Raw genomic sequence first — 57671 nt, forward strand, 5'->3', positions numbered from 1 at the left:
GTTTTATCCATCTCCTTTTGATGTGTAAGCGTTTACCTTCTCATTTTACCTGTCATTTGACCAGTTCTGCAACCGTCAACTTGACCAATTTAAACGATGACTTCGCTTGACATTCAGTCTACCAAATTCAACGCTTTTTGACGATGTCAGGAATTAACATCGTCCTTATAGATATAGACGGCAACGAGGTCGATCAAGACATGGATGATGATCAGTGGCCAAAGTGTTTCGAGTGCTAGGTACAAGTAACCGAATCCCGCCCCTATCAGTCCTGTCACGAGAATCGCGAACCATCCTTGATAACGATGAGCAACCCCGAACAGAATCGCTCCGATCCAGACGAAACTGACGTCAGAAAACGGTAAAAATAATCCAAGCGTATGAAAGAGAAACCCGCGATAGATTAGTTCCTCCGTCACACCTGCCATCAACGCGACCATCTGGAATCCGGTCCGCTCCTCTTTCGTTCGTGGCAGAATTAGCCGTTCCGCCTCACTTTGATAAAGCGGTAACAGTCGTTTACGAAACGCCGGAACAGTTGCCGTCAGGATTAGGACGATGCAAAGAAAGACGATCATTCCAATCGTCGCGTACCAGACGGGTCCACTTGGAACAAACAATGTCAAGCCGATTTCTTGCAACGTCGTACCGCTGATCAGCGTTCCACCGACGAGCAACAGACATAAGATTCCGCTTGACTGGACCATCGAGGGATAAAATTCTTTGCGTGGGACGATCGTCAAATCGACCGGACGGACTGCCGCGATGATCGAAAGGACGACGAGCAATCCGAGTAAAAACCCATTTACGAAGAGATACATGACTTCGACTCCTTTTTTGATTCCACACTCCCGTCACAGAAAGTGCTATTAGACCCTACTAAAATATGATACCATTCAGTGGAATCCTATACAGAGGAGAGAACAACATGCGAAAAGTTTTTCGAATCAGCATCTTGTTCGTACTGTTCGCCCTCATCGTCAGTAGTTTCATCTATTGGCAAAATCGGGAACGTGTTCAAAATGAAATGTATCGTACGTATTATGGACAGCATGGCGTACCTGCCGAGAACATCGACATCTACGAACAAGCCGCGGCACGTTACGGCATCGACTGGAAGCTGCTCGCCTCCATCCATCGCGTCGAGACGATTTTCTCGAACTCGTCAGCGATGCAATCGTCCGTTGGCGCCATTGGTCCGTTCCAATTCATGCCGAAAACATGGGTCGGTTGGGGATACAAAGGTGGCACGTCGCTCGGTGACATCGAGCATGATGGCGTCGACGTCACGGACCCGGAAGCCATTGAGAAGTATGGTGGTCTCGGAGTTGACGCGGACGGCGACGGGAAAGCCGATCCGACAAGTCTCGTCGATAGCGCCCACACGGCTGCGAAATACCTGAAGCAACACGATGTCACACAGACATCCGATCGAGACACGCTCGCGACAGCACTGTTTGAATATAATCGCAGTGAACAATATGTCTCTGACGTGCTCGCCCAATACGATCGTTACCAGCAACAAGTCGAGGCAATCGATGCGAGCGATCTCGACCTCAAGAAGAAGACACTCGCGTTCTTCCTTCGCATCAGCTCACGTTTGACCAATTAAAAGGAGGCACCACCCATGACACCAGCCGATTCTTCCGAACTCTTGATTGAGGAATCGTCGATCCGCGTCCAGACGACGTTTGATCGAGACAAGACGAAACGCTATTTACGCAGCTATATCTTTGACGACATCGCAGAAGGAACGCACGTCGCCGCTTTAATCTACACACCACGGACGACGGACGCCTTTCTCTCTGGCACGACGACACAACGTGCGTACAATTTGATGAAGAAATATGTCAGTGACCCCGTCAAACAATATGACATCATCAGTTTGATGCCGGACCTACTCGTCAGCGAGGATCTGCCGTTCGCTCAAGCAAGCTTCGATGAGACAAACTACGAGTTCGTCGCGAAGACACTTGCCGAAGTCAAAGCAAAAAATGGCGTCGTCCTCTGTGGCTGGGGTTCTCCTGGTCGTCTGATGCACCATTTACCGGCTTACGAAGATCTGTTCAATGAATATGCCGATATTTTGTATTGCTCTGGCATCACGAACAAAGGGGAACCGAACCATCTGCGTTTGACGATGGACGATAGCCCTATGATCACGTACAACGACATGAAGCAAAAAGCGAAAAAGTTGCGTCGCAAATGAAGAAATTGACCCTTCCCGAGTGGATAGGGTCTTTTTTTGAAACATTTTCCAGACATTTTGCGTATAATCAAGGTCTACATACTACATAGCAAGGAAGGTCATACAATGTCATTTTGGGATGAAGATTTACAAGAAGAAACGATGATTTCAGTCAAAGAAACAGACATCAAACGAATCGAACAAGCTGTCAACGGTCGACTTCCTGCCCGTTATCTCGAGCAGATTCGCAAGCAAAACGGTGGTTCCCCGGAAGCAATGGCCGTGATGGTCGAGTTCGAGAATACATGGTCGGACGAAGAAACGGGTCTACATCTTCCACTCCGCTCGATGACGTCATTGACATTCGAGCGGTATCTGGACGAATTGTCGGTTCTCCGGGAATGGGATGTCGAAGGGAACGTCATGATGTTTGCAGAAGGAGAAGGCAGCTATTTTTGGTATTTTCACTTCACGGAAAGTGTCGAGCCGACTGTCTGGTGCCTCGACATTTCGGACGAGACGACACATTTCGTCGCGTCATCTTACGACGAGTGGTTAACGAAGCTGAGTACCGATGTTCCAGAAGTCGTTGAGTCGGATGTCGTATTTCTGACGCTACCTGAAATTAAGGACATTCTCCGTGGAGATGACGAAAACGAAAAACTTCTCGCCTACTCCCACTGGATGATTCTCAACGAGGAGCAGGAAGAACTCATCGAAGCGTTCATGACACTAATCGAACGAAACGACCAGCCTGATTTCCTCGATTCTTATGCGTATTACCTCATGGAAGTCTTGACGAACAACCCGGAGTTGTTAGAACAGAAACGAGCCGACGTCACGACTTTGATCCTGAGTAAAGGTGACGCTCTCGATGCAGAGGATCTGTTGTCTTGGATGGACGAAGAGGAAGAGTTATGACCTAAACAAAAAATCCTATAATTCTCATCCGGAATGGTGAGAAATACAGGATTTTTGCATTTAACTTATTGTAAATATCAAGACAACATCAACTCAAGCAGACAATCGACGAGATCCTTCTCGAGTTCAAGTGCTTGCAACTGGTGCATCATGTTGATCGGATCGAGCTTTTGTGACAATAGACGGTAGAGACGGTCCTTCAGGTCATAGCTGATTTCCGCCTGATCGAGGAACGCATACAACCGGTCCATCTTGTTCTCGTTCGTCGACATCTCGACTTGAAGTGACAACGTGATCGTATCCGTCACTTCACCAAGTTCAACACGCAGTGATTGTGTCGCATGATCATAATGGCCTGTCACACTCTCTCCGTCGCGCTGGACGTATCCTTCACGGACACCACGTAAAATCAACGTGATCGAACGATTTTCCGGCAACAAGTCACGATGCCCGGTCGGTGCGGCAATCGTCAGCTCACGTGCGCCCCAGTCGAGTGCAAACGTCGTCTCGACGTTGACACCGTCGCGGTGCGCAACACCTGCACTGTCATCTTCAAACAACGTAAAGCGGTTCGATGCACCTGGGAAGACGACGACTTCAAGCTCGGTCGGATTATGCAGGGCATTCGACTGTTCGAGATGACGACCGAGCGGCACGATCGCCCCAGCTTTTGCGAGTACGCCTTGGTCTTCAAGATAGCGGAACAAACGCATCTGTTTGCCACCGCGATAGCGGTGCCCATTGAAGAAATCGAACCATTCTCCTTCCGGCAACCAAGCTGTCGTCGATGTCATATGCAGTTTCCGGTGCATCGGTGTGACCATCGGCGCAACGATCAGTTCCGTTCCGAAGTAGAACTGATTCGGGACGTTATAGGCTTGATCGTCTTCCGGATGCTCATAATACATCGGTGAGACGAGTGGTAAGCCGTCAAAGTGATTGCGGGCATTCATCGTGTAGATGTATGGCACGAGCTGATGGCGGAGCTGCAAGTATTTCTTCATGACGTTCGCTGCATCGGTCGAATAACGCCACGGTTCTTTCCCGTTGAAGATACTCATCGTACTATGGAGGCGCATGATTGGGCTAAAGACACCATACTGGAGCCAACGTGTCGATAACTCGTCATCCTTTTCCCCGCGCTGATGACCCCCGATGTCATGGCTCCACCAGCCGTAGCCGATGTTTGACGCTGTCGCCGTGAAATACGGCTGGAATTGGAGCGATGCCCACGAGATGATTGTATCCCCCGAGAAACCGACCGGATAGCGGTGACTTCCGGGTCCCGCATAACGTGAAAAGATCAACGGTCGATTGCCGTCGCGCGCAATATCAAGCGCATGATAATGGTTAAGCATCCAAAGTGGATCAAGTCCCTTCATCTTCGAGTTCGCGCCCTGTTGCCAGTCGATCCACCAGAAGTCGACGCCATCCGCCTCGTGCGGATGATGGAGCTTCGTGAAGTAGTTCTCGATGAACGTCCGGTCTGAGAAATCAAACGGGATCCGGACATCTGATTCAGGATCGACGCCCATCGCGACCGCCATCGCCTCATATGCTTCCTCAAAGCCACGGACACCGTCGGCTGGGTGCAAGTTGAGCGTGACCATCCGGTCGTCGTCTTTCAACCACTGCAAGAAGCCGCGTGGATCCGGGAATAGATCACGGTTCCACGTGTAACCCGTCCAGCCGCTCCCGTACCGTTCCGGGATATCGGTAACATGCCAGTCCATATCGATGACACTAACCGAAAACGGAATATCTTCCGTCTTGAAACGCGTCATCAAATCCTTGTATTCCTTCTCACTATAGCGCCAGTAGCGACTCCACCAGTTACCGAGCACTTGACGCGGTAACATCGGCGTCGGACCTGTCAGATGGTAGAAGTCACGGAGTGCCTGTTTGTAGTCGTGACCGTATCCGAAATAATAAATGTCATGCGTACCGGAGCGACGCGGTTCGACGAAGTGGTCTTCCGTCAGAACAAAGGCGTTCGAGTCGTCAATCGCCGCGTAGCCTTGGCGTGAAAGAATCCCTTCTTCGAGCGGGATGACACCATCTGCATGATCGAGCGTCCGCGCCGTTCCTTTTAACGTCCGGAGTGGTCCACCGAACGTATAGCGACTGTAATAGGTACTGAAGTTCCCTAACACATCGATATAGAGTGTATTCGCAGCGAACGGTCCCTTCGTATAATGCAGATGGACATGCTCGGTGATGATTTGCAATTCTTCCTCGTTTTCGACGATGCGATAAGCAGGTACCGGGAAATCACGATTAAAGACCGTTTGGGTTGGTCGATCCTCGAACTGCCCATCCGCCGCGTATTCGAGTCGGATCATCCGACTTGTCAATACTGTGAAACGGTAGACATCTCCTTGGATGATAGCATCTGGTCGTGCTTGTGGTTTCATGTCGCGCGTGTAGAAATGGGATTCATCAATTGTTCGCATACGGGTTCGGGACTTACGCCCCTTTCACTTCCTTCCAGGCTAAGTAGTGTGCAACCGATTACACATCTAGTGTATAAGAGTTCATGTTCCCACTTCAAGGAAGAATCAACCCAAAAAAGTCCCGCACCAAAAAATAGATACGGGACAACTGGTCATAATAAAGGTGAAATCAAGCGCGAGAGTGACTCGAAAATCCGGAAGCGGAGCGGTCGTTTGACGTAATCATTCGATGATAACTGAATCGAGACGTCGAAATCAGCAATGAAGTCACGCTCGAGCTGATCAGTGCTTTCCGTGTCATACAGGAACGCCATCAGTTCATAATTGAGGACAAAACTGCGAATGTCCATGTTCGCCGTCCCAACGGCTCCGATCTTCCCGTCGACGAGAAACAACTTCGCATGGATGAAGTGACGATTGTACGTGTAAATTTTGACACCATCCTTCAAGAGTGGTCCGAAGTAGGACCGGGTTCCGTAATAAGACGTAAAGCTATCGCCTTTACCTGGTGTCAAGATGCGGACGTCGAGTCCGGCACGTGCCGCGAGTCGGAGTAGCGTCATCGTCTCATTATCCGGAATCAAATACGGTGTTGCGATCCAGATCGAACGTTGCGCTGCGATGATCGCGGCAATCAAAGCGTTTCGAATCGCCGGGTCCTTCGAGGTCGGTCCGCTCGTAACGATTTGGATCGCTCCGTCCGTCGCGACGTCATGTTTCGGGAAGTACTGATGGATTGATTCGTCACCCGCAAACGTTTCCCATGTGTCGTCCGATTCGATTTGAGCATAGATCCAGTCGTCAAGGAACGTCGCTTGCAACTCTTTGACGGCCCGCCCTTCGAGACGTAAATGCGTATCGCGCCAAAAACCGAATTTCTTGCTCTTGCCGTCGTACTCATCGCCGACGTTCAATCCACCGGTGAAGCCGACTTTTCCATCAACGACGACAATCTTCCGATGATTTCGGAAGTTTGCCGTGAAGATGAACAACGGACTCGAAATCGGATCGTAAGCTGCGATATGTGCTCCAGCGTCGCGAAGTGGGCGCAGGAAGTTCTCACCGAGCATATAACTTCCGAGTCCGTCGTACATGAAGCGGACCGTCACACCCGCTTCGAGTCGCTCAATCAATGCTTCCCGGATTGCCCTCCCCGTCTCATCGTTGCGATAGATGTAGTACTGAATGTGGACGTGATGCTGTGCTTGACGAATCGCGTCAAGAATCGCCGGGAACGTCTCTTCCCCGTTCGTCAGGATGTCACTTGCTGTATGAACGTCCACCCCGCCACCACCGAAGTTTCGAATCGTGTTCGCGAGCTTCAAGTGATTCGGTGGCAACTCACTGACAGCAAGCGACCGGACTGGACGGATTGCTTGTTTGAGCAATTTCCGTTCGTCATGCGATCGACGATTCCGGCGACGCCGTCGCGGATTCCGACCAAACATCAACCAAATGACAACACCGAGAATCGGTAAGAAAATCAAGACGAGGAACCAAGCGATCGTTGATTCTGCTGTTCGGTTTTCGATGAAAATGATCATGATGACGGCGAGCGGCACGACCGTCGCTGAAATCGTTAAGACGTAAAATAAATAGCCGAGTTGATATAGTCCCCAAATGATGCCGCCGGCGACTAAAAATACGAGTGCGAATTGTAAAATCCGGTTGCGCACAGATTTTCCTCCTTCAATTAACATACCTTCACTAGTATTCTTTCCCCATTCACTATGAAAATATAACAAAAAAGAGAAACCGCAGATACGGTTTCTCTAAAGATTGACCTGTTATAAAAAGTTTTCTTCGTACATCTCACGACCGGGAATCGGATCGTTCAAAGATGCCCAGTCCGTTTCGTGTTCCTGAACGAGACACGCATCAAACAACGCTTCGAGCTTCTCTTGTTCTAGTCCGATGCCAATCAAGACGAGCTCCGTCCGTCGATCCTCGTCTGATGCAAAACGACCGGCATATTCCATGTTTGACGCATATCCTGCCTGATGGAACAATAGTGCCATCTCGGGACGGGTCGCAAGGAACAAGAAACCCTTCGCCCGGACGACTTCTTGCGGCCAGTCTTCGATCAAGGCAAGCAAACGCTCAGGATGGAACGGGACGTCGCGCTTGTAGACGAATGAACTGATTCCGTATTCTTCTGTTTCCGGAATATGTTCTTCCGCATTCAGCTCACGGATCCAACCGGCACTTGCTGCTGCCTGTTCGAAATCAAATAGATCGACGTCGAGGATGTCTGCTGGATCAACTTGACCATATGTCGTCTCGATCAATCGAGCCACCGGGTTCAATGCCTTCAAATAGCCGATGACGGTATGGCGTTCTTCTGGTGTCAGGCGATCAACTTTATTTAAGACGATGATGTCTGCAAACTCGACTTGGTCGACGAGTAGATCGACGACTTCACGCACGTCCGTCTCATCGACTGCTTGTTTCCGTTCAATCAATGATTCACCAGATTCGAAGTCCTTCAAGAAACGGTATCCATCGATGACTGTGACCATCGCGTTGATTTTCGTGACCTGTGATAAGTCAATCGCACTGTCCGGATCTTCATACGTAAAGGTCTGAGCGACCGGAATCGGTTCCGAGATACCACTAGACTCGATGACGATACCATCGATATCGCCTTGGTCGACGAGGCGTTTGACTTCAAGTAATAGATCATCCCGTAACGTGCAACAGATGCAGCCGTTCGAGAGCGTGACGAACGATTCTTCCGTCCGCGAGAAACCACCTTGTTCAATTAAGGCCGCGTCGATGTTGACTTCACTCATGTCATTGACGATGATCGCGAGGCGTCGCCCTTCGCGATTATGTAGCAAATGGTTCAATAGTGTCGTTTTACCGGATCCAAGATATCCAGATAAAACGGTGATCGATATCGGTTGCATCATCATTCATCTCCTAAAACGTAATCGTTACGTTTTATAGAGTAACCGACTTTTCACTTGGCGTCAATCGGAATCATTTCGATTTATTTTTCATATAAGAAAAAAGCCGACGCTTGTCGACTTTCTCCATCACTCATTTTGAATTGGTAAGTTCCACGTCGATCCGATCAAATCCGTAATCCGCTTTGCTGCATCATGGGAAAAACCAGCAATCGTGTAATGATTCGTCTCTGCGATCACATGATACATTCCGTTCGGTAAATGGTCTGCAAACGCAGCATGAGCCGTATTGATTTGTTCGGTCAATGCCGGATTCAACCAACTTTCTGGCATACCACCTGCCCAGTTCGAAGCAGACAAAACGAGAACCGGCTGTGTCACTTCTTCTATCAAGGAAAGAATCATCTGATTATTCTCCTCGACCGTTTGCCATTCGTCAAGCGTTCCCCGCCAATGCCCAGGCGCTGCAAAATGTCGCCACATCGGTAGTTGATCGGCTTCTGGTAAGACACTGAACATCTTTTTACCAATTCGATCAGGAATCATCCAAGCAATCGGTCGGATATGACTAAAGAAATAGAGAAAACGATTCCACTCCTCTTGCGTTCGTTCATACCAGTTCGGCAATGCCGCATCGACATCTGGATGCGATGGATCGAGTAAGACGATACCGCGTGTCTCATCATCAAACAACCGTCCATTTGCGAGCGAGATATAGGCACCGAGTGAGTGACCGATGAAGATATACGGACCTTCGACATGAAGCATCCGTAAGACGTCAGCGAGTTCATCCGCTTGATGCGAAAAGAGTCGTTTATTTTTGCCACGACTCGAGCGACCATAACCAAGACGTGAATACTCAAAGACACGTCCCCGTTTTAACAATTCAGTTCGTAACCAACCCCATTGATGCCGATTCGACATCATCCCGTGATCGAGGACGAATGTAACGTCCCCGCTTCCTGTTAGCCGGGTATCAAATCGACCGGCTGGTGTTTCAACGATATATTCCACGCTATCTCCCTACTTCCATTCATTCAAATAACGATATTTTTAGCTCATAGCCAAGGATGTTCAAATAATCAAACAGCTGGGATCGATGATGGTAGAGATGGACTGCAGCTTCAATCGCCCAGCCGTTCATCGAATCATCAACACCCCAGTACGTCGGACGCGTCACAAATCCGGTCGTTACTTTTCCTTGATAGACACGAAACGCGCGATCAATTCGTTCAGAGAGCTGATCGCGTGTGACATGCTCTGCGTAAAATGTCTCCATTGTTTCCGAATTCGCTCCGGCTGCAATCAATAAATCGGCTTCAAGCAACACAGCAAGATGAACCGCCACTTCGCCAACGGTCCGTTTGCCAGGGATTGGCCGTGCGTCCCAATCCTTTGCCTCGATCTTCTCAAATAACTCTTTTGACGTTTTGACACCAACACCGACATGGCGAATGAGAGCACGCTCCCAGTCAGTCATGTTCTTTCCCCCAAGCGATAGCACGGTGTTCGAGTTCCTTGACAAGTGCATCCTTGCCGGCGATATAGGCTTCGATATCAAACGGATATGTTACTGCCAACTGCTCTTTTAATGTCCCATAATCATTCGCTTCTTCTGGATGCGCGCGCAAGTAGTCCCGAAAGACGAGATGCCGCTCGATTTCCGGATTCCCTTTCGCATACAGATGAATATGATGCGTCCGTTCGTCTCCACCTTTTCGGTAATAGCGTCGTCCTGGCATCCCGAACTCACCCTTTGCTTCGTAACCGAGTACTTCCATCGGTTCATCAAACTGCTCGATTCCATCAAGCGAATCAACGACAGGTAAGATATCGATGATCGGTTTTGCTGCGAGTCCCGGAACAGAGGTACTTCCCATATGATGAATGCTATGTAGACGTGCCCCAAACACGTCTCGCAATCGTTTTGCTTCTCGTGCGTATTCACTTGCCCATTCTGATTGATACGGTAACACAATGACTTGTCGCATGTTCGTCCCCCCTCTCGTCTCAGTATGCCAGTTTTTAGGGTAAAACAAAACGACCTTCCGCTTTGGAGGTCGTTTTGTTAAATGTGATGTTAGCAATTCGTTAATCCTTTAGATAATCGTGCAGTTTCGCAGGTCCACCAAGTCGAAGATCAGCGATGATATGCTGGGCATCGACAATCTTTCGAACAGGGAAGTCAGCAAGTGGTGCCATGACATGTTCAAATAACTGAAGGCGTGCCGGTCCACGGTATGCTTCTTTAATCTCAAGATCCGTGATTTGACTGCGTGTCAATTCAGAAATGATCAACTCGCCTTGATAGCCACGATGTTGCTTGAGCATGAACTGCGGTGCACCAACGATTGACTTTGCTTCTTCGAGTGCCATCGGAACATATTTGTATCCCATCGTCGCTTGTGCGACACGGAGCGAATGATAGTCAAGTGTCCCAACGAGGACATCATTATCGAGATACAGCCGTGGTGATCCATACTTCTTCGGAAAAGCTGCTACTTCACGACCAGATGCGATCGCTGGCTGATTGTTGACGTACATTGATAGGTAAAACTCGCCGATTTCTCCTTGATAACGTACCGGAATGACTTGGCCGCACTCGAGGTAACTCCCAAGGCCCGTACTATCCGGCATATTGATGATCTCAAACTTAATCTGATTGCTCAGCACCTCAAGCGGTTCCGGAACGACCGCTTGTAACGCTTCGATGTCCGTCTCATAGATGATGTTCAAGTATTCCCGATCACGAAAGTAGATATCGACTGCCGGAAAGACCGGAGCATTGATTGGCGTCGCAACAACATGTTTTACATCTTCCTGTCTCATCTGAGTTCCTCCTTTATGCGTTCAATAAAGCAGCAAAGCGTGCGACACTTGCTTCAAAATCAGGAACCGTCTTCGCAGCTTGCGCTTCTTCGACGATTTCTTGAATGAGTGAGTTGAACGGTGTTGCAATATCATACGTGTTTCCGTACATCGTGACGATCCCATTGATGTAACGAATCTCGGTCGGTTGCCCTTTTTGTAAGTCTTGCAACATGCTTGCTTCTAAGTCGCGCGATCCGTGCATCAACTGTGGCACGGTGATCAATTTTTCATCGATATCATCCAGTGTCGCGTAGGCTGCCGGCTCAAACGTACTCATCGGTGCGAACGTGATGCCATGGGCATGACCGACTTGAACGACTTCTTGCATTGTATGAAGCGCTGCCCGCAACAAGACAGGATGATCGAGCACGTCACCGTACGTTCCGTTACAAGCAGCAGATAACCCACTGAACGTACTATTGATGACGAGTTTTGACCATTTCGTACCTGGTAGATTATCCGAGATCTCTGTACCACCGATGTGATCGAGGATTTCCTTCAATTGAACGATTCGATCTGTCGTCTTTCCGTCTAGTTCACCGATTTGCATCGCATACGTCTTGAAGTGTTCGTAGTTTGACGTCAAGCGTGACTCCCCTGGTCCAACGTACGTTGCTCCGAACTCGACCGATCCCGCGATGATGCGTTCGCTTGGAATCTGTTGTTGAATGAACTCTTCCGGTACACCGTTTTGTAAGGAGACAAGGATCCCGTCTTCCTTCAAGATCGTTCCGACTTTTGCCAGAACCGATTCATTGTAAACCTGCTTCGTCAGCAATAGCACGATATCGTACATCTCTGTGATGTCATCCGGATGAATCGCATGAACAGATTGCGTTAGATCCGGTCCAATGACGTGTGCGCCTTTCGTATTCAATGCTTCGATATGTGCACGATTCGTATCGATCAGATCGACATCCGAACTTTGTTGACTCAAATAAGCTCCCATGATGGTCCCGAGTGACCCTGCTCCGTAAATTCCGATTTTCATTTCTATCACCTCTGGTATTTACGATATACTGGTTTCATCATAAATAGAAATATATATAATTGTATATTTTAATAACCTGTAGGTTATGTCAGGAGGATATTATGGAACTCTTACATTTGAATTACTTTCGTCACGTCGCGGAAGAATTGAACGTGACGCGTGCTGCCGAACGATTATTCATCAGCCAACCTGCCCTCAGTGCAACAATCAAGAAACTCGAGCGGGAATTGAACACGACATTATTTCATCGAAAAGGCAGAACGATCAGTTTGACTGACAATGGTCGACTGTTACTGCAGTCGGTCGAAAAAATCGAACACGAACTGACACGTGTTCAGGAACGAATGGCACGGAATGATGCGTCAACGGAAACACCACTCAGTCTTGCCAGTTCGCACGGCCGCTTCATCCAATTGATTCTACGGGAGTTTCTTCTTCCACAAGCGGCTCCCTTATTCAACTCGGACATCCTCTCGAACCGTGAAATCCTGAGCGGTCTGCTTCGTCAAGAATTCCATTTCTCGATCAGCTTCATGGAACTCAAGCATCCGCTCATTACGAGTGAACCAATCGTTGAAGAGGATATTGTCATCACTTATCCAGCTTCTTATTCAGAGAAAGAAGCAATTAATGCGCTTTATGCGGATGCCACCGAGACTGCCTTTTTATTCCCGTCCCACAATAAGGACTACAACCGCTTCATCCAATTGAAGATGGCAGAACTGAACATCTATGCCGATACCACGCATTACATCGATGACGTCTCACTTCAGCTCGCCTTACGCCAGCAACGGTATTTCAGCTTCGTTCCTGTTTCCGTCTGTCGCGATATGGGACTTCCCTTCATTACAGACGATGTATTTACCGTTACGTCACAACTCTACATGTCGCATGCGACGGATCAATTGACGGTCGAACAAGCAACTATGTATGAACGTGTCAAACGATTCCTGCTCTCACAAGGTACGTTTTTATCCAAATAAAAACGGATGCCTGCATATGCAGACACCCGTTTTTCATATTACTTCGTGATGAAGTAGCGTGATTGATCAAGATGATCCTTCGCTGTATAGATGTTGAGTTTGTACGAACCGTTCGTCAATACTTGACGCATTTTCAAGACATAGTTACCATGCTGATCCGCAACATCTTGTGCGATCAATTGGTAACCAGACTCTGTTTTTTGGTAAAGACGGACGATTTGACGTTTTTCGACTTTACCAGTCAATGTCTTTTTGCCTGACCATTTTTTAACCGGATACGTGTTCTTGATCGTGAACGACGCTTTTTTCGTGATCTTATTCGAGATGTCTATCGACTTGACTGTGTACGTGCCTGTCGTTAGACCGTTCTTGACTGCGATCTTGAAACCATTTGCTGTCGTTTTCGCTTTCGCGATCTTCGTTGATCCTTTGTAGAGCGTGACGTCAAGACCTTCCGTTGCTTTACCGCGGAGGACCGTTGAACCGTAGACTGCTGACTTTTTATCGATCGCAGGTGTTGCAACAACTCCTGTTCCGACAGTGACGCTTGTTTCTGTTTTCATGAAGCTGAGTTCTGAGACTACCGTCAACTTGTCACGCAATTTGAGCGGACGTGTTGCAACTTCGTATTGACCCGCTTCGTTTGCTGTTGCTGTTCCAAGGACCTTATCACCGAGTTTGACGGTGACTTTCGCACCTGGAACGGCTTGTCCTGTGACGACTTTTGCACCTGGTTTAACTGCTTTTGCCGATACCGTGAAGTCTTTCATCGGCACGTTCATGTTGAATGTCAGGAACGTACCTGTCTCACCTGGACGAGTTACACCTGTGTTCGTGACGCCTTCATACCGCTTGACGTACGGCGCTGCTGCAACTGCTGAATCAAAGCTGACCGTCATCGGCTTGCTTGCGACGAGTGACCAGTTGTCGTCGGCTTTATAATCAACCGGTTGCTTTGCTTTAATGAAGTCCGAGATAACGTTACGTGTTTCGTATGCTGATTTGTAGACGATATTCTTTCCGCCGCCAAGACCTGGGAACGTCGCACTGCCTGCTCGATAGTTGTTCGTCGCAACGAGGAATTCTTGATCATCTGCGATCGCTTTCCCTTGATACTTGATGTTTTGGACGCGGTTTGCATCTTTATTGACGACAACACCGTTATAGTCGAATTTCGCTGGTTTCGTGATGTCAATTTCATATGTCAAGCCATCGAGAATATCGAAGTTGTAGCTACGGAATTCTTTATTCAATAAGTTCGTTTGCTCACCGCCGACTTGGTTGAACTGACCCGCTGACATTTCGAGCCAGTCTTTGACCTCTGCACCCGTCACTTTGACGACTTCCAGTGTATTCGGGTATACATAGAGATCAGCAACGTTCTTGAGTGCGATAGGTCCTTTTTTGATCAATGTGTAATCTGATGCGTTGACTTGGTTACGACCACCTGTCTTGAATGGTGCACCTGCTGACAACAATGGAAGATCTTTATATTTCGCAAGATCTGCATTTTCTTTGAGTTGCTTCTCGACATACCATTTTTGAGCGTTCGTGACGAACTGAACCGAATCATCATCTTGCGCGAGGGCAAAGAAACTCTGGATATCGTCATTGATCGTACCGACTTCTTGACGAATATATGCAAGTGTTCCTTCATGCGCTTTTTCAATCAACTTAACGGCGCCTGCATCTGCCGTCGTATCTTTCGTCACGTCCGCTAGTTTTGCACCTGACGTATCCACGACCCATTTTCCATCGACTTGCTTTAACTGAAGATCGATGACACCGACGTTTTTCCCTTGCGTGTTTGCCATGACGACTGGTTTCCCATTGATTAACCCTTTTTCTTTATCAACATTCGGCAGTTTATTGAAAGCCGAATCGGCTGCTGGGAATTTCCCGTGTTGGTGACCTGTCATCAAGACATCGATGTCCGCAACTTTCGTCAACGCATAACCGACGTTTTCATCGCCGTCTTTTTGATCTACTGTATCCCCAATACCTGTGTGCGCGAGTGCAACGACAACGTCTGCGCCTGCGTCTTTTAATTTCTTCGCAGTTTCTTTCGCAGTCGGAATGATATCTTCTGCTGTTACTTTACCCGTCAGATTCCCTGCATCCCATGCCATGATTTGTGGCGTGACGACTCCGAACACACCAACCTTGACTGTTTTCATATCACCATTCTGGTCTTTCACTTGACGTTCAATGATTTGATAATCTTTTCCATCTTTATTGTAGTCTGAGACGATTGGTTTTTTCGTAACGGCATCCAACACGTTCGAGTTAACGAATTTGATCGAACCGCTTGAAGCACTCATCGCTGACTTTAAGAAATCGAGTCCGAAGTTGAATTCATGGTTCCCGAGCGTGACCGCGTCATAACCAAGGTATTCCATCAATTCGTACATTGGATGTTTGCCCTTGTTTCCTTTGTCATACTGATTTTTGACGTAATCGCCAAACGGTGTCCCTTGAAGTGTGTCCCCGTTATCGAACAAGAAACTGTTCGATGCGCCCACTTCCGTTTGTTGTTGTTTGATGACCGTAGCGGCTTTGACGAGACCGATTGTTTCGTCTTGCGCATCCTTGAAGTAATCGTAGTTCATAGAGTTCGTATGTAAATCCGTTGTTTCTAAGAAGCGTAACTTGACGACACTGTTGTCGGCAGCGAGTGTCTTAACTTGAACGACTGGTACGAGCATCGGTGCGATCAAAGTCGACGCGATGACAAGTTTCGTAGCTTTTTTCATATGGATTTTCCCCCCAGGATGTTTTGACTGCTTCATTAATTTAGCATGGTTCGATTATAGCTAATAGTCCTTTCAAATAGGTCGGACATCCGTCTTATTTAACCTACTTAACTAATTCCAAATAATGGCTTTACATTGTTGATTTTTCCTTTACAATTCATGTGTTAATGGTAAAAAAAAAGGAGGTGAATCACGTAAAAAAACGATACATTCCAGGACATGAACCTGAAAACGTATCGTTTATGCTTGATGTAGAACGTAACTGTTCATCCTCGACTCCTACAGGAAAAGAAAGCATGCACTTCGCTTTCGTCAGGGTCAGGTGAGACCCGGTAGACGAAACGGAGTTTTGGATACCGCGACTTACCTCCCGCCTGTGGAAAGCGAGGATGACAGCAACGTTCGTCGTCTGGATTCATGGCACAGGATTTTCACTACTCCCTGTCCCCTTACACCGCTTTCTCTGGTTTCCGTCGGACGACATAACCAAGAATACCAGCAAGTAAGGCAAGCCCTGCGGCGTAAAGTACCGTCCATCCTGCTGTCTGTTGAGCAAATTCGAATAAGACGTCACTGCGCCACTTCATCGCAAATTCAACATATGAAGCTTGACTGACGATGAAGCTGATGACACCAATCGCAATCGCAAAGACGAACGGATCGATGATCGACTTGAAACTTCGGATACTACAAACGAAGTAGATCGCAAACGACACGAGCAACAATACCCAGTACGCACTCTCACTTGAGACGTCTGGTGCCGTCGTTCCAGCTGATTCCGCATCGATCGATTGGATTGTCTGCCTTGCGACACCGTAATCAACAGGATCGAGCTTCAACTGCGTCGCTGACAAGTCAGGGCGTTCTCCACCGAGAAGCGTCAACAGTTGTTCCGTCACCCGGTCCGTATCAATCCCGTCGACGACTTTTTGAATCGAGTCATTGAGCTGATCCGTTGAGGTCTCTCCGTTCAACATTGAGACAGGAACTTCTGCGTTTGCTCCAAGGACGTCTGCTTGATAGACGACTTGACCACCGTGAATCCAGTCATACATCCCACCACTCCCAGCGTTCAAACTCGCGACAGTCAATGCTGTCCGTAGTGAAGAATCTCCGTCATACTCCGCTTCATCCTGTACCGTAAAGACGAGTTGCAGCGTGCTCGCAAACATCAAGATCAGCAAGCTGGCGCGTCCGGCTGCCGTTAAACCGGATAACTTCTGCGGGAAGAACGCCATCCAACCAAGCAAACTGACGACGAGAAGCGGTAGGATCCCACTCATCGCATAGCCGTCTTGTAACGTAAGGAATGGCACGTCGTTTCCGCGTCCAGCAAGGACGAACCAGATGATTCCGACCGTTAAAAAGAAACTGACCGAGCGAATCGTCCAACCGAGACGACTTGCTTTAATCCGTAACACTAAAAATAGCAAGACGGTCAAACCAATTCCAAAAACGGAATAAAGTAACGTGCCGTAGGAGACATCAAACGTAAGTGGTGCAAGAACCTGCTTCAAGTCGATTCCGAACAATGACAAGACGTCACCGGCAGAACTCGCATCGAGTACCTGATTGATGATCCCTTCCCGGACTGCGCTCGGCATCGTAATCGACAGTCCACCGACGAACAGGAGCATGAGTGAAACCGTGATATCTGTATCATTCCATGAGACATCTGCCTGTTGCATCTGCGTCACAAGATCTTGATAGTCTGAGGACGAGGTGATCTGTGAAGTCAAAAATGCCATCGTGCTATAAATGACACCGAAAAAGATGAGACCGATGAGGACGCCAAACAGGACATCCCAGACGGAAAACCGTCGTTGTTTCTTTTCTTGCCTTGACTCCATCCTAGTTCCTCCTTTTCATGCCTGATGTTTGAATATTCCTGATTCATTGAAACCAAAAACATCAAATTCATTCAACATCCATTATATCCCACCTTTTCTCCGACTGTCTCCATCCTTTCCCAAAATAAAAACCGACTTCTCAGATGGAGAGGCCGGTTGAACGATCAGGTACCATGGTATTTTATTCTCTATTTAGATGCCTTCGTACGCTTGTTCCATGATCGTCCGTAATTCAGTGACAAGCGGCATCTTCGGATTCGCTGTCGTACATTGATCCTCGAAAGCATCGACTGCCATCTTATCAAGTTTTGCCTCGAAGTCTGCTTTTTGAATACCTTGTGCCTTAAATGACATCTTAATGTTGAGGCGTTGTCCAAGATCGGCAACTGCTTGAATGAGTGACTCGACCCCTTGTTCCGTCGTTGTTGCCGGAAGACCGAGGTAGCGAGCGATGTCCGCATACCGTTCATCGGCAACGAATGATTCGTATTTCGGGAATGCTGCTAGTTTCGTTGGGCGTGACGCGTTATAGCGAATGACGTGTGGCATCAGGATCGCGTTCGTCCGTCCGTGTGGTGTATGGAACTCCCCACCGATTTTGTGTGCGATTGAGTGGTTGATTCCAAGGAACGCGTTCGCGAATGCCATCCCTGCCATCGTTGACGCATTGTGCACTTTTTCGCGTGCTTCGGCGTCGGATCCGTTAGCATATGCTCGTGGCAAGTACTCGAAGATCATCTTGATTGCTTTCAGTGCTAATCCATCCGTGTAGTCGTTCGCAAGAACCGAGACGTATGCTTCTGTTGCATGCGTCAAGACATCCATTCCGGTATCAGCTGTAATTGAAGCAGGTACCGTCATGACGAATTCTGGATCAACGATTGCGACGTCTGGTGTCAACGCATAGTCAGCAATCGGGTATTTGACGTTTTTCTCTTTATCCGTGATGACGGTGAACGGTGTCACTTCTGAACCCGTACCAGACGTCGTAGGAATCGCGACGAACTTCGCTTGACGACCGAGTGTCGGGAATTTATAGGCACGCTTACGAATATCAAGGAATTTTTGACGTAAGTTTGAAAACGTTTCGTTCGGTTGTTCGTAGAAGAGCCACATTCCTTTTGCAGCATCCATCGCTGATCCACCACCGAGGGCGATGATCAAGTCTGGTTTGAAGTCACGCATCGCTTGAGCACCCGTCTGAACGGTCGTTACGGATGGATCCGGTTCGACTTGGTCGAAGATCCGGTAATTGACGGACTGCGGCAAGTTTTGAATCACTTTATCGGCATATCCGAATTGCACCATCGTCGGATCAGTGACGATCATGACGCGTGAGACGTCAGTCATCGACCGGAGGTACTGGACGGAGTTCTTTTCGAAGTAGATTTTTTCAGGAACTTTGAACCATTGCATGTTCACGCGTCGTTTCGCCACCTTCTTGACGTTGAGTAAGTGTTTCGCCGTTACGTTCTCAGAAACAGAGTTTTTACCGTATGATCCGCAACCAAGTGTCAGTGATGGTGTCAACTCGTTGTAAAGATCACCAATCCCACCATGAGCAGATGGACTGTTGACGAGGATCCGGCAGGCTTTCATCCGGAGTCCGAACGCTGTCATCAAATCATCGTTCGTCGTATGAATGACGGCTGTATGCCCGAGACCACCGATTTCAAGCATCTGTTCGGCAATCGTGAACGCATCTTCGGTTGATGCGACGAGGTACGCACCGAGGACGGGACTGAGTTTTTCATGAGATAGTGGTTCTGCAGCACCAACATGTTCAAGTTCTGCGACGAGCATGACCGTCGTTTCCGGAACGTTGATGCCCGCTTTCTCTGCAATCCATGTCGCTGGTTTACCGACGATGTCCGCGTTGACGGCACACGTATCGGTTTTGATGACGAGTGCTTCAAGGCGTTGTTTTTCTTCCGGTGTACAGAAGTAACAACCGAGTGCTTCCATTTCCGCACGGACCGTCGCATAAATCTCTTGGTCGACAATAACGGCTTGTTCAGAGGCACAAATCATTCCGTTATCAAACGTTTTTGAGAGAACGAGATCGCTGACTGCCCGTTTAACTTTCGCAGATTGTTCGATGTAGCACGGAACGTTCCCTGGTCCAACACCGAGTGCCGGTTTCCCCGTTGAGTACGCTGATTTGACCATTCCTGCTCCACCTGTCGCAAGGACCATCGCGATTTTTTCATGGTTCATCAAGACTTTCGTTGCTTCAAGTGATGGTTCTTCGACCCATTGAATACAGTCTTTAGGTGCGCCTGCTTTGATGGCTGCATCGCGGAGTGTTTTCGCTGCTTCAACGGAACACCGTTGTGCTGATGGATGGAACGCGAAGACGATCGGATTGCGTGTCTTAATCGCAATCAATGCTTTGAACATCGTTGTTGACGTTGGGTTCGTGACTGGTGTGACACCACAGACGACACCGACTGGTTCAGCAATGTATGTGATACCATTTTGAACATCTTCTTCTAGAATCCCGACTGTTTTTTCATGTCGTAGACTGTTATAAATGTATTCTGTCGCGAACATGTTTTTAATCATTTTATCTTCAAAGACACCGCGTCCTGTCTCTTCGGTTGCGAGACGCGCAAGCTCAACGTGCCGTTCTAGTCCGGCAAGTGCCATATCCCGAACGATCGTATCGATTGTTTCTTGATCGAATGTCATTAATTCCTGTAACGCAAGTTGTCCTTTTTCAACAATTTGTCCAACTGCTTGTTCGACCGGTGTTGCCGTCGATTTTGTTTTTTCTTTCACAGCCATGAGTGGTTTCCTCCCTGTCGTGGAACGAATCTGAGTTTGATTTGCCAACCATTATGTTAGGAATGCCAAGCTGTTTTTCAATAGTTTGTGCTTTCCTTCACAAATCAATCATAACCCCTTTTTCCTGTTTTGTGCATGACCATCCTGTGAATTCCCTCACACCATTGATAGCGTTTACATCTATTGTCCGGTCTACTTTTCTGTCATTCCGTTCTAGACACGACAAACTGTGCGATTTATCACACCTCGCATTTTCCTGACTTGATAGCCGTTTCGTCATCTTGTATTCTGATATGGGGTACATATTAAGAGCTACCACTAAAGGAGGACACTTGAATGTCAGTCGTACAGGAAATGCTAGCCTTCAATGAGCGATTCGTCGCCGAAAAACAGTATGAGCAATTCGTCTCGGATAAGTTCCCGGACAAAAAAGTCGTCATCTTAACTTGCATGGATGCCCGTTTGACGGAGCTTCTTCCACACGCACTCGGTTTAAAAAACGGGGATGCGAAGATTATCAAAAATGCCGGCGCTATCCTATCGCATCCATTCGGTTCCGTCATGCGCTCGATTCTCGTCGCGTTGTATGCACTTGGTGCTGAAGAAGTCGTCGTCATCGGTCACCACGACTGTGGTATGAGCACGATTGATCCCAAACACATGATCAGCGAGATGAAGGGTCGAGGTATCGACCAGCAGATTCTTCACACGCTTGAAGTATCAGGTGTTGATTTGAATCAATGGTTGCGTGGCTTCACGTCAGTTCAAGAAAGCGTCGCCCATTCGGTCAGCCTCGTGAAGAACCATCCATTACTGCCACCTGGTACGAACGTCCACGGACTCGTCATCGATCCAGGTACCGGTAAACTCGACGTCGTCGATTGCTAAGCACTTTCTTATAGAAGAAACGCAAACAAATTTCAGTATTTTCTTAGGTCTCAGCCTGATAACAACGTGTCATTTTTCTCTAAACGGAGAAGGATGGCACGTTTTTTCTTAAACGTAAATGTCATTGATCAAAATGCTTCTCGCTTCGTGCTTCCGGGTATTAAAAAATGTGACGCCCTATAAAAAGCTAGAAAGCACATCGAGAAGCTCTTTATTGCGAGGTCAGACTTTTACTCTTGACAGCATTCCAACATGGCTGTAAGATACTTTAGTATAGTACAGTGATAACAAAAGAAAGTGTGGTTTTACTGAATGATAAACGCCGTATTGTTTGCCGTCTTTTTACTATTTATTTTAGCGATCTTCCGCGTCCACATCGTGCTCGCGATGGTCATCAGTGCGTTTGCCGGCGGTCTCGTCGGTGGTCTTGATTTAACAAAAACAACCGAAGCGTTTGCTGGTGGTCTTGGTGACGGGGCAGAAATTGCCCTTAGCTACGCGTTGCTCGGGGCTTTCGCCGTTGCTCTCTCGAAAACGGGTTTACCGGATGCTCTCGCGCACGCATTGATTGCGCGTTCACGTGGTAACGCAAGTGCCGCTTCCGTCAAAAAATTAAAAGGATTCATCTTGTTCGCGATTCTATTAATCGCAATCAGTTCACAAAACGTCTTACCGATCCACATCGCGTTTATTCCAATCATCATTCCGCCGCTTCTTGGTCTCTTCAATCAGTTGAAGATGGATCGTCGTCGGATTGCAATCATCATGACATTTGGTCTTGTAACACCGTACATGTTCTTACCAGTTGGATTCGGAGACATTTATCTTAACCAGATTCTACTGAAGAACCTGAAGGCAAATGGTCTCGATACAACAGGAGCATCCGTCATCGAGGCGATGGCGATTCCAGCACTCGGTATGGTCGTCGGTCTCTTGATCGGATTGTATTCGTACCGCAAAGAACGGACGTATGAGATGCGTGACATCGCCCCGGACGATTATGAAATTCCGGTCATCACGAAAACAAAACTTGTATTAAGTGGGATCGTCGTCATCGCGACGTTGATCGTCCAATTGCAAACGGAGTCGATGATTCTCGCTGCAACGACCGGACTCATCCTCTTCTTGCTGCTTCGTCTCGTTCGCTTCAGTGAAGCTGATGACGTCATTACACGCGGTATGCGGATGATGTCATTCATCGGATTCGTCATGATTTCAGCGAACGGTTTCTCAAACGTCTTGCGTAAGACAGGCGATATCGAACCGCTCGTCGAAAACTCGAAAGCGTTGATGGGCGATTCACAACTTGTTGCTGCCTTCATCATGCTCTTGATCGGTCTTCTCGTCACGATGGGGATCGGATCAAGTTTCTCAACGGTTCCAATCATTGCAGCCATCTTCGTTCCGCTCTGTATCCAGTACGGATTCAGCTTAGAAGCGACGATCGCCATCATCGGTACGTCCGGCGCACTCGGTGACGCAGGTAGTCCAGCATCTGACTCGACACTCGGACCGACCAGTGGTCTAAATGCCGATGGTCAGCATGATCACATGCGAGAAACGGTCATTCCGACGTTCCTTCACTACAACATTCCATTGCTCATCTTCGGTACGATCGCTGCGGTCGTATTATAAAAACAAGACGGGTTCGCTGGCATAGCGAATCCGTCTTTTGAATTGTCTCCGTTTTTTTCCTTTTCATTTTATCTTCAGTTCTCTAAAATAAAGGAATGAACTGATACAAAGGAGTTGTCTTACGTGTTATCCCAAGTCGTCAACCAAATTTTACTTTCGCTTGCCGATCTCGGATATTTCGGCATCGCCCTCGGGTTGATGATTGAAATCATACCGAGTGAAATCGTCCTCTCTTACGGTGGATTCATGATCTCCCAAGGAACGATTGGCTGGCCGCTCGCCATCGTCGCCGCCGTCATTGGTGGATTATTCTCGCAATTATTCTTATACTGGTTCGCGCGCTACGGTGGTCGTCCCCTGATCCTGAAATACGGAAAGTATGTTTTGATCTCAGAGCATCACTTGGATTTAGCCGAGCGTTGGTTCTTGAAATACGGACAGGGCGTCATCTTTGGTGCTCGTTTCATTCCCGTCGTCCGCCATGCCATTTCGATTCCGGCTGGTCTTGCGAAGATGGACCAAACAAAGTTTTCTCTCTATACAGTCCTCGCGATCATTCCATGGTCAATCCTATTCTTATATCTCGGGGAAACTCTCGGGACGAACTGGCGCTCGATCAAGGAAGTCGCAGCACCTTACACGAACGGCGTGTTGATTGCCGCTGTCGTCTTAATCATCATTTATGTCATCTTCAAGCGCCGTCAACGAACGGTCTGAACAACTAGCAGTCTGTCTTACGACGGACTGTTTTTTTAAACAAACAGGAGGTCCTGCCATGCTCACATCCCCACTTGCTCATTTTCCGTTACGTCGATTGACTGCATCCTACCGAAACGGCAGTCCAGTCGCGACAGGAATCAGTGTCGACGGTCATATCCTATTCGTTGAAGAGACGATGGATGAAGCCCGTGGTCGAACCGTTTTATCCATCCATCAATTAAAGGACGAATGGCGGAAGACGACGATCGTCGCTCAATCAGAGACTGATTTTTCATTCGTCGATCGTTTTCCGGATGGTCGCCTACTGCTCGTCGCCTCGCGATGTGATGACGACATCGATGGCTCATGGATGCCAAACGCGTTCATTTATGATGTCCAAGGTCACTTGCTCGATAGCTATTGTCTCGACGATGGGATTCAGAGCGTCCAAATCGATGAACAAGGTCAGATTTGGGTCAGTTATTTTGATGAGGGAGTTTATGCCGATGCGATGACGAGTTCGAACGGAGCATTTGGTCTTGTTGCCTTTAACGATCGAGGACAGATCCAGTACAAGAATCGTCAATATCCAATCGATGACTGCTATGCATTGAATGTCTGTTCTTCTAAAGAAGTTTGGTTTTTCTATTATTCCGACTTCCGGTTTGTTCGCATTGGTCAGGACGATTTAGTCTGTGAGGCACCAACAATTGCGTTCTCGCAGTTTGCTCGTCATGATACGTATCTCCTTGCTGCCGATCACGATGATGTCCAGTTACTTCAACAAAAAGGAACGGTCTTTCAGCCAATCCGCTCGATTCGCTTCATGACAGAACAAGGTGAAACCCTGTCAGGTGAACTTACAATGCGACATGATTTGATTGTTTTATCGACACCAAATCAGTTATATTTCGGTAAGCTCGATCGACACCTCTCCGCTTTACTTGCCAACAAATGAAAGCTGTTACATGTTTGTTTCATAAATTTCTGATTTTTGAAACATCTATTTCAAATTTTCAAAAAGACTAGCCGAGTCCTATCCGAGGATAGTATACTCAGCGTTATAGTTATTCGGGCAAGTTGTCTGAACATTATGACGTCACAGTTTTTTGGGGGAAATGATGAGTTCGAATTTGAAACGCGATTTAACAGCACGACAAGTACAAATGATTGCACTTGGAGGAACGATTGGGGTGGGTCTGTTCCTTGGAGCATCGAGTACGATTGCTTGGACAGGTCCATCCGTCTTACTTGCGTACATGCTAGCAGGAGTCTTTATCTTTTTTATCATGCGTGCACTTGGTGAAATGGTCTACACCCATCCTCACAGCGGTTCGTACGCAAAGTTCGCAAATGATTATATCCATCCAGCTGCTGGTTTTTTGACAGCAAGCAGTAACATCTTCAACTGGGTCGTCGTCGGGATGAGTGAAGTCATCGCAGTCGGCACCTATTTACGATTCTGGTGGCCGGAATTACCGACTTGGATTCCAGGTGTCGTCGTCATCATTCTCTTGACACTCGCCAACCTCGCTTCGGTCAAGATGTTCGGTGAGCTCGAATTCTGGTTTGCCTCCATCAAGGTAATAACGATTCTTCTAATGATCGTCGCCGGATTCGGAATCATCTTCTTTGGTCTAGGAAACGACGGAAACCCAGTCGGCTTCTCGAACCTGTGGGCGAACGGTGGATTCTTCACGAATGGTTTCACCGGCTTCTTCTTTGCCCTCTCAATCGTCTTTGCCTCTTACATCGGTGTTGAGTTGATTGGCGTGACAGCTGGAGAAACGAAAGATCCAGAAAAGAACATTACGAAGGCGATCAATGGTGTCGTCTGGCGGATTTTGATTTTCTACGTCGGATCGATCTTTATCATCGTCACGGTCTATCCGTGGAATGAGTTGTCAGATCTCGGCAGTCCGTTCGTTGCGACATTCGCAAAAGTCGGTATCACGATTGCTGCTGGTATCATCAACTTCGTCGTCATCACAGCCGCGTTATCTGGGTGTAACTCAGGGATATTCAGCGCAAGTCGGATGATCTATGCATTGGCTGAAAAAGGACAAGTACCGTCCTTCTTCTTGAAAGTCAACAAACGTGGAATTCCATTCTATACGGTCTTCGCGATTTCTATTGGGATTTTCTTCGGTGTTATTCTTGATATCGCCTTACCGCTCGTTCTCGGGAAAGATACGAATATCTTCGTATATGTCTACAGCGCTTCGGTACTTCCAGGGATGGTACCGTGGTTCGCCATCTTGATTAGTCATATTCGTTATCGCAAAATTGAAAGTGAACGAACAGCTTCACATCCATTTAAGATGCCAGGAGCTCCAGTGACGAACTATCTATCGATCGTTGCACTCGTGACAGTACTCGTCGGGATGTTGTTCAATGACGAGACACGCGTTTCCATCTTAATCGGTATCGTCTTCTTGATTTTAAGTACGATCTATTACGTCGTAAAAGTACCAAAAATCGAAAAGTGATCGTATTTCTCTTCCTCTCATAGCAATATGAGAGGCTTTTTGTGTTTCCTATTTTTTATATTGACATCACTTTTTATTCATGATAGCAAATCAAATACGAACCAATTCACCTTAGAACGCCAAATCATTCATGATTTTTTCGTTAAATGTCATATTTCATTTACTATTTTTTTAATAAACAGACTAATTTTCAGAAAATATAATCTATTTACCCAAAGTGCATTTTGATGTTTTAAGGTCTTTTGAACGGGAATAAACTCACCATACACATAATATTTCATGTGTAGCACAAAACGATTAAAACAATTTAACGACAGAAAGGAGAGATGTAACATGAACGGATTCAATCGTTTCCTACTCGTTCTGATCGGCATTCTCGGTTTGATCAGCGTCGGTCTTCTTGTACTCGGCGTTTATGATGTTCCACGCCTCAGTCCTCTGATTGAACAGTGGCAAGATCAACAATGGTACAGCTACACGATTTTATCGCTCGGTGGCTTCCTAGCATTCGTATTTGTCATTCTATTATTCACTGGACTGCTTAGCCAGTCTAAAGGACAACGCCTTCTGATTCAAACCGGTGACGGCAACATCACGATCTCAAAACAGACGATCGAACGAACGGCACTTGAGTCGATTCGTGGTATCAACGGGGTTCGGTCCCCACGCGTGAATGCGGACATCCACTCAAAAAAAGAAACAGTTGCTCTCGAAGTCGACTGTTCCGTCTTTGGTAAAGAAGGATTACCAACAATCGGGAAAGACATTCAAGAACGCGCCAAACATGCGGTCGAATCGTTACTTGAACTGCCCGTCACAAAAACACGTGTCCGTATTAGCGACACGAAGACAAAAACGTCTGAACGTGTCGTCTAAGACAAGGGAGGAGGAAGATCATGAAAACGAGCGAAGCACTTCGTCCGTATCGCTACCGACTACTCGGTGGACTAGTCGGACTAATCCTCGCCATCTTGTTCTTGACGATCGGTTTTGGACCAACGTTGTTAATCATCGTGTTCGCAACAATCGGTTTCTTGATTGGTCAATGGCGAGACAATGCCCTTGATGTCGAGGGATGGATTCAGTTCTTTCAACGGGACTGAACGTAAATAGCAGTAAAAATCAGTTAACAAACATTAAAAGGAGAGATTTCTCATGGCTAACGAAATCAACACGAAACAAAACGAAAACGAAGTAGTACGCGAAAATAAACTCACATTCGAAGATCAAGTCATCAAAAAGATTGCTGGTATTGCATCAAATGATGTCAAAGGAATCCTTTCAATGAGCGGTGGCTTCATGAGTGGGTTGACAGATCGCTTCCGTAGCTCAGAAGACATCACAAAAGGAATCGACGCAGAAGTCGGCGAACGACAAGTCGCACTCGATTTAAAAGTCATCGTCGAATATGGCAAAAACATTCCATCGATCTTCCAAGACGCTGTAACGAAAATCAAAAAATCAGTCTATGATATGACTGGACTCGATGTCATCGAAATCAACATGCATGTCGAAGATGTCATGACACGTTCTGAGTTCGAAGCAAAAAGTAAATCGTCGAAAGAAGAGGAAGAAAAACGCGATTTAAAATAAGATCCTTAATCAGATAGCCGCACGAAATGGACCCGTTTAAAAGCGGGTCCATTTTATTTTTTCAGTGCCCCTCGCGCGTTCAACGCAGCAAAGATCACCATCGCGATACTTAGAACAGCAGCTACAATCAAACCTTGCCAGTAAACGGACCAATCGATGTCTGGACGGGTTAACACACTGCGCATCCCTTCCATGATATAGGTCGTCGGATTGATCGTCGCAGCAATCTTGAGCCACTCGGCTTCAATTAAGTCTTTCGGTACAAACGTCGTCGACAAGAAAATCAACGGAAAGAACAAGAGCGTTCCGGCTTGTGCCGCTTGTGCGTTACGTGTCTTTAAGGCTACACCGACCGAATAACCAGCAAAGGCGAGTCCGAAGCCGAGCGCGAGTAAAATCGTCAAGAAAAAGCCGCTGACACCGACCGGAATTGATAGACCGAGCAAGAATGCCATCCCGAAGATCAATAACGTTTGAACGAATAATTGCAACATCCCGGCTAGCATCGGTCCGAGGACAATTGCAGTTCGCGAGACCGGTGTCAATAAGAGCCGAGCAAAATATCCGCTCTCGATGTCCTTGACGAGCGCTTGACCAGCACCCCCTGCTCCGCCGACAGCACCCGAGACGATCGAGACAGGAAGAATGAAGTTTAAATAATCGACGCCATCGAATTGAGGTAAGTTCGAGATGCCGGAAAGACCACTCGTATAGACGAGCAGGAAAAAGACACTAATGATTAAGTTCGGGATAAAGGAGAACGGATTGCGTAACGTCACGAGGAGACTCCGTCGCATCAAAAACCATGTTTCTCGTATCATGTCACGATTCCTCCTTATAGGCTTGTCCGGTCAAACGAATGAAGACATCATCAAGCGATGGTTGTTTGACGACGAGTGACGTAGCGACCATCTTCCGCTCGTCAAGAAAGCGGACAACAGCGCGTAATGTCTCCGTTCCACGCGAAGGGATGATCAAACGATCCTTCTCCTGACGACCAGCGAATACTTCTAAGACCAACTGCTCATCTGCTTTTTCAGCAAGTGTCAACTCGATCCGTTCCTCTCCGTTTGCCGCCTTCAGTTCTGCTGCCGTTCCTTCCGCAATCAATTGCCCTTCGTTGATGATCGCAATCCGGTCTGCTAGTTGATCGGCTTCTTCCAAGTATTGTGTCGTTAAAAAGATCGTCGTGCCGAACTCTTCGTTTAAACGCCGGACCTCGTTCCAAATTTGTACACGACTCGCGGGGTCAAGCCCAGTCGTCGGTTCGTCGAGAAACAGTACTGTCGGTTGGTGAACGAGTGTCAAGGCGAGATCAAGCCGTCGTTTCATCCCACCAGAGTAAGTGCCAGACCGTCTTTGTCCGTCCTGAGAGAGTCCGACGAGTTGCAACAATTCCTCTGCCCGATTCTTAGCTTCCGCCTGACCCAATCCGAACAACTTCCCCTGTAAGACAAGTAACTCAAGACCGGTCAAATCTTCGTCAATACCGGTATCTTGAAGGGCAACTCCAATTTGTAAACGGACTTGTTTTTCTTGTTTGACGACATCAAATTCCTGTATCGTCGCTCGACCACCAGAAATCGGAATCAGCGTCGTTAACATCTGGACGGTCGTCGATTTCCCAGCACCGTTCGGTCCAAGAAAGGCAAAAATCTCCCCTGCTTGCACGTCGAACGAAATCCCTTTGACGACATCCTTTCCATCGTACGTCTTCGTCAAGTTCTCGACATGAATCATCTTCATTCCTTCTTTCCTCAAATTCAAAGTCATGTCCAAGATTTTCCCGTTTTTTATGTTCGCGAATCAAAAAAGACACCTGAATCGGTGCCTTGATTAAATCTTTAACTATTACGCTACAATTTGGTATACACCATATACGACACCAGCAGACACTAAGAGCGTCGTCACGATTGATACCAGCATCACCTTAAATCCGATTCCTTTTAATCGAACGGCTCGTGCTAACGAAAGACTAAACGAAAGCACTGTACTACTCGCAAATACAATCGCCCCTGCGAATAACAACGTAGGGTTAATCCATGACTCTCCGATGACAATCCATGCGTAAGTGACACAGGCAAGAAGAGCGGTCATGATGAGCCATTGTTTCGATGTTCCCTTTTTCAACATATCGGTTTCCTCCTAGTTTACTTCTACATACTTGTTCGCCTTTTTCCATCAAATTCCTTTCATTAAAAAATCGTGCCTCCTGTTGTTAGGAGACACGATCCACTTACGACGCTACTTGCCATTTCTCTTTTAATTGCTCCATCTCTTCCTGTCCTTCGTGCGATTGCATCCAGAGATTGAAAACATCGACGACGTCCCCTTCCGACTCCCGAACGAGATAACTCTTTTCCGCCGGAATCCATTTTTCCTGAATCGTCGGTGCTGCGAGACGTTGATCGAGTGCTTCATAATGAATCGCCTCGACCGTATCAGTGATCATGACATCGACTTCGCCTGAGGCAACAGCAAGCGGAATATCAAGGTTTTGCTCATACATGACGATCTTCGCTTTCGTAAACGTCTTGCGGACGAACTGCTCATTTGTTCCACCTGGGTTTAAACCGATAGTGACGTCTGGACGATTGATCTGTTCGATCGAAGCGAAGCGTTCAGCATCTTCTTTACGGACGAGCGGTGTCTTCTGGAACGATAGGTAACTCGACGTGAAATCACCGATGATCTCCCGCTCGATATTCTTCGTCACACCACCGACGACCATATCGAATTTACCACTTGCGAGATCAGCAGAAAGTGTCGGCCATGTCGTTGGAACGAATTCGACGTCGATACCGGTCGTTTTCGCGAAAGAGCGGATGACTTCGATATCGAACCCTTCGTACTCGTTTGTCTTCCGGTTCAAGTACGTGAATGGTTTGTAATCTCCGGTCGTGCCGACGACGATTTTTTTCGTCGCAAAGACGTTCTTCGCTTGTACACGTCGTGGTTGCTCCGCTTGCCATAGCGTCAGTAAGCTGGCAAATAAGACGCCACCTCCGACGATCATCCATCCTAACTTACTCATGTGCTCCCGCTCCTTTCGCTCCAACCGTCTCATGTGTCGAGACGATGTTCCATTTTTCCTTCAATTTTTGAACTTGTTCTTGCCCTTCCGCACTTTCAATCCAGACGCGGAAGACATCTCCAAGCTGCTTTTGTCCCGGTTTCATCAAATACGCCATCTCGGCTGGTTCCCATGCCTCTGTCAGTTTCGGCACCGCAAGATCGAGTTCTTTTGCGTAATGCAATGCTTCGATGTCGTCGGTCACCATGACGTCGACTTGACCACTTTGGACGGCTTTTGGAATGTCTAAATTGTTTTCAAAGACGGTCACATCTGTCTTTGGAAAATGTTTCTTCACGAACGCCTCGTTCGTCCCACCTGGATTGACACCGATTTTGACTGATGGATTATTGATTGCAGCAAGCGAATTCAAGCGTTTGACATCTTCTTTTTTTACGAGCGGTGCTTTTTGAAAGGAGAAATACGATGACGTAAAGTCTCCGACGACCTCGCGCTCAACTTTCTTCGTGATCCCACCGACTGCGATATCGAACTTGCCTGATTTCGTATCTTCCGATAACGTCGGCCATGACGTCTTGACGAACGTCACGTCAAGATCCGCTGCTTTAGCAAAAGCTTGGATGACTTCGATATCAAAGCCTTGATAACGATTTTTTTCCTCGTTCCAGTATGTAAAGGGCTTATAATCCCCCGTCGTTCCGACGACCAGTTTTTGGTCTTCGAAGATGTCATGTGCTTCGGCATCCGTCTGTTGGTTCCAGATCATCCAAGCGGCAACGCCTGTCAGGACAAGTCCAGCTAATAGCCATGGTTTCTTTCTCATCGTATCTCTCCTTTCTGTTTCGTCGTTTCCCATTCACCGAATATTGCTACAATTTAGCCTAAACGATTTTCGGTGTGGGTAATAGTCATTATCCTACCACACTTACACGTGATTTCAAGATAATTTGACGATTTTATGCATAAAAGCATTAAAAAGATATTTTGATGACGATTACAGTTCTATAAGTCGTCTCCCTTTACAGAATCGCCTCGTCTTTTCCATACTGATACAGAATCATCAAATCGTGAAATGGAGGAATGGAACATGAGTCAGATTTTCATCATTGGTGCAAATGGAAAAGTAGGTCGTCATGCTGCTCGCTTACTGCAAGATTCGGAGCACGATGTCAAAGTAGGATTACGTTCCAAGGACCAGTTCAGTGATTTTGAGAAACTCGGTCATACACCGGTCCACCTCGATCTTGAAGCCGACGTCGCAACGATCACGGAAGCATTACAAGGATCAGATGTCGTCATCTTTACCGCAGGATCAGGCGGTCATACAGGAGCCGACAAGACGATGCTGATTGATTTCGACGGTGCCGTCAAATCGATTGAAGCAGCGGAAGCAATCAATGCGAAACAGTTCATCATGGTCAGTGCCTTAAATGCCGATTCGCCGGAAACATGGTCCGACAGCATGAAGCCGTATTACATCGCGAAACGTTATGCCGATCGTGTCCTGAAGGAATCGTCACTTAACTATACGATTCTTCGTCCAGGCGGACTATCGGATGAAGCCGGAACAGGAAACGTCACGACGGATCCGTCCGAGCAAGCGACTAAAAAAATTCCACGCGAGGACGTCGCCCGTGTCATTTTAGCTGCGATCGGTCACGACAACGCCTCGAAGCAAGTCGTCACACTACTCGAAGGTGACACACCAATTAACGAGTTGTTCTAATACAAAAGCTCACGTCTCAATATCCGAGACGTGAGCTTTTTCGATAAAATTGATTATTAGTAGTCGTCAGTAATAAAAGAACTTGAAGCTTCCTCGCTTGCTTAGATTCCGATGTTTAATCTTGCTCAGCAATGGTACGCAACCCACGTAATGTTTGAATTTTACGTTCATGGCGTTGCATTACGAATGAGAGACCCGTCACGATTGCGAGATTGAACCAGATCATCGTGTCTGTGATCGGATTAAACAAGTTAATGATTACTGCAATGATATTAACCAAAAAAACGACTTTATAAAGCTGTAAAATTCGATGTTCGTGATGGATCTGTGAATCAAAATCAGAGTACATATGAAACGGTTCATCTGAGGTCCGTTTTCTTAAGAAGACCCAGCGGAACGATGTATCGACGACTTCAATATCCATCTCTTCTAAAAACTCAAAGTACTCCTGCGACTTCGGATGTTTTGGCATGTTTTCTAACAATTCGATTCGATACGTATACATGCCAGGTTTGCCTTCAACAAATACATAACGTCCGAGTCGAAACTTCTGTAAGTACCAGCCTTTGCTTGCCATCTCGTTTAACCATACTTCTTCTTTCGCATAATCAGCATAAAAGCGATAGACCGTTTTACTGTTCACCTTGATCCACTCCCATCGTTTCTTGTCCATGTCGCACGAGTTCTTTTAGTCGATCTAGCTCCGCTACTAGTCGTTCTCGCCCCTGATTCGTCATGATGTACTCTTTCTTTCGCCCTGCTTCTTGCTCGATGGCTTCAATCCAGCCTTTATCGACTAGACTGCTGAGTGCGCCGTACAACGTACCGGCAGCTAACTTGACCCGGTTGTTGCTCAATTCCTGGACGAATTGCATGATGCCATAGCCATGACGGGGTTGTTGAAGTGACAGTAAAATATAATAGACAGCCTCAGTTAATGCTGTCTCTTGGATTGTGCGTGCCATTTTCCCACTTCCTTACTACGTCTTCCGTTATATCGTCTTCCGATATACTAAAAATATCCTATTTTAACTGAATTAGCAACAAAAAAACGTACCGACCCCTAAACCAATAGGGTCGGTACGTTACATGGTGCAAGATTATGATAGACACTTTTTGATGTGTTGATAGTTCTTGTTACCACCTGATAAATTGCAAACATCCGTAAAACCAAGATTTTTCAAGACATTTTGCGCTGCATTCCCGGTTACCCCTTTATTACAATAGACAATCGTCGGCAACGTCGGATCTAATTCCTTCGCCCGTATCCTTAGTTCACCGAGTGGAATATGAATCGCTCCATCGACATGATTTTTCTCGAATTGTGCTTTTGAGCGTGTATCGATGATTTGGAACGCCTTTCCACTTGCGACTTGATCGATCAATTCATTCGGCGTCATCAAACGCGCTGTTTTTTTGATGGCATTATCAAGCGCCATCCCTGTATAAAGAACGGGATCCTTTGTCGTCGCGAACGGTGGAGCGTAAGCTAAATCGAGATGGAACAAGTCTTCCGCTTTCGCTTTAAAAGTAATCGCTGTCGCTAGGACATCAATCCGTTTATCGACACCTTGCGGACCAACGATCTGAGCTCCGAGGACTCGTCCTGTTGCTCGATCGGCAATCGCTTTAATCGTCATCTCTTTACCGCCCATGTATTCTGGACGATCTGGTTTGATATTATGCAGTACTTCAATGTCATACCCTGATTCACGCGCTTCTTTTTCCGTCAAACCCGTTTGAGCGACCGTCAAATCGAAGGCTTTGAAGATACCCGTTCCTAAAATACCACGGTGCTCCGCTTCTTCTCCGGTAATGACCATACCAGCAATCCGTCCCATCTTGTTCGCGGTGGACCCAAGCGGACGGTAAATCGCTTCACCCGTGATGACGGAGAAACTCTCCGCGACGTCGCCGACTGCGTAGACATCGGCAACATTTGTCTGCATTTTCTGATTGACCGCGATTGCACCGGTCTGACCAAGTTCTACACCGATCTGCTTCGCAAGACCTGTGTTTGGCTTGACGCCAACAGACAGAATGACGAGATCGGTCTCGATCGTTTTTCCGCTCTCAAGCGCGACCTCAGAAACGCGTTCCTCTCCGTTGAACGCTGTCACTGATTCACCGAGCAAGAGGGACACTCCTTTATCTTTTAAATGATCGGCTACGCGTTCTGCCATATCGCGATCAAGCGGCGGCATGACTTGCGGCAAGCGTTCGACGAGCGTGACTTGAATGCCCCGGTACGTCAATTGCTCAGCCATCTCAAGACCGATGAATCCTCCGCCGACGATCGTTGCCGTTTTCGGATCATGGGCGTCAATATAGGACCGAATCGCGTCGGCATTGCGGACATTTCGAACGGTAAAGACATTCTCCTGCTCGACACCTGGTAGTGGCGGAACGATACTTGACGCACCGGTTGCCAGCACTAACGTGTCATACGTGTCCGTAAACCGATCCCCTGTCAAAAGATTCACGATCGTCGCCGTTTTTGTCGCATGATCAATCGATTCAACTTCGTGTTGTGTATGAATATCGATGTTATACCGCTTTTTAAAGAAAGCAGCATCGCGTGGTGTCAAGTCATCGATATCAGCGATTTCTCCACCAACGAAGTAAGGAATTCCACACCCCGAATACGAGATATCTTGGTCACGGTCATAAATCGTGATTTGCATCTCTTCACTGTTACGACGTGCTTTTGCTCCAACCGATGTCCCGGCAGCAACCGAACCAATAATCATTAATTTCATATCTAGTTCCTCCTCAAAATCAATAAAGTATCAAGCTGATATATAAGCCAAGCAATGTGATGGCAAGTGTCGGAATCGTCAGGATCGTACCAATCTTAAAGTATTGTCCCCAGCCAATTTTCACGCCTTTCGTCCGAAGTACGTGTAACCAGAGCAATGTCGCTAGACTACCAATCGGCGTAATCTTCGGACCAAGATCGGAACCGATGACATTCGCATAGATGAGTGCCTCGCGAATCGTTCCGGTTGCCTGACTTAAATCAATCGCAAGAGCATCGATCATGACAGTCGGCATGTTATTCATGATCGACGACAAGATGGCAGCTAAGAAGCCCATACCAAATGTCGCAGCTGCTAGATTCGTCGCAAAGCCATCAATGATGTCAGCGAGCACTTGTGTTAATCCGGCATTTTGCAGACCATATACGACGATGTACATCCCAAGTGAGAAGAAAACGATCGCCCACGGAGCACCACCGATGACCTTTTTCGTCGGTACGCTCGGTGAACGACGTGCCATCAACAAGAAGAACAAGGCGATGACTCCAGCGACAAGACTGACTGGAATACCGATGACGTCACTCGTGAAGTATCCGACGACAAGTAAAGCGAGAACGAACCAGGATAACTTGAACATTCGATGGTCCTTGATCGCTGTCGCAGGTACGACGAGCTGCGCGACATCATAATTCTTCGGAATACTTTTACGGAAATAGAGATATAAGACGATCAGACTACCAATGACAGAAAAGAAATTGACGAATACCATTCGAGACGCATATTCTGTAAAGCCGATGTCAAAGAAATCCGCCGAGACGATATTGACGAGGTTCGAGACGACGAATGGTAAGCTTGCCGTATCAGCGATAAAGCCGGAAGCAAATACATATGCTAACACGACGTAATCTGGCAATTTCAAGTGACGTACCATCGCGAGAACGATTGGCGTCAGGATCAAGGCTGCTCCATCGTTTGCGAATAACGCTGCAACGACTGCCCCGAGCAATGTCATATACACGAATAGTTTGACACCGCCCCCTTTTGCGATCCGTGCCATATGCAGGGCTGCCCATTCGAAGAATCCGATCTCATCGAGAATCAACGAGATGATGATGAGGGCGATGAAGGTAAAGGTGGCATTCCAGATGATACCCCAGACCGTCGAGACGTCATCGAGATTCACGACTCCCGTTAATAGTGCAACGAGCGCCATGCCCATCGCTGAATAGCCGATGCCGAGTCCTTTAGGTTGTTTGATGATTAAGAATAAGGTGATCAGAAAGATTCCAATCGCTAATAAGTGTGTACCGGTCAATGCGTTCACTTCATTTCTGTATTAAATTTCGGTTCGTTCTGTTAATGATTTATAGTCCTTAAAGCATGTGATCTAGTGTTACAGCGATATGACTTCAATTCCCATCCATCGCTCGTGGTAATCTTTCTTCTTCTTTAGTCACATGACGTCTTAGCAGCTTTTTTGCGGAATGTCTGGAATGTCCATCGTTCCTAGAATCGTCAATAACAACTGATGTTGCGGGTGATCTGGATTGATTCGAAAATATATCCATTGTCGTTCCCGTCGTTCCAAGATGATCTGGGACTGACGCAATAATTTTAGATGACGACTGACTGCCGGTTGCGAAATATCAAACAGTTCGACGAAATCACAGACGCAATGTTCCCGAACATGTAATCTTCGCAAAATTTCAAGCCGTGTTCCATCACTTAGTAATTTAAAGAATTGGCTCATCTCTTCCACCCGTTTGGCTGTCTCGATCAATAAAAACTCCTCCTCTCTATATGGTCCATAAGTGACACAAGATGTTCGAACAATAGAATTTTAATTTTCTACTTCTTTTACATAACCATATTATTATATAACGATTTCGTTATGCAATGATTTTTTACAGAATTTACGAACGGGAAATCCCATATCGGGCATAGTCCGCCTTAAGGCATGGGATGAAAGTGAGTTCGGATGTTTTCACATCCGACATTCGGGTACATCTACCGCATAGACAAGTACAAGTCTCTAAAACGCCTGTGTCCATCGCACCTTGAAAATCGTAGACGGTTCGGTCACGAAAACATGTGACCGGTAAAACGATGCCTGTCGTTACGCAAAAGACGCTAACACATCAGGTGGACACACCTGCAACGACCTGTGGTTGACGGTAACAGTCAATCAGCCTGAGAACCTATACGGTCTGTCTCAGGAGGGGTGGTGGCACACCCTCATCTGAAGGCTTGAGCAAAACAGAAATGGACTGCGCTCGCACAAGCACTTCAGAATCCCACGGTTTTAATCGTGGGAGTGTCAAACAAACTTGTCTCAAAAAGAAAAACCGCCATCTCACTCGATGACGATTCTGTCTTTAAAACCTTCTTTTCAGCTTCCCTTATGCAACAAGACGTTGCGCTTGCCGTCGCTCTCTCCAAACCATCATCACATATGTCACGATAAAACTACCAAGAGCAATCAGTGATAAGGACATTACTTGAGAACCGATGTCCCCGTTCATGAACAATAAACGGCTGAACCCGGAAACGGCGTTCGGCACTGGGAGAAACGTTCCGAGCGATTGATAAAACGGTGCCAACATCTTTGCCGGCACAATGTTTCCGGCAGTCATCAATTGAAACGGAATCAATGCGACGTTAACGAGTGGCGCAATCGGTCCAAATATCGCAAAGTTCATCTGCGTGACAGCGATACAAGTTGCGACGACGAGGAGCTCGAACGCCCACAACTTCATGAATGGTGTCGTAATATCCGTCAATAGATGTGCCACTGAGACGAGGAGCAGCGGCACGATTAGAAGAACGATGCCGTGTAGCAGTTGCCGACTCCAAAAGAGATCCCGTTGCGTATGACGACTACTTAATATCGTACTAACGAGATTGAACTGAATCCCCATCGTCATCGTCGCGATGTAGATGACAAAACCGAGGATGAGTGGCAGCATCGATAAGGCAAAATCCGAAACAGCATGTTCCGTGACGATCGACGTCGTGAACGTCGGTTCGCCATTCAACTGTTTGCCGATTGATTCTGTCGCCCGCTCGAGAATCGCATTCGCGAACTCAGCATTCGTCTGACTAACGTGTGCCGTCAGTTGACGCGTTGCATCATCTTTTTGTAGGACGAGATCAACTTCATTGGCATCGAGTGCTTCCAATCCTTTCTCTTCCGTCGCGAGTGCTTGGACCGTAAATGGCGCTTCCTTTAATGATTTGACGAACGGATCATTCGCTTCGCCGACGACCCCGACATTTAATTGATCAAGCCGTTCCGTCGTGCCTTGGTAACCGGTCATCCAGACGACGAGGAACAAGAGCGGGACGACGATTGCGAAGACGAGTCCAACTTTCGTTTGTGTCATAGACCAGACATCTTTCCATGCTTTCATCTTTCTATCTCCTTTTTATATGCATTACTTATAATATCATGTGCAACTATATATCCGAAGGAAAACCATTCACGTCACATTCCGGTGAATGGTCTCGAGTGTTTCCTTTAGTTGTTCGATTTGCTGTCGCGATAGTCCACGGAACGCTTCGAGTTGTAACTGATCAAGCTCTGGACCGAGACGATCGACGATGTCGCGTCCTTCACGCGTCATCAAAAGGAGAACGGCTCGCCGGTCCCGTGGATCTGGTGTCCGAACGATTAATTCCTTTTTACCAAGTTTATCGAGAATCTTACCAATCGTCGTCTGATCACGTTCTGTCACGAGTGCCAGTTGTTTTTGCGAAACACCATCTTGTTTAGCAAGTTCACTCAGGACAGAAAACTGTTCCGGCGTTAGACCGAACGCTTCCATCCGTTTAGCAGCGGCACGTTTGAACGCGTAATAACTGCGGGACAGTTGCATCCCAAGCGACCATTCCGATTCCTTCATCCCATCATCTCCATATAGTTGCACTACTTATTATTTATTCACTATACCTGAATGAGAGGTGTCAAGTCAACGACTTCATTTGGACTGACGTTGACGGATTCCTTCGATATGCGCCTGCTGTGTAGCACGATCGACCTGAGAATGCACACCAAGTTTTCCTGCAATCGTATCCACCTGACTCGGCGTCAATGGTTTTTCAGTCGCGAGCCGTTCAATCGTTTTGCGTAAGACGTTTCGTTTCAAGACACGAACATGTGCCGAATCGACCGTGATTTTTTTCAGTTCACATCGTTCGCTAAAGACGATCAATGAATGGAAAAGCGCAGGATCTGTTCCCTCTAAAAAGCGTTGCATACTCTTAAGATGTCCTTCATTCTGTTTGATCGGATTATAGAAGCGTTGTTTAAAGCGATTCTGGAACTGCTGCGTCCATTGACGATCCTGCTCACGCCCGAAAATCCACCCACTATAGTTTTTCGATTCGAGCACATAAATGCCACTTTCATGAATGAATGTTACGTCAATCTCTGTCGTGCCTTCACCCCGCGCACGCGGTAAGTATGTATTAAACACATAAGTCCCATATCCCGATACTTGATCGAGTTGACGTGTCGTCAAGTACTCTCCCCATTTTCCTTTATCACGGACGATTCGCAAAAACGGCTCTCGTGTTAACCGATAATAACGACTGCTGTGATACGAATTGCGCTTGACGAAGAAAAACAGACCGAACGTTCCGAAGAAGAACAGCACCATGAGCAGTCCGACTTGAATCAAGAACGGCAAAAATGTCACTAACACATTGTCCACTACATTTATCTCCTTTCCATATTAACCCTTTATTTTCCACTATATCAGCATAATCAATTTCCATATCATTTTCCACTATTTGTTATGCTTCATTTCCTATGGTACGGTGGAACAAAGGAAGGTGTTCACTATGGATTCTGTCGTCACGTTCGCACCACTCATCGTATTGTTCTTCATCTGGATGTCTTTATCGCAAAAAGCGGACGAAGCGAAACGCCGTCAACAAACCATTTTAAAGAAATTACAAAGAATCGAGGAGCATCTCGGTCTAAATGAGGTGTCTTTAGAAGAGGCAGCCTTACAAGTCGAACTGGTTCAGTTACTTAAAGAAGGCAAAATGGTCGAAGCCGTCAAACGGGTTAGGGAATCACTCGGTTTATCGTTACTCGAAGCGAAACAATATGTCGATCAACTAAAAACTGAACATGGACTATGAATAAAAAGACCATCTGACAAGTATACGTCAGATGGTCTTTAACAATTACACATTTAACTTGATTGCATCCAAAATTAACGATGGAAAACTCAATTTTTCTGCATTTCGCGGATCGTATCGTTTCGACCGAAATATAATACCGTCCGCACCATCCCAGTCCGCTTGATGAAAGACTCCATCTTGATCAAAATATTCGAGGAGTCGCACTTGAAACCCAGCTTCTTGAAATACATGCTGTAACGTTTCAGACGTATAAACGATTTTGTGACTCGCTGCTGGATGGTCAGCAGGACCCGGACCACCGACTTGAACGATTGTTTGGTAGGCCTCATCCCGAAAATAACCGTCTGGTACTGCACAACGGACGTATCCCCCTTGCGCAAGATAGGCGTAACAGTGTCGTGCTGCTTCCTTTCCTTCTTCGAGCGTCAAATGCTCCCAAACATGCTCGGCAAGAATTGCTTGCAACGTGTCGCTCGAATACAATCTCTCCCAATCGGACCGATTGAGCAGATTCAGCTCCTCTTCCTGTGTATGAAACCATCCTGGATTATTATGATACGGTCCCGCCCCAATAACGATGCGTTCTTTCATGTGATATCCCCCTTCTCACTAACTACTTCGCATTTCCCAAGGTCATCCCTGTTTTCGACAAAAAACAGACGACGGAGATTCCGTCGTCTGTTGCTGTTAATCTCGAGCCGCGAGGCGATATAAGAGATCAAGTAATTCAATATAAAGCCAGATGATTGTCACGATCAATCCGAATGCCGCGACCCACTCCATTGATTTTGGAGCACCTGCGCGAACTTGTTGCGAAATGAAATCAAAATCCATCACGAGTGACAGGGATGCCACGATGACGATGACGAACTGAATACCGATCGCAAGCGGTGAGCTACCTGTCATGAATGGGAGATCGACACCGAATAGCGCTAGGATCAAGTTGACTGCATACAAGACGAAGATTGAGAGAATCGCCGCTGTGACCGCAGAACGGAAACGTTGCGTTACTTTAATCATGCCCGTCGAGTAGACGAACCACATCGCGAACGCGACGACGAATGTCGCAACGACTGCTTTTCCGACGATTCCTGGATACATGCTTTCAAAGACGAGCGATAATGCTCCGACGGCGACACCTTCTGCTAGTGCGTAGACTGGCGAAAGAACAGGCGCTGTTGCCGGTTTGAAGGTGATGATCAGGGCAAGAATCAGACCGATGACGAATCCACCGATTAATGCAGGAAATAAGAACGCTTGATTCTCTGCGAGGAAGAACCAGCTTCCTCCTGCTGCTGCCGTGACGAGAGCGAGCATCAAGAAAATCTTGCTCATCGTCCCGCTTTTGGTCATTGGTCGTTCTCCGACACGTGCCGTATCGAATCCGCGACGCAAGGCCGGGTTAACTTTAAAACGTGAAGCCATTGCATTCACTCCTTTTATTGTATCTGTTTTTCTAATACGATTCTTTCCCGAAAAAGTTTCAGAATAACCATTGATCAAGCGCTTTTAATTGCAACATGACGACAGGGATCGATGCTTTAGCATCGATTCGGTACGATTTTGCCTGCCCAATCAAACCCGACGTGACGAATTCGGCATTTTCTAACCCTTCGCCAATCGGTCCGAACGCATCACTATCTATTTGACGGTGTCGGTAATGGATGAACCGTTCTGTCGTTCCCTCTTTTACTTTGCAACCATCCTCGACATCTGGACGGCTCAAACCATACTCCGCGTAATGCCAGACCGTCGTCGTGTCCCATGGTGAGCCGATATGCAGAATTTGACCGTCCGCTTCAATAAAGCGTTCGATTGGTGAGCCAGGTCCGAAGCCGTTTTCTACTGTATGATCAGCAACAAACGCTGTTGCATTCTTACCCCACGCGGTAACCGACCACATCGGATGATCGCTTCGGACGACACCCGGGTACGTCCGGAAGACTTCCGGTACGCGCCCGATACCGCGCGTGACCGTTTTTGCCGGATCATAGGCTGGCATCTCCCGGCGGATCGTTTCCCACCATTCCTCGGGAACAGCCGGTTGACTCCAGTTCTTTGGATCCGAGTTATCCGTACTTTGCGCGGGCATCATGATTAAACCTTCTGCTGTAACGACTTCTTGTAATGCTTCAATCAAGGCTTGCACCCCACCTGGAATCCAGCCGATTTGCTTGAGAGACGTATGGACAAAAAGTTTCATCCCAGGTGTCACACCTAACTCGCGTAATGCTTCTTTGATTTGTGATTTCGTGACCATATTTCGTGTTTCCATCAATCTTAGCTCCTTACTCGACGACTAATGCAATCGTCGACCCCGTTTTTCCTTGTTTGACTTCGATTTTGGCATCAACACGAGATTTTAGTTCCTGGACGTGACTGATAATCCCGACCATTCGACCACTCGCTTGAATCGAAAGCAACGTTTCGATCGCTTGTTCAAGTGATTCTGGATCAAGCGTTCCGAATCCTTCATCGATGAACATCGTCTCGAGTGATACTCCACCGCTCGCTTCCTGAACGACTTCGGACAGTCCGAGTGCGAGGGCAAGCGACGCCTTGAAGCTCTCCCCACCGGACAACGTTTTGACGTGCCGTGTTTGTGACGTATAGGCATCAAAGACGTTTAAATCAAGTCCATATTTCTTGAGACCTTTTCCGGCTTCGGTCTTCCGCTCGAGCTGAAAACGACCAGATGTCATCTCATGCAGATGCCGGTTCGCAGCAAACAAGATCTCATCGAAGTACGCCGTCTGGACATACGTCTCAAATGTCATCCGTTGTGCATTTTCCCCGACACCCACGCGGGCGAGTTCTCCGATGATCCCGTATCTCGCGTCCTCATCCTCGATTTGTCGTTGTAAACTTTCCCAAGCTGCCATCAATTGGTCGATGTGTGCCCGTTCCTTCTCCAGCCCGACACGCCGATCCGTTTGCTCTGACAGTGTATTCGTCGTCTCTTTCACTACCGTCCGCAGCACTTCAAGATTCGGACGAACCTGTCCGTCCGTCTTCAAGCGAACTTGTTCCTGTTTTAACTTCAGTTCCTGTCGCTCTAAGCGATCCTGCTCCAAGCGGTCATGGAGATGACGAAGGTCTTCGCGCGATCTTCGCGCTTCGCGGAATGCTTCAATCGTCGGAAACGCTTCTTCGGTCAAGGCGACATGTAGTGCTTGTTCGCGTTTCGTTAGGCGTTCGCTCTGCTCCGAAAGCGCTTCGGTCAATTGACGGAATCGTCCTTGTTGTTCCGCTAAGTCGCGATCGAGCTGTTCCTTCTCGCGCAGCTGTTGCTGTTTGTCTTGCTCGAACTGTTTGATACGTGTTTCTGCCTGTTGTTGTTCCTCACGCAGTTCTGGTAACGATTTCGCGGTTTCTCCGGAGTGACTCAAACGTCCCGTCAGATGCGCCAATTCCGATTCGATACCAGTCCGATCTTTCACTACCCTATCGATGTTCAGTTGTAGCTGCTCCATGGATTGCTCGAGCTGTTGCAGGCGTATCTCAAGACGTCCTTTTTCCGTCTGCGATGCCACTAACCGCGCTTCCGTCTGTTCGACTTCTCGAAGCTGTAATGCAATAGCAGCGTGTCCTGACTCGTTTTCACTGGTCTGTTGAATCTCGGTTGTCAATTGTTGCAGACGCTCAGCAATCGTCCGGTAAGATGCCTGTAACTCTTGATGCGCCTGTTGTGCTTCTAAGAACTTCTGTTGAGCTATATCGACGGATAGTTCCTGCGCGACAGCGACAGCGTGTCGCGGATGGGTCGTGCTACCACAAACAGGACAAGCCGTTCCGTCCGTCAATCCTTTCGCAAGTTCAGCAGCTAGTTGCTCCCGTTCGCGTTTACGCGCTTCTTCATACTGGTGAGCCGCTGTCTCTTTTTGATCTCGAACGCTCGTACCGCGAACGATCAATTGTTGTCGTTCTGCTTCCAACTTGTCATGTTCAGCGTACTTCGTCGCTAGCTGTTGTAAGGTAAAGCGACGTTCTTGCGCCTGTAAGCGTTCCGCTCCAACGTTTTGCAGCGGACGAAGTTGTTCTTGAACCGTCTTACGGTCCACCCGTACTTGTTCAAGTTGTTTTCGTAACGTTTCCGGATCGAGTTGCTTCAACCGTTCCGAAAGCTGTTGTTGCTGTTGTTTCAAGACGGTTTCTGCTTCTAACCGTTCCCGTTCTTCCTGAATTTTTTCAAGGCGACGACTTAATTGTTCGATGTTCGGTTCTTCTACTAGCAAACGATTCACTTGTTCTTGTACGATCCCTTGTCGCTCCGTTAAGCGGTTGACCTGTTGCTCCGTTTCCTGTTCCCGCTGTTTAAGTTGCGTCAGTTGTTCCTGATCTTGTTGCCATTGATCATGAATCGGTGCAACGATTTGAGCGCGTTCAGCCGCTGTTGTTTCTTCTTGCATCCGCTCGATTTCCGGTAGGCAGTCTAGTAGCAACTGTTCCGTCTGTTGAAGCTTTTCTTGCTCTTGGAAAGCCGCTTCGAGTTGCTCGCCTTGTTGCAATTGCGTCGTTTTCTTCTCAACGATCGCACGAGTCTCTACTTCAGCTTGACGTGCAGCCGCTAACCATTCGTCGTGTTCTGTCGTCAAGGCGTCCGTCCGGAGACGAATATCTGCTTCTGTCAGTTCACTCCAGTTCGCTTGCAGTGGTAATTCCTCGAGTTTTGCCCACTGTTTCGTCTTCGTTTCCTTAATCCGTGCCGCAAGATCGAGCGCTTGCCGGTGCAAGCGTTGCTGGAACTCACCGTAGTGCTCCGTCTTGAACAGTTGCTTGAGAATCTGTAGCTTATCTTTCGACTCTGCCATCAACAGTTCACGGAACTTATTTTGCGGCAACAACAGGATTTGCGAAAACTGTTTATGATCGAGCTGGATCAACTCTTGAACGCGTTGTTTGATTTCCGGAATCTTGACCGCAAGCGGTTTCCACGTCGTCCCGTCGAACCGTGAGAACTCGGCTTCATGCGAATAACCGGTTTTGTTGACCGGATGCGGTTGACTCGGTTGGCGGATGATCCGGTACCGTTCCCCTTTAAGGGTAAACTCCAGTTCGACTTCCGTCTTTTGCTCAGGCACAGCGAAATGACTTCGCAGTTCGCTCATTTCCCGTTCGCCACCAGACGTCTCACCGTACAGAGCGAATGTTAGCGCATCGAAAATCGTCGTTTTCCCTGCCCCCGTATTCCCGGAAATGACGAACATCGTCCGCCCAGCAAGTGCTGTGAAATCAATCGTCTCTTCGCCAGCAAACGGTCCAAAGGCGCGTAATGTCAGTCGTTCTGGGCGCATGTCGCTTCCTCCTTCAAGACGGCTTGCATCGCTTCCGTCGGTTTCTTCTCACGGACTGCTTCATAAAACTCACTAAACAGATCCGCAACGGACGCATCCTTGACCTGTTCCCGCGACGCTTTGACCGCCCGTGTACTCTCGCGGACGAAACCGATTCGCTCGAGGTGCAAGATGTTCGGATAGATCTTTTTCAGCTTTCCCATCGGATCCATCAAGGCTTCGCCGTCCGTTAGATTGATTTTTAAGTAATCGTCCGTCGCTTGCGTCGCGACGAACGCCGGGTCTGTCAGTTCACTGAGACTACCGGTCACCTCTCGCAAGTCACGTTTTGGCGCAAGCGGTTCGAATCGACGATCGAACGCACCCGCATCGTTCAACGTCAACACATCGACCCCTTTAATATGATGTGCTTCTGAAAACGAATATTTCAAGAGTGATCCACTGTAGCGAACCGTCTCCGATTGAATCGCCAGCGGATTATGCAGATGACCGAGCGCCGTATAGGTAAACGGTGCAAATTGGCTCGCGCTGACTTGTCCTGCCGTACCGACCGACAATTGCCGCTCTGAATCCGTCTCGAGTCCACCGATGACAAAGGCATGTCCAACGAGGACACTCGGTCCCTCCGGTGAACAACTCGAAAGAATCGTTCGCATCGCGTCATCATGTGTCTTGATTGTCTCGTCCTTATGCACGTACCGGACTGTCGCTGGATCTGCGAAAGGCACCGGATAAAATGAAACCCCTTTGATCATGACGGGTGTAATGACCGGTGTTAGTTTTCCAACGAGATGCAGACCTGCCCGTTGCAACAAGGTCGTACCGAAACTCAAGCGTTCGGCCGAATCATGATTCCCACTAATTGCAACGACCGGGATGTCTCGGTCGAGAATCAAAGCAGCTAATGTCTCGTCAAGCAGTTCGACGGCTTCCGTCGGCGGCACGGCACGGTCGTATAAGTCTCCTGCAATGACGATCGCATCCGGTTTTTCTCGGTCGACGAGTGCTAAAAAATTCGCCAAAACCGCCCGTTGGTTCTCGAGCATTGATTCACCATGAACGATTTTTCCAAGATGCCAATCGGCAGTATGTATCCATTTCATCTTCATCACACTCACTTTTTAAATATAGTAGCTTAAGTGTAGCATGCGAGCGTTCGTTCTGCGACGAACATCCGTTTGGAATACCAAAAGCAGAAATGATTATGCTGCTTAGCGACTCAACCATAAATACTGCAGAAATAACAAGGTGTACTTCCTCTTGTTTAAGAGAAATACTACTCGTTATCTTTAGACTGAATTCCATAAATGATTTATACGATGTTCAGACAAATCCGACAAACATTTTGTTTTTTTGAGAAATCCTATTTTAGACCGCTCCCAATATCCAATAAATGTATTTCGTGTTAAGCTAGTAACGTCACATCTTAAGTAATAATTGAATCATGTTAGAACTTTCGTAAACGTTAATCGCTACGAATCATCCATCGAATATGAGGAGGTACAACATGAAAAAAATTATCCTGTTAGCTCTGTTATGTACTTCGTTATCGGCCTGTAACGTCAACGAGTCTAATCTCAGTTTTAGCGAGTTACAGACAGTACCTAACGATATACAAACGAAAATTGATCCCGACTTTAGTCTGCAATTAATCAATACGAAGGGCGATACCGCTTATGTTGTGTATCGCACAAAAAAATCAGTTGATACTGATCTTGAATCGCAAGAAAATACGGTAAAGATAAAATTAGATGAATCTAACGATACTAGTAAGAATGCGAAACAACATGTCTATAAATTAACGTTAGATCCTGAACATGAAATCATCGATGTCTATTTAAACGGGAAATCTACTGCATTTGATAATGTAACTAGTTCATGATTTTTTTATTTAAGTAAGAAAATAAACACATGCAAAATCCCCTCATTCTACTTTTGAAATGAGGGGATTTACAAACTAAGCAGGAGGCGAATGCCTCCTGCTTTCTGTGCTTTCACAACGAGCGTATTATTTCGTCCGTTGCTTTCTAAAACGTTGGACAGAACGAATCACGGAAACCGATCCGCCAATGATCGCGCCGACGCCGACGACGATGCCTGTTTTGAATTTTTTGCCCGTTGGTTCGGATGTATGCGTTGCTTGATTGTGTTCAAAAAGTTGTTGGAGGGGCGACGACGTCTCGACTTCGAGAATCTTCGATGCATCCTGATGCACATCTTCTCTACGTTCGACACTACAAGGTGACAGATAGAATGGGTTCAAGTTCGTCCGGTACCGATCCGGATTCCAGTTGGCTTGTTGGACAACTGCCTGTTTCTCTTCCGTCTGTGCCTGATCCTTCATCGGATCGAATTCTTGTTTCATCTGAATCACTCCTCTTCACGTTCAAAACCTATAGACCGTTTTACGTCTGAAGTCTTATTTACCTGTTTTTCAAACATTTAAAACACGTATATCAAAAATTAGTTTACTGTTTTTTGAACGTTTACCCGAAATAGGCATGATAGAGTCGTTTGGCTTTGACGAGATCGGATTCACCATGAATTAAGACGCGCCCATCTTGAAAGGCGACCATTCGATGTTCTTCTATTGTAAAAGCAAGTAAATACGGATTGTGAGCAGAAATTGCTGCGACCGGCTGAAGGCGTCGCTTCAACTGTTCGAGATCCCGCTTACCGTCCCCCCGAATTTGGACAGCGTCGCGACCGCAAAGTGCTGTAAAACGGACCGTCTGATCCGATAAATAAGGATACGTCGGTTGAGTACCACATGAGGGACATTCCTTTTGCTTCAACGATTGAACGTTGATTTGTTGGAATGTATTCGACCACACATCAAAGGCAAGTAAACGTGTCCGCATGGCATCCGTCTTTCCACTTAACCACTTCAGCGCTTCTGTCACTTGTAGAGAGGCGACCATCTGAACAGCTGGACTGATGATTCCTGCCGTATCACACGTCTCCTGATCACGTGGTAATTGATCGAGTAAACAATGGAGACACGGTGTCTCCCCCGGACGAACAGTGAAAGTAATCCCATAACTACCGACACATCCACCGTAAATCCACGGAATCGATCGCATCAATGCCATGTCGTTCATCAGTAAACGAATATCGAAATTATCCGTCGCGTCGATGATCAAATCGATGTCGTCTAACAGCCACGTCAGTGACGCCCGGTCGACGTCTAATACGTGTGCTTCGATCGTCACCGTCGAATTGATTGCCTCAAGACGCGCTTTCGCAGCAATCGCCTTCGGTACGATGTGACGCGCATCGTCCTCGGTATAAAGCTGTTGCCGTTGTAGATTACTCCACTCGACGTAATCCCGATCGACGATTCGGACGACGCCGACACCGGCACGAACGAGTTGTTCTGCCGATGCGGTTCCGAGCGCCCCCATCCCGATGATCAGCACCTTTGCTGCTGAAAAGCGCTCTTGTCCGGATTCCCCGATCGGTTGAAACCGAGTTTGGCGTGAGTAGCGGTTCATCGAATCAATCCACTCGTTGGACTACTCGCGATCGCATATTGTTTCTTCTCAATCCGTCCCGCTTCGTATCCTAAACGTCCCGCTTCAACTGCTAGTCGCATCGCGCGCGCCATCTTGACCGGGTCTTGAGCATGGGCGACCGCTGAGTTCAATAAGACACCGTCCGCTCCAAGTTCCATCGCATAGGCAACATCAGTCGGTGAACCAATGCCGGCGTCGACGATGACCGGGACCGTTGTCTGTTCGATAATGAATTGCAGATGAAGTGGGTTGAGAATACCTTGCCCGGAGCCGATTGGTGATGCTGCTGGCATGATCGCGTGACAGCCGAGTTCTTCGAGGCGTCGTGCAAGGACGACGTCGTCCGAAGTATATGGTAAGACGATGAATCCTTCTTTAAGCAACTCTTCAGAGGCGCGTAATGTCTCGATTGGGTCCGGTAACAAGGTCTTGTCGCAACCGATCACTTCAACTTTTACCATGTCACACATCCCGGATGCTCGTGCGAGCTTCGCTAACCGGACGGCTTCCTCTGCTGTCTTCGCACCAGCTGTGTTCGGCAGTAAATCGTACTTCGTTAAATCAAGCGACTCTAAGAAATTCGATTGTTGTTTATCAAAGATGTCGAGTCTCCGGATAGCGAACGTCAAGATTTGTGAAGCCGAAGCGTCAATCGCCTCCTGCTGTACCGTAGCATTCGTATATTTTCCTGTACCGAGTAATAACCGTGAGTCAAATGTCTTTTCTCCAATTTTCAGCATGTTTATCCTCCTCCTACGAAATGAACGATTTCAAATGTGTCATGATCCCGAACGACCGTCTGACCGTAAGCCCCGCGATCGATGATCACTCGGTTCTGTTCGACGATGACGAGCTTTTCCCCCAAGCCGAGTTGCACGAGCATATCCTCGATTGTTTCAATCTGTTCGATCTTATGGTCGTTTCCGTTAATCGTAATGTTCATCGGACTTCCTCCTTCTGGATCAACCGTAATGTATTTGCCAAGACCTCCGCTGTCGCCGGTGCGAGTAAAATCCCATGCCGGTGATGACCGGTCGCTAGGAAGATGCGACGCGATGACGAAGCGACTCCGATGTACGGTAAGCCGGATATCGTTTGTGGTCGTACGCCGGACCAGACTTCTTCGATGACTGCATCACGAATCGGTGGATAAAGCCGCACTGCTGCATGAAGCAGTGACGTAACCCCCGCGACACTGACGCCGACCGTCTCATCGTGCGGTAATTCGGTCGCACCGATCAAAATCCGTCCGTCCGCTTTCGGTACAAGATAGACAGAATCATTGAACAGAATCGAGCTTAACGGTCGTCCCGCGAGACGGACCGCCAAACACTCGCCTTTGACGCCATATGTCGCAATCGAAATGTCGGCTGTCGCAAGTATTGCTTGTGATCCGCGCCCAGCAGCCACCGTTACCGTACGTCCCGTCCATATTCCAGTATTCGACTCGATCTTCACGACATCATCACTCTCCTCGAGACGCGTGACATCCACCTGTTCTTCAATCGATACGCCACGTGCGTGTAAGGCACACATCAATGCATTGGTCATTCGTCGCGGGTCGATTTGACCGACCGATGGAAATAAGTATTCTTGTCCGTCTCGTTTTAACAAAAACGGTTGTTCCAGGTAGCCGCAATCGATGCCAGTCTCCCGTTCAAGTCGACGTGCGAGTAACGGATACAGACGGCGACTTCGAGCGGCTAGCGCATGCAGTTCATCACGTAGCTCAATATCCGTCGCAAGCATTCCGGCAGCTGCGCGACTCGTCCCTTGACCGCATGTTTCGCGCTCAAGGACAAGAACGGATTCGTTCTGACAGGCGAGACTGTAAGCAAGCGTCAAACCAATGACTCCACCACCAATGATGATGTGATCCGTCATACCCTAACCTCCTGATAACGCTGAATGGCAGCAAGTGGGTCCGTTTGACCGAGGATGCCGGATAAGACGGCGATTCCGGTTGCACCGGTCGCTGCGATCTCAGGAATACGATCTAGTGTGATGCCGCCGATTGCGATGACTGGTTTTGTCGTGAAGGTAACGACTTGTTTGAGAGCATCAACACCACGTGGCGGAAGATCCTGCTTCGACGCCGTCGGATAAATATGACCGTAGAGCAATTGATCAGCTCCTTCTGCCTCAGCCGCGAGCGCCTCTGCCAGTGAATGGACGGATTTACCGATTGTCAGATCTGGAAAGTGTCTTCGGACATCACCGACGCGTAAGGATCGTCGGGTCAACTGCACACCGATGCCAGCGACATGCGCAACGTCGACGCGGTCATGGACCGTTAATTGATCAGGCAAATATCCTTGCCGAAGGAGTGTTTCAATTAGATCAAGTAATTCTGCCGCTGATAAGTTCGGTTCCCGCAGATGCAATTGATTGGTATAGGGTTGAAGGAATTGAAAGATTTCGGCCCCATCTCGCAAATCGATCGAACCTGTTGAAATCAGATGTAAACGCATCATATCTTCCTTTCTAGACGAAAAAGGACCACTCCCGATGTTGAAAGGAGTGGTCCGAAAATGCGCTGCAGCGCTAAGGATATCTAAGGTTTCGAGCCACTTCCCTCCGCTAGTACGAACTAGATCAGGTTCAAAGGGTCCGGATACTTCCGTCTCAGTCTGCTGGGAGACTCCCCTAGTGTCTTTTCGTGTTTAATTGGCTTGCCCCATTAGTCTAGCATGAGTCGCTTTCCTTCGCTAGTCCTAGTTGAGCGCTTCCACTTGCTGAACGAGCTCCGATTTCGTCGGTCGCTGTTGCTTCTGGCTGTTGGCATACGTCTGCTTCAGCTTCAGGATTCGCATCACTTTCGCATCGAGCATCTCGGTCGTCAGCGTTTCATCTTTGACGGCTTGCATCACTTCAGCATGAACTTTCGCATAAGCACCTGCCTCTGAAAACATTGCCATGTCAGCTCCATTGACGAGTGATTGCCGCGCCGCTTCCGCAAGACCGTATTGTTGCGTGATCGCTCCCATGACGAGATCATCTGTGATGATGACGCCGTTGAATCCGAGTTTCTGACGCAAGAGATCAGTCAGGATCGGCTTCGAGAGCGAGGATGGATTTTGATCGTCATACGCGGGATACAGAATATGGGCGACCATTATCATCTCGGCCCCCTCTTGAATCGCTTCTTGGAACGGTAACAGTTCCGTTCGCTTCAGTTCTTCCTTTGATGCCGTCACTTTCGGCAGTCCAACATGGGAATCGACACTCGTATTACCGTGACCAGGAAAATGTTTGACGACCGGAATCGTGCCAGTCTCTTGCATCCCGTGCATCAGTGCTGTACCGAACGTCGCGACGGTCTTCGGCTCTGCACTTAAGGCACGATCACCGATGATCGGATTGTTCGGATTACTGTTAACGTCAAGGACTGGTGCAAAGTCCATGTTGAATCCATAGTACCGCGATACATGACCGAGCGTGCGTCCGACGTCTTCCATTTTCGCCATATTTGCGCCTTGCGCCATACGTTGACTCGTCGGCAGACGTAATCGTTGATCAGGTACCCGACTGACCCGTCCGCCTTCCTCGTCAATCCCGACGAACGCATATGGCTTTTGGTTCGTCTCTTGAATCGCACGCGTGAACGTTAACAATTGTTCTTCTGACGTGATGTTTCCGCCGAGCAGTAAGACGCCACCAATCGCATGCGTCCGCAACAACTGCCGGTCTGCCGCTGAAAGTTCCGTACCAGCGACTCCGATATAGAGGAGCTGATCGATTTTTTCAGACGTCGACATCGCTGCCAGTTGTTGTTTTAGTTGTGCGTGTTGTCGTTCTTCCTTCGTCGGCTCAGGCTTTGGCTTCTTCGCTTCAGTCGGTTGCTTCGCTTCTGGTTGTGATGGTTTCGTTGATTCCGTCGTCTCCTGCGCACACCCTGCAAGCAACAGGCAGCCGATCAGTACAGTCTTCTTCACAAAGGATCCTCGCTCCGGACACCATTGATGGAATAATAGACGGAAATCTCAGCGTTCAGGGATTGTGAGACCGAACAATATTTATCTTTTGATAACGAAATGGCACGACGGACCTTATCTTCCGGCAAATCACCTTCGAGTCGGTAATGAATCGAGATCGATGTGAAACGCCGTGGATGATCCTCTGCCCGTTCTCCTTCAATATCCATCTCGAAATGAGTGATCGTCAAGCGCATCTTCTCTAAAATCGAGACGATATCAATCCCAGTACAGCCGGCAACGGCATGTAGCAGGAGCTCGGTCGGTCGTGGCGCTTGGTTTTCACCGCCGTTTTCGGGTGCTGCGTCCATCGCGAGATGATGACCTGATTCTGTTTGTCCACTAAACCCCATCTGTTTGTTCCATGTCACTGTCGCTTGCATCGTTTCCACTCCTTTATCAGTAGTCTTCTCCTGTAGTATACGCAAAAAACAGAAACCTTGGAAATTCACGCGCTATTTTGAATAATGGTTCTTTTCTCGGAATCACGCTTTGCGATACCCGACGAAATCGTTTCGTGCTATCCTGTTACTCATAGTTTCGCGCGCAAGCGCTAGAATTGAGGAATCATCCATGTCACCTACTACTCGTTTAAGTCGACGCGATTGGCTCTTGATTGCCACGTTGTCGCTCCTGACGTTCGTTCTCGGAACGAGCGAATTCGTCATCGTCGGAATCCTCGCTGAAATCTCCTCAGCCCTTGATATCACGATCGCAACAGCGGGTACGCTCGTCTCAGCCTTTGCCATCTCCTTTGCGATTGGTACACCAATCGTCATGTCGATGACCGGTCATCTGGAACGGCGTCGCCTGATCCTACGTCTGTTACTTGCCTGGGTCTTACTGAATCTTGCCAGTAGTTTTGCACCAAGTTATGAAGTATTGCTCGCAACCCGTATCCTGACAGCCATCTTGACCGGCGTCTTGATTTCACTCGCGATGGTCGTCGCAAGTGACGGTGTTCCGGTCGCGAAGCGCGGTGTTGCCGTCTCGTTCATTTTCGGTGGTTTTACACTCGCAAACGTCCTTGGTGTTCCGATTGGTACGTTCATCGGTCAACACGCTGGATTCGAAGCCACGTTCTGGCTGACGACATTCATGGGATTAATCGCGTTCCTCGCCGTATGGAAGATCGTTCCCGTCCAGCAATCGACCGGTTCTGGTTCGATTAAAGAGCAGCTCGGATTGTTAGCCAACCCACGGATCTTGATCGCCTTCTTTATTCCGTCGTTCGGCTTCGGGGCAACGTACGTCGTCTACACGTACCTTGTACCAATCCTCCAAACGGAACTCGGCATCGCGAAGACATGGATCAGTCCGATCTTGCTCGCTTACGGTGTCGTCTCGATCTTCAGTAACATCCTTGCCGGTAAAATCGCCAGCAAAAATCCGATGGGTCGCTTACGATTCGTCTTCGTCGTGCAAGCGATCGTCCTTGCTGCGTTATACTTCACAACAGCATCCCTTTCACTTGGTCTGTTTAATATCGCTTTGATGTCGCTGATGTCAATTTTACTGACGACTTCGACACAGATCTACTTGATTGATCTCGCTGAAAAGTTCAATCCGGAAGCAAAAGGACTCGCTGCTTCATTGATGCCTGTCGCAAGTAACGTTGGGATCGCCTTCGGTTCCGCACTCGGTGGAATCGTCTATGCGAACGGTCCGATGATGAACACGGCACTCGTCGGTGGACTAGTCGCGCTCGTTGCTGCGTTATTGACCGCGATCAGTCATCGCCTCGATCAACGGTCGTGAAACCGTTACCTTATGCTTTTTTGTAACAGGTCGATGACGGTTCGATGACGTTATGATGATAGTCCCCATCTGACTGACGTTTTTTCAGTATGATGGGGACTATGTTGTAGTAGAGGAGTGTCTGAAAGTGAAAGCATTACACATGATCGGTCTTGGTCTGTTGACAATCATCCGACTCTGGCTCGGAATTCAGTGGTTCATCGCCGGAATCGGCAAGTACATCAATGGCTTCGATGCAAAACCGTTTCTCGAAGGAGCGCTCGCAAAAGCGACAGGCGAAGATGCACTCGTCAGTTCGTGGTATGCGACGTGGATCGAGCAACTCGCCTTACCGAACGTCGGGGTGATCAACGCCCTGATTCCGTTCGCGGAACTCGTCGTCGGCATTTTGTTGATTCTTAGTCTGTTGACGGTTCCTGCACTCGTCGTCGGGAGCATCATGAATCTCAATTACTTACTTGCAGGGACGATTGCGTTGAACCCGGTCTTCCTAGCAGCAGCTGTCGTCTTACTTGCTGCAGGACGCTTTGCGTATTACATCGGCATCGATCACTGGATCATGCGCTGGTATCGCTCGTCGCAGCAACCACATCCCCTTGACCGAATTCCGGTCTAACGAAAAACTCTCCCGCACGCGGGAGAGTTATTTTTTTTGTTGTTCGAGAATCGTCTGCTGTGTCGGAGTTCCACCGACAGAGACCGTCCGCTCGAGGAACAAATAAGGTTTACCATCGACTTCAAAACGACGGTCACCGAGATAACGTGCCGAGTGCCCATCCGTTGCGAGCTTTTGTTCGATTGCTGCGACATGTTCGTCGAGTGAATAAAACCGATCGTCAAACGTCAACGTGATGTTTTTCTTACGATATCCGAGTAGGAAATTGTAGTAGAACCAGTACATGGCACCTGCGAAGATGACAAAAATCAAGAATTGCATGTGAGCTCCCCCTTTGTATAGTCTTTATACGTTGGAAGAAAACAGGAGGTTTCAAATATTTCACTTTTTTGTAGTTCAGTTAATTGTCATCCCGTTGAGTTGAAGGTCACTCTTAGGCATGTCATATTTAATTGTTCCCTCATATCGAACTTCTTCAGTCCGTGCATCTAAAACAAGGATAGATGTGCCATTTTTCTTTGTCTCGATGAAGGAATACACTAAATCGTTCTCAAGGATTGCCGATGTGTGTCGTTGCACTTCATTGGCATCTCGTTTTGGTAAATCAAAACGATGCTGCGTGAATTGCTTTGTTCGTAAGTCGTACGTCGACCAATTGATTTTCGTTTCAGTCATGTTCTCTGTCATCCCTACGACGGCACCTTCGTCTATCACACGTGTGTCCCACATGTCTTCAACTTCAAGGAACTTCAATCGTGTCGATGTTGAATTGTCTCTCAGATAAACTCTTGTCTTGGCGTCGTCAGGCATCTGTCGGTATAAGACACGATTCTGATAAATGGCAAGTACCTCATCATCTTCTGTTAGTTGAAATGGTAAATCCATGAGTTGGACTGTTTTTTTCTTTAAATCAATTACGTAGATATTGTTTGTACCTGGTTTTTGTACAACATCGCCAATTCGTTTAACATATAACTTCTGTTTCGTTCGTTGAAATGGTCGATAGTAGATCCCTTTAGTCTTTGCCGGTTTTGGTAAAGAAACAGTCTGCACCTTTTCCGTGCCACGTTTCCACGATTGTAGTTCCCATGATCCATCTTCATTGACGTGTAATCCAAATACCTCTTTGTCTTGCTCATATCGTGATAATTCGATTTGGCTCATGAAATGCCGGAAACTGCGTGGAGCATCCGTCACGTCGGAGTAATCTCTAGCGAACTCAGACAAATAATTCGTTCGCTTTTTTTCAACTTCTCCTTTTAACGTGACTTCGTAATCTGTTTTATAACTTTCAGGATCATTGAACTCGAATTGAAGTTGTTTCACCAATCGATCATTTGGAGTTCCCTGTATCGTTTGAACCGTAAATGTAGGTTCTTCTGTTGAAGAAGAGTACACGACATACACTCCAAGTGTCAAAATACAAATGACTCCAAGACATAACATATATTTATAGGTTCGCATAGTATACTCCTCACACCGTGATTTTTCGTTGCAGTAATCGAAGACTTTTCCAGATAATATACGTGAAGTAACACAGACCTAACCCAATCAGAAGAAACATTGCCTCTGTCTCTAGTAAGAGACGTGTTTCATCTAAAAGCACTAATATACCAATGGTTAAGGCAACAGGAACAAAAATTTCAAGTCCAATTCTGATGATTGCTTTACCTTTACGAAATGAACGTTCGATTAAAACCAACAAGAAAATAATACTGACAATGAATAGTGAAATGGCGAGAATGATTCCCAAGTCGATCAGATTCATCGTATAAAAATCGTTCATAACGTTTCGAACTGGACTTAAGCCACTCTGGTTTTTGTATTCCGGTTG

General features: G+C 47.5%; 58 protein-coding genes and 1 riboswitch (1 of these 59 running past the window's edge). Of the genes, 17 read left to right on the plus strand and 41 right to left on the minus strand.

Going from position 1 to position 57671, the window contains the following annotated elements; translation table 11 throughout:
* Window positions 1–146: 146 nt before the first annotated feature.
* On the minus strand, window positions 147–821 hold the full coding sequence (locus ACV3PA_RS12345) for a CPBP family intramembrane glutamic endopeptidase (RefSeq protein ID WP_410502926.1): 675 nt from the start codon (window positions 819–821) through the stop codon (window positions 147–149).
* A 107-nt stretch (window positions 822–928) separates the two neighbouring features.
* Between ACV3PA_RS12345 and ACV3PA_RS12350 the strand changes: the two genes are divergently transcribed.
* The 3 genes from ACV3PA_RS12350 to ACV3PA_RS12360 all read left to right on the plus strand — a co-directional run bounded on the left by ACV3PA_RS12350 (window position 929) and on the right by ACV3PA_RS12360 (window position 3109).
* Entirely contained in the window at window positions 929–1612 is a 684-nt protein-coding gene (locus ACV3PA_RS12350) for a lytic transglycosylase domain-containing protein (RefSeq protein ID WP_456124962.1), read from the plus strand.
* 15 nt (window positions 1613–1627) lie between these two features.
* A complete protein-coding gene (locus tag ACV3PA_RS12355; RefSeq protein ID WP_035397944.1) occupies window positions 1628–2209 on the plus strand; it encodes a DUF1643 domain-containing protein in 582 nt (193 codons plus the stop codon).
* 105 nt (window positions 2210–2314) lie between these two features.
* Window positions 2315–3109, plus strand: coding sequence for an SMI1/KNR4 family protein (locus ACV3PA_RS12360; protein WP_456124963.1), 795 nt, complete (start codon window positions 2315–2317; stop codon window positions 3107–3109).
* 77 nt (window positions 3110–3186) lie between these two features.
* Here ACV3PA_RS12360 and ACV3PA_RS12365 read toward each other — a convergent pair whose 3' ends face one another.
* The 8 genes from ACV3PA_RS12365 to ACV3PA_RS12400 all read right to left on the minus strand — a co-directional run bounded on the left by ACV3PA_RS12365 (window position 3187) and on the right by ACV3PA_RS12400 (window position 12333).
* The gene (locus ACV3PA_RS12365) at window positions 3187–5562 is read right to left on the minus strand and encodes a glycoside hydrolase family 31 protein (protein ID WP_456124964.1); all 2376 of its coding nucleotides are present in this window, start codon (window positions 5560–5562) and stop codon (window positions 3187–3189) included.
* 152 nt (window positions 5563–5714) lie between these two features.
* Window positions 5715–7238, minus strand: a complete 1524-nt coding sequence (locus ACV3PA_RS12370) for a cardiolipin synthase (protein ID WP_456124965.1) — start codon at window positions 7236–7238, stop codon at window positions 5715–5717.
* A gap of 111 nt (window positions 7239–7349) precedes the next feature.
* Entirely contained in the window at window positions 7350–8471 is a 1122-nt protein-coding gene (locus tag ACV3PA_RS12375) for a GTP-binding protein (RefSeq protein WP_410503241.1), read from the minus strand.
* A 129-nt stretch (window positions 8472–8600) separates the two neighbouring features.
* Window positions 8601–9485 carry an alpha/beta fold hydrolase gene (locus ACV3PA_RS12380; RefSeq protein WP_456124966.1) on the minus strand — a complete coding sequence of 295 codons (885 nt, stop codon included), beginning with the start codon at window positions 9483–9485 and terminating at the stop codon, window positions 8601–8603.
* Between the two features lie 19 nt (window positions 9486–9504).
* Entirely contained in the window at window positions 9505–9951 is a 447-nt protein-coding gene (locus tag ACV3PA_RS12385; RefSeq protein WP_456124967.1) for a DinB family protein, read from the minus strand.
* Window positions 9944–10462, minus strand: coding sequence for a GrpB family protein (locus ACV3PA_RS12390; protein WP_456124968.1), 519 nt, complete (start codon window positions 10460–10462; stop codon window positions 9944–9946). Before ACV3PA_RS12390 ends, ACV3PA_RS12385 begins: the two co-directional genes overlap by 8 nt.
* 100 nt (window positions 10463–10562) lie before the next feature.
* Window positions 10563–11300 carry an acetoacetate decarboxylase gene (locus ACV3PA_RS12395; RefSeq protein WP_456124969.1) on the minus strand — a complete coding sequence of 246 codons (738 nt, stop codon included), beginning with the start codon at window positions 11298–11300 and terminating at the stop codon, window positions 10563–10565.
* Between the two features lie 13 nt (window positions 11301–11313).
* Window positions 11314–12333 carry a ketopantoate reductase family protein gene (locus tag ACV3PA_RS12400; RefSeq protein WP_456124970.1) on the minus strand — a complete coding sequence of 340 codons (1020 nt, stop codon included), beginning with the start codon at window positions 12331–12333 and terminating at the stop codon, window positions 11314–11316.
* A 101-nt stretch (window positions 12334–12434) separates the two neighbouring features.
* Between ACV3PA_RS12400 and ACV3PA_RS12405 the strand changes: the two genes are divergently transcribed.
* Window positions 12435–13316 carry a LysR family transcriptional regulator gene (locus ACV3PA_RS12405; RefSeq protein ID WP_456124971.1) on the plus strand — a complete coding sequence of 294 codons (882 nt, stop codon included), beginning with the start codon at window positions 12435–12437 and terminating at the stop codon, window positions 13314–13316.
* 38 nt (window positions 13317–13354) lie between these two features.
* On the opposite strand, the gene ACV3PA_RS12410 is transcribed toward ACV3PA_RS12405, so the two are convergent.
* The 3 genes from ACV3PA_RS12410 to adhE form a co-directional block, all read right to left on the minus strand.
* The gene (locus ACV3PA_RS12410) at window positions 13355–16069 is read right to left on the minus strand and encodes a bifunctional 2',3'-cyclic-nucleotide 2'-phosphodiesterase/3'-nucleotidase (RefSeq protein WP_456124972.1); all 2715 of its coding nucleotides are present in this window, start codon (window positions 16067–16069) and stop codon (window positions 13355–13357) included.
* Between the two features lie 449 nt (window positions 16070–16518).
* Complete coding sequence (locus tag ACV3PA_RS12415) at window positions 16519–17919, minus strand: hypothetical protein (RefSeq protein ID WP_456124973.1); 1401 nt, start codon at window positions 17917–17919, stop codon at window positions 16519–16521.
* Window positions 17920–18111: 192 nt separating this feature from the next.
* A complete protein-coding gene (adhE, locus tag ACV3PA_RS12420) occupies window positions 18112–20706 on the minus strand; it encodes a bifunctional acetaldehyde-CoA/alcohol dehydrogenase (RefSeq protein WP_456124974.1) in 2595 nt (864 codons plus the stop codon).
* Window positions 20707–21042: 336 nt separating this feature from the next.
* On the opposite strand from adhE, the gene ACV3PA_RS12425 reads away from it, so the two are divergent.
* From ACV3PA_RS12425 to ACV3PA_RS12460, 8 genes are all read left to right on the plus strand, one after another.
* Window positions 21043–21594, plus strand: coding sequence for a beta-class carbonic anhydrase (locus ACV3PA_RS12425; protein WP_238239534.1), 552 nt, complete (start codon window positions 21043–21045; stop codon window positions 21592–21594).
* Window positions 21595–21909: 315 nt separating this feature from the next.
* Entirely contained in the window at window positions 21910–23229 is a 1320-nt protein-coding gene (locus ACV3PA_RS12430) for a Na+/H+ antiporter family protein (protein WP_456125975.1), read from the plus strand.
* Window positions 23230–23352: 123 nt separating this feature from the next.
* Window positions 23353–23946, plus strand: a complete 594-nt coding sequence (locus tag ACV3PA_RS12435) for an undecaprenyl phosphate transporter UptA (RefSeq protein ID WP_456124975.1) — start codon at window positions 23353–23355, stop codon at window positions 23944–23946.
* 58 nt (window positions 23947–24004) lie between these two features.
* A complete protein-coding gene (locus ACV3PA_RS12440) occupies window positions 24005–24886 on the plus strand; it encodes a hypothetical protein (RefSeq protein WP_456124976.1) in 882 nt (293 codons plus the stop codon).
* A gap of 160 nt (window positions 24887–25046) precedes the next feature.
* Entirely contained in the window at window positions 25047–26417 is a 1371-nt protein-coding gene (locus ACV3PA_RS12445; protein ID WP_456124977.1) for an amino acid permease, read from the plus strand.
* Window positions 26418–26750: 333 nt separating this feature from the next.
* Entirely contained in the window at window positions 26751–27293 is a 543-nt protein-coding gene (gene amaP, locus ACV3PA_RS12450) for an alkaline shock response membrane anchor protein AmaP (RefSeq protein WP_456124978.1), read from the plus strand.
* A 20-nt stretch (window positions 27294–27313) separates the two neighbouring features.
* A complete protein-coding gene (locus ACV3PA_RS12455) occupies window positions 27314–27520 on the plus strand; it encodes a DUF2273 domain-containing protein (protein ID WP_238239525.1) in 207 nt (68 codons plus the stop codon).
* Between the two features lie 52 nt (window positions 27521–27572).
* Entirely contained in the window at window positions 27573–28010 is a 438-nt protein-coding gene (locus ACV3PA_RS12460) for an Asp23/Gls24 family envelope stress response protein (protein ID WP_456124979.1), read from the plus strand.
* Window positions 28011–28063: 53 nt separating this feature from the next.
* Here ACV3PA_RS12460 and ACV3PA_RS12465 read toward each other — a convergent pair whose 3' ends face one another.
* The 5 genes from ACV3PA_RS12465 to ACV3PA_RS12485 form a co-directional block, all read right to left on the minus strand.
* Window positions 28064–28831 (minus strand): ABC transporter permease, encoded by a 768-nt coding sequence (locus ACV3PA_RS12465; RefSeq protein ID WP_456124980.1) that lies wholly within the window; start codon window positions 28829–28831, stop codon window positions 28064–28066.
* A gap of 1 nt (window position 28832) precedes the next feature.
* Window positions 28833–29750 carry an ATP-binding cassette domain-containing protein gene (locus ACV3PA_RS12470; RefSeq protein WP_456124981.1) on the minus strand — a complete coding sequence of 306 codons (918 nt, stop codon included), beginning with the start codon at window positions 29748–29750 and terminating at the stop codon, window positions 28833–28835.
* Window positions 29751–29861: 111 nt separating this feature from the next.
* A complete protein-coding gene (locus tag ACV3PA_RS12475; RefSeq protein WP_456124982.1) occupies window positions 29862–30143 on the minus strand; it encodes a hypothetical protein in 282 nt (93 codons plus the stop codon).
* 103 nt (window positions 30144–30246) lie between these two features.
* A complete protein-coding gene (locus ACV3PA_RS12480) occupies window positions 30247–31044 on the minus strand; it encodes a transporter substrate-binding domain-containing protein (RefSeq protein ID WP_456124983.1) in 798 nt (265 codons plus the stop codon).
* Window positions 31037–31867, minus strand: coding sequence for a transporter substrate-binding domain-containing protein (locus tag ACV3PA_RS12485; protein WP_456124984.1), 831 nt, complete (start codon window positions 31865–31867; stop codon window positions 31037–31039). The genes ACV3PA_RS12480 and ACV3PA_RS12485 overlap by 8 nt, the downstream gene beginning before the upstream one ends.
* A gap of 264 nt (window positions 31868–32131) precedes the next feature.
* On the opposite strand from ACV3PA_RS12485, the gene ACV3PA_RS12490 reads away from it, so the two are divergent.
* Window positions 32132–32770 (plus strand): SDR family oxidoreductase, encoded by a 639-nt coding sequence (locus tag ACV3PA_RS12490; protein ID WP_053453052.1) that lies wholly within the window; start codon window positions 32132–32134, stop codon window positions 32768–32770.
* Window positions 32771–32885: 115 nt separating this feature from the next.
* Here ACV3PA_RS12490 and ACV3PA_RS12495 read toward each other — a convergent pair whose 3' ends face one another.
* The 8 genes from ACV3PA_RS12495 to ACV3PA_RS12530 all read right to left on the minus strand — a co-directional run bounded on the left by ACV3PA_RS12495 (window position 32886) and on the right by ACV3PA_RS12530 (window position 40241).
* Window positions 32886–33413 carry a DUF2812 domain-containing protein gene (locus ACV3PA_RS12495; protein WP_456124985.1) on the minus strand — a complete coding sequence of 176 codons (528 nt, stop codon included), beginning with the start codon at window positions 33411–33413 and terminating at the stop codon, window positions 32886–32888.
* Window positions 33403–33735: a PadR family transcriptional regulator gene (locus tag ACV3PA_RS12500; RefSeq protein ID WP_456124986.1), complete on the minus strand. Its 333-nt coding sequence runs from the start codon at window positions 33733–33735 to the stop codon at window positions 33403–33405. The genes ACV3PA_RS12495 and ACV3PA_RS12500 overlap by 11 nt, the downstream gene beginning before the upstream one ends.
* A gap of 135 nt (window positions 33736–33870) precedes the next feature.
* Window positions 33871–35529 carry an FAD-dependent oxidoreductase gene (locus ACV3PA_RS12505; RefSeq protein ID WP_456124987.1) on the minus strand — a complete coding sequence of 553 codons (1659 nt, stop codon included), beginning with the start codon at window positions 35527–35529 and terminating at the stop codon, window positions 33871–33873.
* A gap of 19 nt (window positions 35530–35548) precedes the next feature.
* On the minus strand, window positions 35549–36853 hold the full coding sequence (locus tag ACV3PA_RS12510; protein WP_456124988.1) for an arsenic transporter: 1305 nt from the start codon (window positions 36851–36853) through the stop codon (window positions 35549–35551).
* A 141-nt stretch (window positions 36854–36994) separates the two neighbouring features.
* Window positions 36995–37309 carry an ArsR/SmtB family transcription factor gene (locus ACV3PA_RS12515; RefSeq protein WP_456124989.1) on the minus strand — a complete coding sequence of 105 codons (315 nt, stop codon included), beginning with the start codon at window positions 37307–37309 and terminating at the stop codon, window positions 36995–36997.
* 619 nt (window positions 37310–37928) lie between these two features.
* A complete protein-coding gene (locus tag ACV3PA_RS12520) occupies window positions 37929–38939 on the minus strand; it encodes a hypothetical protein (protein WP_053453046.1) in 1011 nt (336 codons plus the stop codon).
* A 69-nt stretch (window positions 38940–39008) separates the two neighbouring features.
* Window positions 39009–39431 (minus strand): MarR family winged helix-turn-helix transcriptional regulator, encoded by a 423-nt coding sequence (locus tag ACV3PA_RS12525; protein WP_053453045.1) that lies wholly within the window; start codon window positions 39429–39431, stop codon window positions 39009–39011.
* A gap of 75 nt (window positions 39432–39506) precedes the next feature.
* A complete protein-coding gene (locus ACV3PA_RS12530) occupies window positions 39507–40241 on the minus strand; it encodes a nuclease-related domain-containing protein (protein ID WP_456124990.1) in 735 nt (244 codons plus the stop codon).
* A 130-nt stretch (window positions 40242–40371) separates the two neighbouring features.
* On the opposite strand from ACV3PA_RS12530, the gene ACV3PA_RS12535 reads away from it, so the two are divergent.
* Window positions 40372–40677 carry a hypothetical protein gene (locus tag ACV3PA_RS12535; RefSeq protein ID WP_053453043.1) on the plus strand — a complete coding sequence of 102 codons (306 nt, stop codon included), beginning with the start codon at window positions 40372–40374 and terminating at the stop codon, window positions 40675–40677.
* 45 nt (window positions 40678–40722) lie between these two features.
* On the opposite strand, the gene ACV3PA_RS12540 is transcribed toward ACV3PA_RS12535, so the two are convergent.
* The 5 genes from ACV3PA_RS12540 to ACV3PA_RS12560 all read right to left on the minus strand — a co-directional run bounded on the left by ACV3PA_RS12540 (window position 40723) and on the right by ACV3PA_RS12560 (window position 47077).
* Window positions 40723–41271, minus strand: a complete 549-nt coding sequence (locus tag ACV3PA_RS12540; RefSeq protein WP_053453042.1) for a class I SAM-dependent methyltransferase — start codon at window positions 41269–41271, stop codon at window positions 40723–40725.
* Window positions 41272–41367: 96 nt separating this feature from the next.
* Window positions 41368–42105 carry a Bax inhibitor-1/YccA family protein gene (locus ACV3PA_RS12545; RefSeq protein ID WP_053453041.1) on the minus strand — a complete coding sequence of 246 codons (738 nt, stop codon included), beginning with the start codon at window positions 42103–42105 and terminating at the stop codon, window positions 41368–41370.
* Window positions 42106–42163: 58 nt separating this feature from the next.
* Window positions 42164–42955: an AAC(3) family N-acetyltransferase gene (locus tag ACV3PA_RS12550; protein WP_053453040.1), complete on the minus strand. Its 792-nt coding sequence runs from the start codon at window positions 42953–42955 to the stop codon at window positions 42164–42166.
* Between the two features lie 13 nt (window positions 42956–42968).
* Window positions 42969–45974 (minus strand): AAA family ATPase, encoded by a 3006-nt coding sequence (locus ACV3PA_RS12555; protein ID WP_456124991.1) that lies wholly within the window; start codon window positions 45972–45974, stop codon window positions 42969–42971.
* Window positions 45956–47077: an exonuclease SbcCD subunit D gene (locus tag ACV3PA_RS12560; protein WP_456124992.1), complete on the minus strand. Its 1122-nt coding sequence runs from the start codon at window positions 47075–47077 to the stop codon at window positions 45956–45958. Before ACV3PA_RS12560 ends, ACV3PA_RS12555 begins: the two co-directional genes overlap by 19 nt.
* A gap of 404 nt (window positions 47078–47481) precedes the next feature.
* Between ACV3PA_RS12560 and ACV3PA_RS12565 the strand changes: the two genes are divergently transcribed.
* Complete coding sequence (locus ACV3PA_RS12565) at window positions 47482–47856, plus strand: putative periplasmic lipoprotein (protein WP_053453038.1); 375 nt, start codon at window positions 47482–47484, stop codon at window positions 47854–47856.
* 126 nt (window positions 47857–47982) lie between these two features.
* Here ACV3PA_RS12565 and ACV3PA_RS12570 read toward each other — a convergent pair whose 3' ends face one another.
* From ACV3PA_RS12570 to ACV3PA_RS12605, 8 genes are all read right to left on the minus strand, one after another.
* Window positions 47983–48339, minus strand: a complete 357-nt coding sequence (locus ACV3PA_RS12570) for a hypothetical protein (RefSeq protein WP_053453037.1) — start codon at window positions 48337–48339, stop codon at window positions 47983–47985.
* 121 nt (window positions 48340–48460) lie between these two features.
* Entirely contained in the window at window positions 48461–49468 is a 1008-nt protein-coding gene (locus ACV3PA_RS12575) for a ThiF family adenylyltransferase (protein ID WP_053453036.1), read from the minus strand.
* Complete coding sequence (locus tag ACV3PA_RS12580) at window positions 49465–50229, minus strand: thiazole synthase (RefSeq protein WP_053453035.1); 765 nt, start codon at window positions 50227–50229, stop codon at window positions 49465–49467. Before ACV3PA_RS12580 ends, ACV3PA_RS12575 begins: the two co-directional genes overlap by 4 nt.
* A gap of 2 nt (window positions 50230–50231) precedes the next feature.
* Complete coding sequence (gene thiS, locus ACV3PA_RS12585) at window positions 50232–50432, minus strand: sulfur carrier protein ThiS (protein WP_053453034.1); 201 nt, start codon at window positions 50430–50432, stop codon at window positions 50232–50234.
* Window positions 50429–51373 carry an FAD-dependent oxidoreductase gene (locus ACV3PA_RS12590; RefSeq protein WP_456124993.1) on the minus strand — a complete coding sequence of 315 codons (945 nt, stop codon included), beginning with the start codon at window positions 51371–51373 and terminating at the stop codon, window positions 50429–50431. Before ACV3PA_RS12590 ends, thiS begins: the two co-directional genes overlap by 4 nt.
* Window positions 51370–51963, minus strand: a complete 594-nt coding sequence (locus tag ACV3PA_RS12595; protein WP_456124994.1) for a thiamine phosphate synthase — start codon at window positions 51961–51963, stop codon at window positions 51370–51372. Before ACV3PA_RS12595 ends, ACV3PA_RS12590 begins: the two co-directional genes overlap by 4 nt.
* A gap of 81 nt (window positions 51964–52044) precedes the next feature.
* A riboswitch (TPP riboswitch) is annotated at window positions 52045–52147 on the minus strand.
* Window positions 52148–52203: 56 nt separating this feature from the next.
* A complete protein-coding gene (gene nagZ, locus ACV3PA_RS12600) occupies window positions 52204–53424 on the minus strand; it encodes a beta-N-acetylhexosaminidase (protein WP_053453031.1) in 1221 nt (406 codons plus the stop codon).
* Window positions 53421–53846, minus strand: coding sequence for an OsmC family protein (locus ACV3PA_RS12605; RefSeq protein WP_023467853.1), 426 nt, complete (start codon window positions 53844–53846; stop codon window positions 53421–53423). The genes nagZ and ACV3PA_RS12605 overlap by 4 nt, the downstream gene beginning before the upstream one ends.
* 190 nt (window positions 53847–54036) lie before the next feature.
* Here ACV3PA_RS12605 and ACV3PA_RS12610 point away from each other — a divergent pair, with 190 nt between their 5' ends.
* Window positions 54037–55221 (plus strand): MFS transporter, encoded by a 1185-nt coding sequence (locus tag ACV3PA_RS12610; RefSeq protein ID WP_053453029.1) that lies wholly within the window; start codon window positions 54037–54039, stop codon window positions 55219–55221.
* A gap of 127 nt (window positions 55222–55348) precedes the next feature.
* On the plus strand, window positions 55349–55837 hold the full coding sequence (locus ACV3PA_RS12615; RefSeq protein WP_456124995.1) for a DoxX family membrane protein: 489 nt from the start codon (window positions 55349–55351) through the stop codon (window positions 55835–55837).
* A 27-nt stretch (window positions 55838–55864) separates the two neighbouring features.
* Here ACV3PA_RS12615 and ACV3PA_RS12620 read toward each other — a convergent pair whose 3' ends face one another.
* The 3 genes from ACV3PA_RS12620 to ACV3PA_RS12630 all read right to left on the minus strand — a co-directional run.
* Window positions 55865–56158 (minus strand): hypothetical protein, encoded by a 294-nt coding sequence (locus ACV3PA_RS12620; protein WP_053453028.1) that lies wholly within the window; start codon window positions 56156–56158, stop codon window positions 55865–55867.
* A 75-nt stretch (window positions 56159–56233) separates the two neighbouring features.
* A complete protein-coding gene (locus tag ACV3PA_RS12625; protein WP_053453027.1) occupies window positions 56234–57301 on the minus strand; it encodes a hypothetical protein in 1068 nt (355 codons plus the stop codon).
* A 10-nt stretch (window positions 57302–57311) separates the two neighbouring features.
* Window positions 57312–57671, minus strand: the 3' portion of a protein-coding gene (locus ACV3PA_RS12630) for a hypothetical protein (protein WP_053453026.1). The gene runs 456 nt beyond the window's last position; only the last 360 of its 816 coding nucleotides appear in the window; its start codon lies off the right edge, out of view — the gene reads right to left on this strand; the stop codon is at window positions 57312–57314.

The organism is Exiguobacterium sp. EA-TM-5, from assembly GCF_053878415.1.

Bases quoted from the DNA above. Each gene is read 5' to 3' on its own strand.
- ACV3PA_RS12345 (WP_410502926.1), bottom strand. From the start codon at position 821: ATGTATCTCTTCGTAAATGGGTTTTTACTCGGATTGCTCGTCGTCCTT.
- ACV3PA_RS12355 (WP_035397944.1), top strand. From the start codon at position 1,628: ATGACACCAGCCGATTCTTCCGAACTCTTGATTGAGGAATCGTCGATC.
- ACV3PA_RS12470 (WP_456124981.1), bottom strand. From the start codon at position 29,750: ATGATTCATGTCGAGAACTTGACGAAGACGTACGATGGAAAGGATGTC.
- ACV3PA_RS12390 (WP_456124968.1), bottom strand. From the start codon at position 10,462: ATGCGACAAGTCATTGTGTTACCGTATCAATCAGAATGGGCAAGTGAA.
- adhE (WP_456124974.1), bottom strand. From the start codon at position 20,706: ATGGCTGTGAAAGAAAAAACAAAATCGACGGCAACACCGGTCGAACAA.
- ACV3PA_RS12425 (WP_238239534.1), top strand. From the start codon at position 21,043: ATGTCAGTCGTACAGGAAATGCTAGCCTTCAATGAGCGATTCGTCGCC.
- ACV3PA_RS12535 (WP_053453043.1), top strand. From the start codon at position 40,372: ATGGATTCTGTCGTCACGTTCGCACCACTCATCGTATTGTTCTTCATC.
- ACV3PA_RS12490 (WP_053453052.1), top strand. From the start codon at position 32,132: ATGAGTCAGATTTTCATCATTGGTGCAAATGGAAAAGTAGGTCGTCAT.
- ACV3PA_RS12465 (WP_456124980.1), bottom strand. From the start codon at position 28,831: ATGATACGAGAAACATGGTTTTTGATGCGACGGAGTCTCCTCGTGACG.
- amaP (WP_456124978.1), top strand. From the start codon at position 26,751: ATGAACGGATTCAATCGTTTCCTACTCGTTCTGATCGGCATTCTCGGT.
- thiS (WP_053453034.1), bottom strand. From the start codon at position 50,432: ATGAACATTACGATTAACGGAAACGACCATAAGATCGAACAGATTGAA.
- ACV3PA_RS12550 (WP_053453040.1), bottom strand. From the start codon at position 42,955: ATGGAAACACGAAATATGGTCACGAAATCACAAATCAAAGAAGCATTA.
- ACV3PA_RS12445 (WP_456124977.1), top strand. From the start codon at position 25,047: ATGATGAGTTCGAATTTGAAACGCGATTTAACAGCACGACAAGTACAA.
- ACV3PA_RS12500 (WP_456124986.1), bottom strand. From the start codon at position 33,735: ATGGCACGCACAATCCAAGAGACAGCATTAACTGAGGCTGTCTATTAT.
- ACV3PA_RS12365 (WP_456124964.1), bottom strand. From the start codon at position 5,562: ATGCGAACAATTGATGAATCCCATTTCTACACGCGCGACATGAAACCA.
- ACV3PA_RS12375 (WP_410503241.1), bottom strand. From the start codon at position 8,471: ATGCAACCGATATCGATCACCGTTTTATCTGGATATCTTGGATCCGGT.
- ACV3PA_RS12455 (WP_238239525.1), top strand. From the start codon at position 27,314: ATGAAAACGAGCGAAGCACTTCGTCCGTATCGCTACCGACTACTCGGT.
- ACV3PA_RS12545 (WP_053453041.1), bottom strand. From the start codon at position 42,105: ATGGCTTCACGTTTTAAAGTTAACCCGGCCTTGCGTCGCGGATTCGAT.
- ACV3PA_RS12575 (WP_053453036.1), bottom strand. From the start codon at position 49,468: ATGAACCGCTACTCACGCCAAACTCGGTTTCAACCGATCGGGGAATCC.
- ACV3PA_RS12415 (WP_456124973.1), bottom strand. From the start codon at position 17,919: ATGGAGTCAAGGCAAGAAAAGAAACAACGACGGTTTTCCGTCTGGGAT.
- ACV3PA_RS12525 (WP_053453045.1), bottom strand. From the start codon at position 39,431: ATGAAGGAATCGGAATGGTCGCTTGGGATGCAACTGTCCCGCAGTTAT.
- ACV3PA_RS12360 (WP_456124963.1), top strand. From the start codon at position 2,315: ATGTCATTTTGGGATGAAGATTTACAAGAAGAAACGATGATTTCAGTC.
- ACV3PA_RS12590 (WP_456124993.1), bottom strand. From the start codon at position 51,373: ATGACGGATCACATCATCATTGGTGGTGGAGTCATTGGTTTGACGCTT.
- ACV3PA_RS12560 (WP_456124992.1), bottom strand. From the start codon at position 47,077: ATGAAATGGATACATACTGCCGATTGGCATCTTGGAAAAATCGTTCAT.
- ACV3PA_RS12440 (WP_456124976.1), top strand. From the start codon at position 24,005: ATGCTCACATCCCCACTTGCTCATTTTCCGTTACGTCGATTGACTGCA.
- ACV3PA_RS12595 (WP_456124994.1), bottom strand. From the start codon at position 51,963: ATGATGCGTTTACATCTGATTTCAACAGGTTCGATCGATTTGCGAGAT.
- ACV3PA_RS12505 (WP_456124987.1), bottom strand. From the start codon at position 35,529: ATGAAATTAATGATTATTGGTTCGGTTGCTGCCGGGACATCGGTTGGA.
- ACV3PA_RS12475 (WP_456124982.1), bottom strand. From the start codon at position 30,143: ATGTTGAAAAAGGGAACATCGAAACAATGGCTCATCATGACCGCTCTT.
- ACV3PA_RS12480 (WP_456124983.1), bottom strand. From the start codon at position 31,044: ATGAGTAAGTTAGGATGGATGATCGTCGGAGGTGGCGTCTTATTTGCC.
- ACV3PA_RS12580 (WP_053453035.1), bottom strand. From the start codon at position 50,229: ATGCTGAAAATTGGAGAAAAGACATTTGACTCACGGTTATTACTCGGT.
- ACV3PA_RS12405 (WP_456124971.1), top strand. From the start codon at position 12,435: ATGGAACTCTTACATTTGAATTACTTTCGTCACGTCGCGGAAGAATTG.
- ACV3PA_RS12570 (WP_053453037.1), bottom strand. From the start codon at position 48,339: ATGAAACAAGAATTCGATCCGATGAAGGATCAGGCACAGACGGAAGAG.
- ACV3PA_RS12460 (WP_456124979.1), top strand. From the start codon at position 27,573: ATGGCTAACGAAATCAACACGAAACAAAACGAAAACGAAGTAGTACGC.
- ACV3PA_RS12385 (WP_456124967.1), bottom strand. From the start codon at position 9,951: ATGACTGACTGGGAGCGTGCTCTCATTCGCCATGTCGGTGTTGGTGTC.
- ACV3PA_RS12610 (WP_053453029.1), top strand. From the start codon at position 54,037: ATGTCACCTACTACTCGTTTAAGTCGACGCGATTGGCTCTTGATTGCC.
- ACV3PA_RS12410 (WP_456124972.1), bottom strand. From the start codon at position 16,069: ATGAAAAAAGCTACGAAACTTGTCATCGCGTCGACTTTGATCGCACCG.
- ACV3PA_RS12625 (WP_053453027.1), bottom strand. From the start codon at position 57,301: ATGCGAACCTATAAATATATGTTATGTCTTGGAGTCATTTGTATTTTG.
- ACV3PA_RS12565 (WP_053453038.1), top strand. From the start codon at position 47,482: ATGAAAAAAATTATCCTGTTAGCTCTGTTATGTACTTCGTTATCGGCC.
- ACV3PA_RS12400 (WP_456124970.1), bottom strand. From the start codon at position 12,333: ATGAAAATCGGAATTTACGGAGCAGGGTCACTCGGGACCATCATGGGA.
- ACV3PA_RS12555 (WP_456124991.1), bottom strand. From the start codon at position 45,974: ATGCGCCCAGAACGACTGACATTACGCGCCTTTGGACCGTTTGCTGGC.
- ACV3PA_RS12520 (WP_053453046.1), bottom strand. From the start codon at position 38,939: ATGAAAGCATGGAAAGATGTCTGGTCTATGACACAAACGAAAGTTGGA.
- ACV3PA_RS12395 (WP_456124969.1), bottom strand. From the start codon at position 11,300: ATGAGACAGGAAGATGTAAAACATGTTGTTGCGACGCCAATCAATGCT.
- ACV3PA_RS12350 (WP_456124962.1), top strand. From the start codon at position 929: ATGCGAAAAGTTTTTCGAATCAGCATCTTGTTCGTACTGTTCGCCCTC.
- ACV3PA_RS12605 (WP_023467853.1), bottom strand. From the start codon at position 53,846: ATGCAAGCGACAGTGACATGGAACAAACAGATGGGGTTTAGTGGACAA.
- ACV3PA_RS12540 (WP_053453042.1), bottom strand. From the start codon at position 41,271: ATGAAAGAACGCATCGTTATTGGGGCGGGACCGTATCATAATAATCCA.
- ACV3PA_RS12485 (WP_456124984.1), bottom strand. From the start codon at position 31,867: ATGAGAAAGAAACCATGGCTATTAGCTGGACTTGTCCTGACAGGCGTT.
- ACV3PA_RS12620 (WP_053453028.1), bottom strand. From the start codon at position 56,158: ATGCAATTCTTGATTTTTGTCATCTTCGCAGGTGCCATGTACTGGTTC.